The organism is Janthinobacterium sp. SUN211, from assembly GCF_030587315.1.
In the GTDB taxonomy this organism is placed as follows: domain Bacteria; phylum Pseudomonadota; class Gammaproteobacteria; order Burkholderiales; family Burkholderiaceae_D; genus Janthinobacterium; species Janthinobacterium kumbetense.
The window spans coordinates 1-56,006 of the sequence record NZ_JAPWIC010000003.1 but is presented as its reverse complement, the minus strand read 5'-3'; the positions used below and the strand labels follow the sequence as shown (position 1 = coordinate 56,006).

The 56,006-nt window shown below is 63.7% G+C and carries 53 protein-coding genes and 1 tRNA gene (1 of these 54 running past the window's edge); 19 read left to right on the top strand and 35 right to left on the bottom strand.

What is annotated here, in order from left to right; translation table 11 throughout:
• The 6 genes from O3301_RS11500 to O3301_RS11475 all read right to left on the bottom strand — a co-directional run.
• Positions 1-194, bottom strand: the 5' portion of a protein-coding gene (locus O3301_RS11500; protein WP_305056431.1) for a sulfite exporter TauE/SafE family protein. Its footprint begins 571 nt before the window's first position; only the first 194 of its 765 coding nucleotides appear in the window; the start codon lies at positions 192-194; its stop codon lies off the left edge, out of view.
• 9 nt (positions 195-203) lie between these two features.
• Positions 204-1,652, bottom strand: a complete 1,449-nt coding sequence (gene hemN, locus O3301_RS11495) for an oxygen-independent coproporphyrinogen III oxidase (protein ID WP_305056430.1) — start codon at positions 1,650-1,652, stop codon at positions 204-206.
• A 24-nt stretch (positions 1,653-1,676) separates the two neighbouring features.
• Positions 1,677-3,335 (bottom strand): PAS domain-containing methyl-accepting chemotaxis protein, encoded by a 1,659-nt coding sequence (locus O3301_RS11490; RefSeq protein WP_289899735.1) that lies wholly within the window; start codon positions 3,333-3,335, stop codon positions 1,677-1,679.
• Between the two features lie 195 nt (positions 3,336-3,530).
• Positions 3,531-5,642 (bottom strand): EAL domain-containing protein, encoded by a 2,112-nt coding sequence (locus O3301_RS11485; RefSeq protein ID WP_305056429.1) that lies wholly within the window; start codon positions 5,640-5,642, stop codon positions 3,531-3,533.
• Between the two features lie 42 nt (positions 5,643-5,684).
• A complete protein-coding gene (gene yiaA, locus O3301_RS11480) occupies positions 5,685-6,116 on the bottom strand; it encodes an inner membrane protein YiaA (RefSeq protein ID WP_305056428.1) in 432 nt (143 codons plus the stop codon).
• A gap of 84 nt (positions 6,117-6,200) precedes the next feature.
• A complete protein-coding gene (locus tag O3301_RS11475) occupies positions 6,201-7,148 on the bottom strand; it encodes a DUF808 domain-containing protein (RefSeq protein ID WP_251349665.1) in 948 nt (315 codons plus the stop codon).
• 191 nt (positions 7,149-7,339) lie between these two features.
• On the opposite strand from O3301_RS11475, the gene O3301_RS11470 reads away from it, so the two are divergent.
• From O3301_RS11470 to O3301_RS11460, 3 genes are all read left to right on the top strand, one after another.
• Positions 7,340-7,981, top strand: a complete 642-nt coding sequence (locus tag O3301_RS11470; RefSeq protein WP_289906059.1) for a LysE family transporter — start codon at positions 7,340-7,342, stop codon at positions 7,979-7,981.
• Between the two features lie 112 nt (positions 7,982-8,093).
• A complete protein-coding gene (locus O3301_RS11465; protein ID WP_305056427.1) occupies positions 8,094-9,887 on the top strand; it encodes a DUF6600 domain-containing protein in 1,794 nt (597 codons plus the stop codon).
• 350 nt (positions 9,888-10,237) lie between these two features.
• Complete coding sequence (locus O3301_RS11460; protein ID WP_305056426.1) at positions 10,238-10,534, top strand: DUF493 family protein; 297 nt, start codon at positions 10,238-10,240, stop codon at positions 10,532-10,534.
• Here the strand turns inward: O3301_RS11460 and O3301_RS11455 are convergent.
• Positions 10,527-11,726, bottom strand: coding sequence for a multidrug effflux MFS transporter (locus O3301_RS11455; RefSeq protein WP_305056425.1), 1,200 nt, complete (start codon positions 11,724-11,726; stop codon positions 10,527-10,529). The two genes, O3301_RS11460 and O3301_RS11455, sit on opposite strands and share 8 nt — an antisense overlap.
• Before the next feature lie 125 nt (positions 11,727-11,851).
• Between O3301_RS11455 and O3301_RS11450 the strand changes: the two genes are divergently transcribed.
• From O3301_RS11450 to O3301_RS11435, 4 genes are all read left to right on the top strand, one after another.
• Positions 11,852-13,324 (top strand): PLP-dependent aminotransferase family protein, encoded by a 1,473-nt coding sequence (locus O3301_RS11450; protein ID WP_305056424.1) that lies wholly within the window; start codon positions 11,852-11,854, stop codon positions 13,322-13,324.
• Between the two features lie 75 nt (positions 13,325-13,399).
• On the top strand, positions 13,400-14,104 hold the full coding sequence (lipB, locus tag O3301_RS11445; RefSeq protein ID WP_099666016.1) for a lipoyl(octanoyl) transferase LipB: 705 nt from the start codon (positions 13,400-13,402) through the stop codon (positions 14,102-14,104).
• A gap of 37 nt (positions 14,105-14,141) precedes the next feature.
• On the top strand, positions 14,142-15,152 hold the full coding sequence (lipA, locus tag O3301_RS11440; protein WP_077398299.1) for a lipoyl synthase: 1,011 nt from the start codon (positions 14,142-14,144) through the stop codon (positions 15,150-15,152).
• 142 nt (positions 15,153-15,294) lie between these two features.
• Positions 15,295-15,957, top strand: coding sequence for a uracil-DNA glycosylase (locus O3301_RS11435; RefSeq protein ID WP_305056423.1), 663 nt, complete (start codon positions 15,295-15,297; stop codon positions 15,955-15,957).
• 68 nt (positions 15,958-16,025) lie between these two features.
• Here O3301_RS11435 and O3301_RS11430 read toward each other — a convergent pair whose 3' ends face one another.
• The 4 genes from O3301_RS11430 to O3301_RS11415 form a co-directional block, all read right to left on the bottom strand.
• Entirely contained in the window at positions 16,026-18,197 is a 2,172-nt protein-coding gene (locus O3301_RS11430) for a TonB-dependent receptor (protein ID WP_305056422.1), read from the bottom strand.
• A 92-nt stretch (positions 18,198-18,289) separates the two neighbouring features.
• Positions 18,290-18,634, bottom strand: coding sequence for a hypothetical protein (locus tag O3301_RS11425; protein ID WP_305056421.1), 345 nt, complete (start codon positions 18,632-18,634; stop codon positions 18,290-18,292).
• Positions 18,635-18,701: 67 nt separating this feature from the next.
• Entirely contained in the window at positions 18,702-19,523 is an 822-nt protein-coding gene (locus O3301_RS11420) for a helix-turn-helix transcriptional regulator (RefSeq protein ID WP_305056420.1), read from the bottom strand.
• The gene (locus O3301_RS11415) at positions 19,513-20,058 is read right to left on the bottom strand and encodes a YbhB/YbcL family Raf kinase inhibitor-like protein (RefSeq protein WP_305056419.1); all 546 of its coding nucleotides are present in this window, start codon (positions 20,056-20,058) and stop codon (positions 19,513-19,515) included. The genes O3301_RS11420 and O3301_RS11415 overlap by 11 nt, the downstream gene beginning before the upstream one ends.
• A gap of 221 nt (positions 20,059-20,279) precedes the next feature.
• On the opposite strand from O3301_RS11415, the gene O3301_RS11410 reads away from it, so the two are divergent.
• Both O3301_RS11410 and O3301_RS11405 read left to right on the top strand, forming a co-directional pair.
• Positions 20,280-21,437: a PepSY domain-containing protein gene (locus O3301_RS11410; protein WP_305056418.1), complete on the top strand. Its 1,158-nt coding sequence runs from the start codon at positions 20,280-20,282 to the stop codon at positions 21,435-21,437.
• Between the two features lie 90 nt (positions 21,438-21,527).
• A complete protein-coding gene (locus O3301_RS11405; RefSeq protein WP_305056417.1) occupies positions 21,528-21,950 on the top strand; it encodes a PaaI family thioesterase in 423 nt (140 codons plus the stop codon).
• Positions 21,951-21,952: 2 nt separating this feature from the next.
• Here O3301_RS11405 and O3301_RS11400 read toward each other — a convergent pair whose 3' ends face one another.
• From O3301_RS11400 to O3301_RS11370, 7 genes are all read right to left on the bottom strand, one after another.
• Positions 21,953-22,648 (bottom strand): anti-sigma factor domain-containing protein, encoded by a 696-nt coding sequence (locus O3301_RS11400; RefSeq protein WP_305056416.1) that lies wholly within the window; start codon positions 22,646-22,648, stop codon positions 21,953-21,955.
• Positions 22,645-23,235 (bottom strand): sigma-70 family RNA polymerase sigma factor, encoded by a 591-nt coding sequence (locus O3301_RS11395; protein ID WP_077398290.1) that lies wholly within the window; start codon positions 23,233-23,235, stop codon positions 22,645-22,647. Before O3301_RS11395 ends, O3301_RS11400 begins: the two co-directional genes overlap by 4 nt.
• Before the next feature lie 218 nt (positions 23,236-23,453).
• Positions 23,454-23,975, bottom strand: coding sequence for a peroxiredoxin (locus tag O3301_RS11390; protein ID WP_251349675.1), 522 nt, complete (start codon positions 23,973-23,975; stop codon positions 23,454-23,456).
• A 93-nt stretch (positions 23,976-24,068) separates the two neighbouring features.
• Positions 24,069-24,755 (bottom strand): BON domain-containing protein, encoded by a 687-nt coding sequence (locus O3301_RS11385; RefSeq protein WP_215410182.1) that lies wholly within the window; start codon positions 24,753-24,755, stop codon positions 24,069-24,071.
• Positions 24,748-25,344 carry a phosphoheptose isomerase gene (locus O3301_RS11380; RefSeq protein WP_034752465.1) on the bottom strand — a complete coding sequence of 199 codons (597 nt, stop codon included), beginning with the start codon at positions 25,342-25,344 and terminating at the stop codon, positions 24,748-24,750. Before O3301_RS11380 ends, O3301_RS11385 begins: the two co-directional genes overlap by 8 nt.
• A gap of 57 nt (positions 25,345-25,401) precedes the next feature.
• Positions 25,402-25,761, bottom strand: a complete 360-nt coding sequence (locus O3301_RS11375; RefSeq protein ID WP_289899750.1) for a YraN family protein — start codon at positions 25,759-25,761, stop codon at positions 25,402-25,404.
• A 9-nt stretch (positions 25,762-25,770) separates the two neighbouring features.
• A complete protein-coding gene (locus tag O3301_RS11370) occupies positions 25,771-26,913 on the bottom strand; it encodes a penicillin-binding protein activator (protein ID WP_305056415.1) in 1,143 nt (380 codons plus the stop codon).
• Between the two features lie 207 nt (positions 26,914-27,120).
• Here O3301_RS11370 and rsmI point away from each other — a divergent pair, with 207 nt between their 5' ends.
• On the top strand, positions 27,121-28,029 hold the full coding sequence (gene rsmI / locus O3301_RS11365) for a 16S rRNA (cytidine(1402)-2'-O)-methyltransferase (protein WP_289906072.1): 909 nt from the start codon (positions 27,121-27,123) through the stop codon (positions 28,027-28,029).
• Positions 28,030-28,069: 40 nt separating this feature from the next.
• Here rsmI and O3301_RS11360 read toward each other — a convergent pair whose 3' ends face one another.
• Entirely contained in the window at positions 28,070-28,756 is a 687-nt protein-coding gene (locus O3301_RS11360) for a hypothetical protein (RefSeq protein ID WP_305056414.1), read from the bottom strand.
• Between the two features lie 112 nt (positions 28,757-28,868).
• On the opposite strand from O3301_RS11360, the gene O3301_RS11355 reads away from it, so the two are divergent.
• Positions 28,869-28,945, top strand: a tRNA-Pro gene (locus O3301_RS11355).
• Between the two features lie 105 nt (positions 28,946-29,050).
• On the opposite strand, the gene O3301_RS11350 is transcribed toward O3301_RS11355, so the two are convergent.
• From O3301_RS11350 to O3301_RS11295, 12 genes are all read right to left on the bottom strand, one after another.
• Positions 29,051-29,971 carry a hydroxymethylglutaryl-CoA lyase gene (locus O3301_RS11350; RefSeq protein WP_305056413.1) on the bottom strand — a complete coding sequence of 307 codons (921 nt, stop codon included), beginning with the start codon at positions 29,969-29,971 and terminating at the stop codon, positions 29,051-29,053.
• 1 nt (position 29,972) lies between these two features.
• The gene (locus tag O3301_RS11345) at positions 29,973-30,905 is read right to left on the bottom strand and encodes a glyoxylate/hydroxypyruvate reductase A (RefSeq protein ID WP_305056732.1); all 933 of its coding nucleotides are present in this window, start codon (positions 30,903-30,905) and stop codon (positions 29,973-29,975) included.
• A gap of 21 nt (positions 30,906-30,926) precedes the next feature.
• Complete coding sequence (locus O3301_RS11340) at positions 30,927-32,954, bottom strand: acetyl/propionyl/methylcrotonyl-CoA carboxylase subunit alpha (RefSeq protein WP_305056412.1); 2,028 nt, start codon at positions 32,952-32,954, stop codon at positions 30,927-30,929.
• 94 nt (positions 32,955-33,048) lie between these two features.
• Entirely contained in the window at positions 33,049-34,095 is a 1,047-nt protein-coding gene (gene bioB, locus O3301_RS11335; RefSeq protein ID WP_099666034.1) for a biotin synthase BioB, read from the bottom strand.
• A 32-nt stretch (positions 34,096-34,127) separates the two neighbouring features.
• Entirely contained in the window at positions 34,128-34,919 is a 792-nt protein-coding gene (gene bioD / locus O3301_RS11330; protein ID WP_289906080.1) for a dethiobiotin synthase, read from the bottom strand.
• Positions 34,909-36,105, bottom strand: coding sequence for an 8-amino-7-oxononanoate synthase (bioF, locus tag O3301_RS11325; protein WP_305056411.1), 1,197 nt, complete (start codon positions 36,103-36,105; stop codon positions 34,909-34,911). Before bioF ends, bioD begins: the two co-directional genes overlap by 11 nt.
• 1 nt (position 36,106) lies before the next feature.
• Positions 36,107-37,435 carry an adenosylmethionine--8-amino-7-oxononanoate transaminase gene (bioA, locus tag O3301_RS11320; protein ID WP_305056410.1) on the bottom strand — a complete coding sequence of 443 codons (1,329 nt, stop codon included), beginning with the start codon at positions 37,433-37,435 and terminating at the stop codon, positions 36,107-36,109.
• Positions 37,436-37,454: 19 nt separating this feature from the next.
• Positions 37,455-38,243, bottom strand: a complete 789-nt coding sequence (locus O3301_RS11315; RefSeq protein ID WP_251349686.1) for an enoyl-CoA hydratase/isomerase family protein — start codon at positions 38,241-38,243, stop codon at positions 37,455-37,457.
• Positions 38,244-38,264: 21 nt separating this feature from the next.
• On the bottom strand, positions 38,265-39,887 hold the full coding sequence (locus O3301_RS11310; protein WP_251349687.1) for a carboxyl transferase domain-containing protein: 1,623 nt from the start codon (positions 39,885-39,887) through the stop codon (positions 38,265-38,267).
• A gap of 40 nt (positions 39,888-39,927) precedes the next feature.
• Positions 39,928-40,380, bottom strand: a complete 453-nt coding sequence (locus O3301_RS11305) for a YchJ family protein (RefSeq protein ID WP_305056409.1) — start codon at positions 40,378-40,380, stop codon at positions 39,928-39,930.
• A 79-nt stretch (positions 40,381-40,459) separates the two neighbouring features.
• Positions 40,460-41,746 (bottom strand): D-amino acid dehydrogenase, encoded by a 1,287-nt coding sequence (locus O3301_RS11300; protein ID WP_305056408.1) that lies wholly within the window; start codon positions 41,744-41,746, stop codon positions 40,460-40,462.
• 91 nt (positions 41,747-41,837) lie between these two features.
• On the bottom strand, positions 41,838-43,163 hold the full coding sequence (locus O3301_RS11295; RefSeq protein WP_305056407.1) for a serine hydrolase: 1,326 nt from the start codon (positions 43,161-43,163) through the stop codon (positions 41,838-41,840).
• A 239-nt stretch (positions 43,164-43,402) separates the two neighbouring features.
• Here O3301_RS11295 and O3301_RS11290 point away from each other — a divergent pair, with 239 nt between their 5' ends.
• Positions 43,403-44,143, top strand: a complete 741-nt coding sequence (locus O3301_RS11290) for a GntR family transcriptional regulator (protein WP_077398269.1) — start codon at positions 43,403-43,405, stop codon at positions 44,141-44,143.
• 2 nt (positions 44,144-44,145) lie between these two features.
• Here the strand turns inward: O3301_RS11290 and O3301_RS11285 are convergent, their stop codons facing one another.
• Positions 44,146-45,294 (bottom strand): nuclear transport factor 2 family protein, encoded by a 1,149-nt coding sequence (locus tag O3301_RS11285; protein WP_305056406.1) that lies wholly within the window; start codon positions 45,292-45,294, stop codon positions 44,146-44,148.
• A gap of 127 nt (positions 45,295-45,421) precedes the next feature.
• Positions 45,422-46,480, bottom strand: a complete 1,059-nt coding sequence (locus O3301_RS11280) for a helix-turn-helix transcriptional regulator (RefSeq protein WP_289918852.1) — start codon at positions 46,478-46,480, stop codon at positions 45,422-45,424.
• Between the two features lie 228 nt (positions 46,481-46,708).
• Here O3301_RS11280 and O3301_RS11275 point away from each other — a divergent pair, with 228 nt between their 5' ends.
• The 7 genes from O3301_RS11275 to O3301_RS11245 all read left to right on the top strand — a co-directional run bounded on the left by O3301_RS11275 (position 46,709) and on the right by O3301_RS11245 (position 54,170).
• Positions 46,709-47,590, top strand: a complete 882-nt coding sequence (locus O3301_RS11275; RefSeq protein ID WP_305056405.1) for an N-acetylmuramic acid 6-phosphate etherase — start codon at positions 46,709-46,711, stop codon at positions 47,588-47,590.
• Positions 47,591-47,635: 45 nt separating this feature from the next.
• Positions 47,636-48,946, top strand: a complete 1,311-nt coding sequence (locus tag O3301_RS11270) for an MFS transporter (protein ID WP_305056404.1) — start codon at positions 47,636-47,638, stop codon at positions 48,944-48,946.
• A gap of 90 nt (positions 48,947-49,036) precedes the next feature.
• The gene (locus tag O3301_RS11265) at positions 49,037-50,698 is read left to right on the top strand and encodes a glycoside hydrolase family 10 protein (RefSeq protein ID WP_305056403.1); all 1,662 of its coding nucleotides are present in this window, start codon (positions 49,037-49,039) and stop codon (positions 50,696-50,698) included.
• 94 nt (positions 50,699-50,792) lie between these two features.
• Positions 50,793-51,773 carry a BadF/BadG/BcrA/BcrD ATPase family protein gene (locus O3301_RS11260; protein WP_305056402.1) on the top strand — a complete coding sequence of 327 codons (981 nt, stop codon included), beginning with the start codon at positions 50,793-50,795 and terminating at the stop codon, positions 51,771-51,773.
• Entirely contained in the window at positions 51,770-52,570 is an 801-nt protein-coding gene (locus O3301_RS11255) for an N-acetylmuramoyl-L-alanine amidase (protein ID WP_289912643.1), read from the top strand. The genes O3301_RS11260 and O3301_RS11255 overlap by 4 nt, the downstream gene beginning before the upstream one ends.
• An 83-nt stretch (positions 52,571-52,653) precedes the next feature.
• Positions 52,654-53,556, top strand: a complete 903-nt coding sequence (locus tag O3301_RS11250) for a LysR family transcriptional regulator (protein WP_251349699.1) — start codon at positions 52,654-52,656, stop codon at positions 53,554-53,556.
• On the top strand, positions 53,556-54,170 hold the full coding sequence (locus tag O3301_RS11245; RefSeq protein WP_305056401.1) for a M15 family metallopeptidase: 615 nt from the start codon (positions 53,556-53,558) through the stop codon (positions 54,168-54,170). The genes O3301_RS11250 and O3301_RS11245 overlap by 1 nt, the downstream gene beginning before the upstream one ends.
• On the opposite strand, the gene O3301_RS11240 is transcribed toward O3301_RS11245, so the two are convergent.
• Entirely contained in the window at positions 54,171-55,550 is a 1,380-nt protein-coding gene (locus O3301_RS11240) for a sodium-dependent transporter (protein WP_305056400.1), read from the bottom strand.
• A gap of 104 nt (positions 55,551-55,654) precedes the next feature.
• Positions 55,655-56,006 (bottom strand): hypothetical protein (locus O3301_RS11235; protein ID WP_305056399.1); only part of this gene is annotated, 352 nt, incomplete at its 5' end.

Here is a 56,006-nt window from a genome sequence, read left to right as displayed (position 1 = left end):
AGCACGCGCAGCACGTTCGATTGCACGCTGGTCTGCAATGCGGGGCGCGCCACGGCGATGGCGATCACGGGGCGGGCGGGCGCAGTGCCGCCGCTGATCGACAGGGCGCCGACGATGCCGCCGCACATGCCGATGCAGTGCACGCTGCCGGCCAGGCCGACCAGGAACATGGGCACGAGGCTCAGGGCATTCATCGGGCGGTATTACACCGTTTTCGAGTGGCGCAGCGGCTGCACCGCGTCCGGCGCCGTGTTGGCGCGCGCCAGGGTCAGGTAGCGGTCGAAGACCATGCAGATATTGCGGATCAGCAAGCGCCCTTTCGGCGTCACCGTCAGCCAGTCTTCCTCGATGACGAGCAAGCCATCTCTCGCCAGTTCGCGCAGCTTGTCCAGCTCGGCGGCGAAATAGCTGCGGAATTTGACGGGGTGCGCCTGCTCGATGGTGGCGATCGACAGTTCGAAATTGCACATCAGCATCTGGATGATGATACGGCGCAACAAATCGTCCGTATCGAGCTTGATGCCGCGCGCGATCGGCAGCACGCCTTCGTCGAGTTTTTCGTAATACGCGTCGAGCGTTTTTTCATTCTGGCTGTACACGGCGCCGACGGAACTGATGGCCGACACGCCGCAGGCGATCAGGTCCGCCTCCGCGCGCGTGGAATAGCCCTGGAAGTTGCGGTGCAAGCGGCCCTGGCGCTGCGCCACGGCCAGGTCGTCCGTTGGCTTGGCGAAATGGTCCATGCCGATGTACACATAGCCGGCGGCCGTCAGGCGCGCGATGCACAGGCCCAGCATGGCCAGCTTGGTGGCGCTGTCGGGCATGTCCGCGTCGAGGATGCGGCGCTGCGGCTTGAACAGGTGCGGCATGTGCGCGTAGTGGTACAGGGCGATGCGGTCGGGGCTGGCGTTGATCACCTTGCGCAGGGTTTCCGTCATGGTGTCCAGGTTTTGCTTCGGCAAGCCGTAGATCAGGTCGATGCTGATCGAGCGGAAACCCGCGTCGCGCGCCGCCTGCATGATGGCCACCGTTTCCGCTTCCGGCTGGATGCGGTTGACGGCTTTTTGCACGTCGGCGTCGAAATCCTGCACGCCCAGGCTGATGCGGTTGAAACCTTGCGCGCGCAGCGAAAACACGCGTTCGCGCGACACGGTGCGCGGGTCGATCTCGATCGAATATTCGCCGTCTTCATCGGAAGCGAATTCGAAATGCTGGCGCAAATGCGCCATCAGTTCATCCATCTGCTTTTCGCTCAGGTAGGTGGGCGTGCCGCCGCCGAAGTGTAATTGCTCGATCTGGTTCATGCCGGCAAACAGCTTGCCCTGCATGGCGATTTCCTGTTTCAGGTAGCTGAGATAGGTGGCCGCCTTGCTGCGGTCTTTCGTGATGATCTTGTTGCAGGCGCAGTAGTAGCACAGGGTGTCGCAGAACGGCACGTGCACATACAGCGACAGGGGACGGCGGCCGCCGCGCATGCGCAGGGCGGCCAGCGCTTCGAGGAAGTTGCCGTAGCCAAATTCCGCATTGAAACGGTCGGCGGTCGGGTAAGACGTGTAGCGCGGGCCGGACTGGCTCATCTTGCCGATGATGACCGGGTCGAATTCGACGACGGCGTCCAGGTCGGCGGAAGCACTGCTGAGTAGTGTAGGCATGATGTGTGTAAAGTCTTGAAAGGTTTAGGCGGCCAGGCGTTTCATGGCGGGCTTGCCGGCGTTCGCGGCGCCAGACTTGCCGCCAGGCATGGCGACGCGGCGCGGTGGCGGCATCTTGCCGAAATTGAACAGGCTCACGGCTTGCGACAGGCTGGCCGCTTCTTCCGCCAGGCGCGTGGCGGCCGCGGCGGCTTCTTCCACCAGGGCCGCGTTCTGCTGCGTCACCTGGTCCATATGGGCGATGGCCTGGTTGACCTGGTCGACGCCGATGCTCTGTTCGCGCGAGGCGATGGAAATTTCCTGCATGATGGCCGTCACCTGCTTGACGGAGCTGACCACCTGTTCCATGGTGGCGCCGGCGCGGTTCACCTGCAGCATGCCGGCGCCCACCTTGCCGACGGAAATTTCAATGAGTTGCTTGATATCCTTGGCTGCCACGGACGAGCGCTGCGCCAGGTTGCGCACTTCGCCCGCCACCACGGCGAAGCCCCTGCCCTGCTCGCCGGCGCGGGCCGCTTCCACGGCCGCGTTCAAGGCCAGGATGTTGGTCTGGAAGGCGATGCCTTCGATCAAGCCGATGATGTCGACGATTTTCTTCGACGAGGTGTTGATCTCGTCCATGGTGGTGATCACTTCGGAAACGATCTCGCCGCCCTGCACGGCCACTTTCGAGGCGGCCACGGCCAGCTCGTTCGCTTGCACCGAGTTGTCCGCGTTCTGTTTCACCGTCGACGAGAATTCCTCGATGCTCGAGGCCGTTTCTTCCAGGCTGGCCGCCTGCGATTCCGTGCGGCCCGACAAGTCCATATTGCCGACGGCGATTTGCTTGGTGGCCACGGCCATGGTTTCCACGTTGATGCGCACGTCGCGGATGGTGGCGATCAGGTTGCTGTTCATCTGTTGCAGTGCGCGCAGCAGTTGACCCACTTCATCCGTGCTCTCTGTTTCAAAACTGCCCGACAGGTCGCCCGCGGCAATGGCCCGCGCGCCGTTCAGGGCCTTGCCCAGCGGCTTGAGCACGGACATGCGCAAGGTGTACCAGAGGAAAACGTTGATCAGGAAACCGAACAGGGTGGCGCCGAAGATGGCGTAATTGGTGATCTGGCCGCCGCTGGCGAACAGGCTGATGACGCACACCAGCAGTTGCAGGCAGTTGACGATGGAGGTGGCGGCCCAGATGCGCAGGTTGAGCGACATGTGCGTCAGGCTGTGCAGCAGGTGCGCCAGGCCCGGGCGCACGATCTGCCCGTTCTTGATGACGATGTTGCCGCCTTCCTTGTTGCGGATGGCCGCGTAGGCTTCTTCGGCGGCCTTGACCTGGTCCTTGTCCGCCTTGACGCGCACGGACATGTAACCGATGGTCTTGCCCGCTTCGCGGATGGGCGTGACGTTGGCGCGCACCCAGTAGAAATCGCCGTTCTTGCAGCGGTTCTTGACCAGGCCCGTCCACGGCGTGCCGGCCTGGATCGAGGTCCACAGGTCGGCGAACGCTTCGGCCGGCATGTCCGGGTGGCGCACGATGTTCTGGGGCGAACCGAGCAGTTCGGCTTCGCTGAAGCCGCTGACCTGACTGAAGTAGGGGTTCACATATACGATATTGCCGTTCATATCCGTTTTCGACACGATGGCCTGATCGTCCAAGACGAGGACTTCACGGTTAGTCACTGGCAAATTTTGTCGCATGGTCGCGGCTTCCTGATCAGTTAAATAGGCAATTGGTGAGTAAGACTTGCACGATTGCAAGAATGGAGATCAGTGTAAGGAGTCGCCTGCGCAAATTTATTGATGTAGATCAAAATCCTCAAGATTGGTCGTGCTTGCACGCATTTAGCGATAGCAATGCGGCATTGTTTTAAAGATATTGGTTGCCGTCGGCGCTTAATCTGCGCCCGCCGTCAGCGGCCGCAGGCTGCCCACGGCGTAGCCTTGTGCATAGTCGATGCCCAGTTCGCGGATGACGGCCAGGGTGGCCGCGTCTTCCACGTATTCGGCCACCGTTTCCAGGCCCATCACGTGGCCCACTTCATTGATGGCCTTGACCATGGCGCGGTTGATGGCATTGGTGGCGATGTCGCGCACGAAGACGCCGTCGATCTTCAAATAGTCGACGGGCAGAGCTTTCAGGTAGCCGAACGAGGAAAAGCCGCTGCCGAAGTCATCAAGCGAGAAGCGGCAGCCCAGGGCCTTGAGCTGGCGCATGAACACTTGCGCCTTGGGCAGGTTGGCGATGACGGCTGTTTCCGTGATTTCAAAGCAGATTTGCTCGGGCGCAATCGCGAATGCCACGAATTGCTCGGTGATGTAGTCGTGCAAGCCGGCATCGGCCAGCGACATGCCCGACAGGTTGACGGAATACAGGGCCGGTGCGCGGCGCCGGCTTTCCGCCAGCGCGGCCAACGGCGGCAGGCTGTCGCGCACGCTCTGGATATGCGCGCAGACGGCGCGGATGACCCAGCGGTCGATGGACAGCATCATGTCGTAGCGTTCGGCGGCCGGGATGAAGGCGCCCGGCAAGATCAGGTCGCCCTTGCTGTTGCGGATGCGGATCAGCACTTCGTCGTGGTGTTCCGGGCTGTCGCGCAGGTGCACGATGGGCATGGCGTACAGGCGGAAATAGTCGTGGGCGAACGCTTCGTTCAGGCGCGAGATCCACAGCATTTCGCCATGCCGCTGCGCCAGCATGACATCGGACTCCTGATAGATATGGATGCGGTTGCGGCCCTGCTCCTTGGCCAGGTAGCAAGCCTGGTCGGCCGCGCTCAGCAGCTCGCTCATGGACTTGCTGTCCTGGCTGATTTCCACGATGCCGATGCTCACGCCCAGCTCGAAGCTGCGTTCGTCCCAGGCGAAACGGAAATCGCGCACGGACTGGCGCAGCTGTTCGCCGATCAGGCGCGCATGTTCGAGCGGACAGTGCGGCAGCAGCACGCCCAGTTCGTCGCCGCCCAGGCGCGCCAGGATATCGCTGTCGCGCATCCGCCCCTGCAGCATCTTGGTCAGCAGCTGCAGCAGCACGTCGCCGGCGCCGTGGCCGCAGGTGTCGTTGATGACCTTGAACTGGTCCAGGTCCAGGTACAGCAGCGCATGCGCGTGGCCATCCTGCTTGGCCGTGCGCAGGGCGCCGGCCACCAGGTGCTCGAATTCGCGCCGGTTGATCAGGCCCGTCAGGGTGTCGTGCGTGGCTTGCCACGACAGTTCCTGGCTCAGCTTGCGCTCGTGGCTGACGTCGCGGAACACGACGACGGCGCCGAGGATGTGGCCGTCGCGCGACCAGATGGGCGCGGCCGATTCCTCGACGGCGATGCGCCGCCCGTCGCGCGTGACCAGTTGCGAGCGGGGCGAAACGCCGATGGCCTGGCGCTGTTGCAGGCAGCGCATGGCCACGTGCTCGCGTGCTTCGCCCGTGCGTTCATCGGCCAGCGGCATGGTCAGGCCGATGTCCAGGCCCTGCGCCAGCTCGTTGCTCCAGCCCGTCAATTGCTCGGCCACCCGGTTCAGGTAACGCGTCTTGCCCTGCGGATCGGTGGTGATGACGCCGTCGCCGATGGAGCTGAGCGTCACTTCGGCCAGCTCCTTGCGCTCGGCGATCATCAGTTCGCGCGCCATGTGCTCGGTGATATCCCAGATGATGCCCAGGGTGCGGTCGGGCCGGCCGCCGGCATCCATGAAGATGTGCGCCTTGGCCGCCAGCCAGTGTTCGCTGCCGTCGGGCCAGACGACGCGGTATTGCAGGGCGTAGCCGCCGCGCCGGCGCACGCCGTCCTGCAGCACGTTGACCACCTTGTCGCGGTCGCTGGCGTGCACGCAATCGAGAAAGCTGCGGAATGGCTGCGTCAGCGCCCGTTCTTCCAGGCCCAGCAAGGTGGCGCCCTTGGCCGACCAGCTGACCGTGCCGTCGATGACCTGGCCAGCGACGATACGCGAATCCCAGATCGCCATGTGCGCCGCCTCCAGCGCCATCTGCAAACGTTTCTGCTGGTCGCCCATCATCCTCTCCCGACATGGATACAGGAATAGACGCGCCGCTGGTGTTTAAGTTCCCGGCAGCTCGGCGGGTGTGCTGGCCGAGGCGCGCGCCACGTCGCGCACGTTCTTTTGCACGGCCACGGCAGCAAATAGGCTGAGCAGGAACGCCATGGCATAGAACCCTTTTTCGCTGTTTTGCAGATTAGCGTTCCATAGGCCGACAGTCAATAACAGCAAGGCCAGCAGCACGGAGATCCAGCACAGGCCAAAGTAGATCCCCGTCACGGCGATGCCCTCGGCGCGGTCGCGCACGGATTTTTGCAGCGAGATGGCGGCGAACAGGCCATACATGAGGATGGTGAAGTAATAGCCCTTCTCGTTGAGCGCCATCGTGGCGTTCCACAAGCCGGACAGATAGGTGACGATGCCGATCAGCAATGCTGCCCAGGAGGCGCCGATAAAGGCGCTGCTGGGGCGTGGGGCGGGGGAAGCATGCATAGGGTCTCCATGGGCAGCGGGCGCCGCCGGCATGGCCGGGGCGGCAGGCACGGATGCGCCTGCCGCTCCATCAGACCAGAAAGCTTATTTGCTTGGCTTGATCATGCGCAACAAAGCCGACACGGCCGTGACGCCGGCCAGCACCAGGCCGCCGGCGATGAGGCCGGCCACCGCGTTGATCAGGCTGGGCGTGACGGCCGCCAGCACGGGGCCGATGCCGGCCACGCCGCCGACGGCTTCCTCGACGTGGTGCAGCATGCCGCTGGCCCACGGCCAGCCGTGCGTCAGGATGCCGCCGCCGACCATGAACATGGCCAGGGTGCCCACCACGGAGAGAAACTTCATCAGTTTCGGCGCCGCCGACACGAGCATGCGGCCAAAGCCGCGCACGCCGTCCATCAGCGCGCCCGCGCCCTTGCGCGCCGCCAGGTAAAAGCCCGCGTCGTCGAGCTTGACGATGCCGGCCACCAGGCCATACACGCCCACCGTCATGATGAGGGCGATGCCGACGACGACGGCCACCTGCTCGGCGAAGGTGGCCGCGGCCACCGTGCCCAGGGCGATGACGATGATTTCCGCCGACAAAATGAAATCGGTGCGGATGGCGCCCTTGATCTTGTCCTTTTCCAGCGCCACCAGGTCGACCTGCGGGTCGCGCAGCGCCTGCGCCAGTTCGGCCTTGTGGCTGTCGTCCGGGTGCAGATACTTGTGCGCGATCTTTTCGAAGCCCTCGAAGCACAGGTAGGCGCCGCCCACCATCAGCAGCGGCGTGATGGCCCATGGGGCAAACGCGCTGATGGCCAGCGCGGCGGGCACGAGGATGGCCTTGTTCTTCAGCGAACCGACGGCGACGGCCCAGACGACGGGCAGTTCGCGCTCGGCGCGCACGCCGGCCACTTGCTGCGCGTTCAGGGCCAGGTCGTCACCGAGCACGCCGGCCGTCTTCTTGGCGGCCACCTTGGTCATCAGGGAAACGTCGTCGAGGATGCTGGCGATGTCATCGAGCAGGGCCAGCAGGCTGGAGCCGGCCATCTCAGCGCGCTCCCACGGTGGTGGCAGGAAATTGTGGAGCGAGGAAAGTGTTGTTTTTCATGATGTTATTCTTGGTTGTACGGCAAGGAACGATGTGGCTAAGGCATGACCGCGATCTTACCTCAGGCGGGGCCGGCAAGGCCGCACGGGCCGGGTTAAAATTGCCTCTCATCACCATTTTTGGAAACCGCATGCCCTTTGCCACCTGGATCACCTTTGTCATCGCCGCCTCCATCATCGCCGTCTCGCCCGGTTCGGGCGCCGTGCTGTCGATGTCGCATGGCCTGTCCTACGGGGTAAAAAAGGCCAGCGCCACGATTCTCGGCTTGCAGCTGGGCCTGCTGGTGGTGCTGGGCATCGCGGGCGCCGGCGTCGGTTCCCTGCTGCTGGCCTCCGAAGTGGCCTTCAATATCGTCAAGACGGTGGGCGCCTTGTACCTGATCTACCTGGGCCTGTCGCAGTGGCGCGCCAAGGTGGCCGTGACGGGCGACCTGCATGCGGACGCCGTGGTGCCGTCCATGCGCCGGCGCGTGCTGACGGGTTTCCTGACGAATGTGACGAATCCGAAGGGCATCATCTTCATGGTGGCGGTGTTGCCGCAATTCATCAGCCCCACGTCTCCGCTGCTGCCGCAATTGCTGATCCTGGCCGTCACCATGTGCACGATCGACCAGATCGTCATGCACAGCTATGCCTTTTTAGCGTCCTCGATGCAGCGCTTCTTCCGCGACGCGCGCGCCGTGAAAAAGCAGAACCGCTTCTTTGGCGGCTTGCTGATGGCCGTCGGCGCCGCCCTGTTCTTCGTCAAGCGGGGCGGCCAGACGACATCCTGAGCCAGATCAAGATGCAAACATTTGTAAGCCCGCTTGCGATGCCCGCCCGATAGGACTGTAATCGGGGTGTTGTCTACCTTTCATCTCTGTCCGTCCTGCCTGGAGCGCTGCCATGCGTCCGACCCTGTCTTCCCCCTTCTTGAACACCGTGTGCGCCGTGCTGCTGTCGTCGGCGTGCTCCCTGGCCCTGGCGCAAGACCCGCCCGCCCGCGTGGGGCGCATTTCCACCGTCGAAGGGCAGGTGCTGGTGCGCGCCGGCGAGGGCGAGGCGCAAAATGCCCTGCTGAACTGGCCCGTCACGACGGATAACCGCTTGACTACCCTGCGCGGCGCGCTGGCGGAATTGCGCGTGGGTGCGGCCGCCGTGCGCCTCGATGGTGATTCCGAGCTGGAAGTGAGCGAGCTCGATGACGACAGTTTCAAATTGCACCTCGGATATGGCACGGTCAGCGTGCGCGTGCGCAATCCCGACGCGCTGCGCGGCTTCGAGCTGACCACGGCCCAGGCCCGCGTGATCCTGACCCAGCCGGGCTGGGTGCGCATCGAGGCGGGGCGCCAGCCCGGCACCAGCATCGTCAGCGTGCTCGAAGGCGCGGCCGACGTGGATGGCGCGACGGGCAGCGTCACCTTGCGTGCAGGCAAGCGCGCCGAATTGACGGACGAAGAATTGCGCACGGGCGCCTTGCAGAGAATCGCCTTCGACAACTGGCCCGAAGCCTTGCCCGCCGCCGCGCCGGCCTTGCGCTATGTCACGGACGATACGACCGGTTATGAAGAGCTGGACCGCTATGGCGCCTGGCAGGACAACACGGAATACGGCCCCCTGTGGCTGCCCAGCACGGTGCCGGCCGGCTGGGCGCCGTATAGCGACGGGCGCTGGACGTGGATCGCGCCGTGGGGCTGGACCTGGGTCGACAATGCGCCGTGGGGCTACGCGCCCTCGCATTACGGCCGCTGGGTGCTGCTGGGCCAGCGCTGGGGCTGGGCCCCGGGCCGCGAGCGCGGCCGCGTGCCTTGGGCGCCGGCCCTGGTGGGCTGGGTCGGCGGCAATCACGGGACTGGCCACGGCCAGCAGCCGGGCGTGGGCTGGTTTCCCCTGTCGCCGCACGAGCGCTACGTGCCTGGCTACCGCAGCAGTGCCGAGTATGAACGCCGCCTCAACCGCGTCGCCGACGGGCGCCGTTCCGTGATGGGCGAGCGCGAACGCCGTGAAGGCATGACGATGCTGCCGGGCGAGCGTTTTGGCGGCGCGCGCACGGTGGACGTGCCGCGCCGCAACCGCACCATCATGCCGGCGCCCGTGCTGCAAAGCATGCCCTTGAGCACGCCGCCTGCGCCGGCGGGCAACTGGCAGCGTCCCGCCGATGCGCCGCGCCAGCAAGATGGTTTCCAGCGCGACTGGGGCAACCGTCCTGGCCGTTTGCAGACGGACGATGGCCAGACGCACCTGGCGCCGCGTCCCATGCAGCCGAACCGGCCGCCCGTGCCGGCGCAGCCGCCGATACCGGCCCAGCCCGTGATGCCGGCGGCGCCTTCCTTGCCGCCCGTGCAAGACCCGGTGGCGCACCCCGGCTGGAGTGGCGAACAGCGATCCCGCGCCGAGCGGCCGCAGCCGCGCCCCGCCATCGAGCGTCCTGCCGAGGTGCAGCGCCCGGACGGCAACCGCTGGGAGCGTGGCGGCCGCCGCGAAGTGTTGCAGACGGCGCCGCCGCCTGCCATGCCTGCGCCACCGCCCGTGGCCCAGTCGCGGCCCGCGCCGCCGCCGATGCCGGCTCCTGTGGCGCGTCCGGCACAGGAGGCGCGCGGGGGCGAACGCGGCGGGCCGCCACGTGAGCGGAACAATGACCGGGGCAATGAGCGCGGCGGCCCCGGCCGTAATGGCCGGATGCAGGAAGCGGAGCGCTGAACTGGCCGCTGGCGCTGGCTGCCTGTCCGTCCGGTCATGGATTATCGACGTTCAAGCCGCCAAACCGACAGTTCGTCACATTTCAGCGGTCAAGCCGCGGTGTTTTGTCTACAGTGGAGTCATTGCAGCACAGCGCAATGCCTGCGCGGCTGACAGCACCGATTTTCCGGCTATTTTGTCCAAACGAAATAGTTTTCGCCAGCTTACAAAGCTGGCTTTTTTTTTCCGCGCCCCTGGCGCCATGGCGGCGGGCGCAGGCGCCGCCAAAGTTGGCTACAATACGCCTTTCTGCAGCCGCCGCGCGCCATGCGCCGCGCCGTCTGTTCTGACCGGCACTGATTGGATTTCCCATGCAAACCACCCCACCCACCGAAGTGACGATTCCTCCCAGCGAATCGCTGATCGAATACCCGAGCGATTTCCCCATCAAGATCATGGGCCCGACGCACGTCGATTTCGCGCTGACCATGCTGGAACTGGTGATCAGCCACGATCCGACCTTCCACGCAGGCCGCATGGAAGAGCGCCCATCGGGCAAGGGCAATTACACGGGCCTGACCGTCACCGTGCGCGCCATCAGCCGCGAGCAGCTCGACGCCCTGTACATGGCGCTGTCGGGCCACCCGATGGTCAAGATCGTCATGTAAGGCTGGCTGCCGCCACGCTGGCCCGGCTCTTCGTGAGCAGCCAGACGGCGGCAAAGGACGCGCTGGCCGCCGCCGTCACCCACAGCAGCGGTTGTGCGCTGCCGTCCGTGATGGCGGCGATGACGGCGCCGCAGGCGGCCGTGATGAGCATTTGCACGAAGAAGAACAGGCCCGAGGCGCTGCCCGCCTGGTCGCCATACGGCTGCAGCACGGCCAGCTGGCAGGCGGGGATGGCCATGCCCACCGACACCATCACCAGCAGCATGGGCGCCACCAGCGACGCCACGTGCCGCGGCGCCAAAGTCCCCGCCAGCAATAAGCTGGCTGCGCCCGCCACATTGATCAGCACCGCCACGCCCAGCAGGTAATCGGCGCCCAGGCGCGGTCCCAGCGCGCGAAACAGGCTCGATCCCCCGATATAGCCGCTGACCGTCAGCGCGAACACCAGCGCATACGCGTGCGGCGACAGGTGCATGCCCCTTTGCAACAGCACGGACGATTCCGCGATGAAGGGGAAATACGTGCAATATACACAAGCGATGGCCAGCGCATAGCGCAGGAAATACGCGTCGCCCAGCAGGCGGCGGTACAGCGCCAGGGTATTGCCCTGTGGCACGACGCTGGCCGGCCTGGTTTCCGGCACATACGCAGCGATCAGCCCCAGCGACAGCGCTCCCAGCAGGCACAGCACGCCAAACACGGCGCGCCAGCCGAACGCCGCGTCGAGCACGCTGCCAGCCAGCGGCGCCACGATCGGCGACAAACCCATCACCATCGATATTTTGCCCAGCATGCGCGCCTGCGTGGCGGGATCGAAGCGGTCGCGCACCATGACCCGGCCGATGATGGTGCCGCTGCAACCGCCGAACGCCTGCAGCACGCGCGCGGCGATCAGCACGTGCACGTCGGAAGTCACGGTGCAGACGATGCTGGCGAGCACAAAAATGCCCGTGCCGGCCAGCAGCACGGGGCGGCGTCCGTAGCGGTCGGCCAGCGGCCCGCACGCGAGCATCGAGGCGGCCGAGCCGGCCATGAACAGGCTCAGGGTCAGTTGCAGCTGCGCATCGCTGGCATGCAGGGCATCGGCCATGGCCGGCAGCGAAGGCAGATAGATGTCGATGCTGATGCGCGACAGGCAGACCAGCAGCAGCACGATGCCGCCCCAGGCCCATAAAGCGATTTGTTTCTGCATTGTTTTACACGATCCAGGCAAGCGTGCGCCCCGCTGGCGCACCGGAACGGTGAGAGTAGAATGTTTGTGGTGTAATGCGAAGTGCCAGTCATTAGAAAATTCATTGGACCACTTGGACGATTATTATGCCCCGAGGAAAATCACCGCACGCCCTGGACTTGCCTCGCCCCACCAGCTGGCTCGACAAGGCGGGCGTCAACAAGCAGGATGGCGCGTATGAAGCGCTGCGCTCGGCCATCCTGACGAAGATGTTGCCGGCGGGCAGCCGTTTGCCATCCAGCCGCACCCTGGCGGAACGGTGGGAGTTGTCGCGCGGCACCATCGAAACCGTGTTCGACCGCCTGCACGCGGAAGCGTACGTGACGCGCGTGCCCGGTTCCGGCACGCGCGTGTGCGCCGTCGTGCCGGAGCGCTTCCTGATGGCGGGCCTGGGCGACGCCGTTCCCGCCCCGCTGGCCGTGGCGCCCGCGCCTGCCTCGGATACGGGCGTGCGCGACGGCTTGCCCTTCGTGGCGCGGCGCGCCGACGCCAGCCTGTTTCCCATGGCTGCCTGGTCCAAGTGCGCCACGCGGGCGCTGGCCGCCGCCACGCCGGAGCAGTTGTGCAGCGCCGATCCCGCCGGCTTGCCCGAACTGCGCCAGCAGATCGCCGATTTCCTCGCCAAGTACCGCGGCGTGCGCTGCGACCCGCAAGACATCCTTGTCACGACCGGCATCCGCCACGCGATCGACTTGCTGGCGCGCAGCATCGTGCGCGAGGGCGACAAGGTATGCCTGGAGGAACCGGGCTATCCGGCCGCGCGCGCCCTGTTCGCCCTCGTGGGCGCCGTGCCGGTGGACATTGCCGTCGACGCCGAGGGCATCGATGGCGCCGCCCTGGCCGCGCACGCGGATGCCCGCCTCGCCTACGTGACGCCGGCGCACCAGTCGCCGCTGGGCGTGACCATGTCCGTCACGCGCCGCCTGGCCTTGCTGGAATGGGCGAACGACCATGGCGCGTGGGTGCTGGAAGACGATTACGACAGCGAATTCAATTACCAGAGCGCGCCGCTGGCAGCCTTGAAGGCGCTGGACCAGTACCAGCGCGTGATTTACTGTGGTAGTTTTAACAAGACCCTGTTTGCCGGCCTGCGCGTGGGCTTCATGGTGCTGCCGCCCGCCTTGCGGCCGCAGTTGCTGCGCACCCTGCAGTTGACGGGCAGGTCCGTGGGCGTGACGGAGCAGCTGGCGCTGTCCGCCTGGATGGAGGATGGCGCTTTCGTGCGCCATTTGCGCCAGGCGCGGCTGGCCTACAAGGAGCGGCGCGACCTGCTGTTGGCCTGCCTCGAGCAGATTGCCCCCGGGCGCTACGCTATTTCCGGCCAGCAAGCGGGTTTTCATTGCGTGCTGTGGTTGCCGCCGGGCAGCGACGAGCGGGCGTTTTGCGCGCGCGCCGCGCACGAGGGGCTGGCGCTGCAGCCGCTCGGTGATTTTTGTCACAGCGCACAATTGGCGCCAGCCGTGCTGCTCGGCTACACGGCCTTGAATGGGCCCCAGATACGCCATGCTGCACAAAAATTGGGCAGATTGCTGCTGTTGCCGGAGTCTGCCCCGGAATGAAACGGCGGCCTGGCTTATAATCACGGCTTCGCCGCAGCGTCCGCAGGGCGCCGGCAGCTGATTACAGAATCCGTCATGACCACCACCCGAACCGAAACGGCGCTGATCCGCGAGCTGGGCCGCGTCGATTACGAGCCGACCTTTGCCGCCATGCGCGCCTTTACCGACGCGCGCACGACGGACACGCGCGACGAACTGTGGGTCGTCGAGCATCCGCCCGTATTCACCCTGGGCCTGGCGGCCGACCGCGGCCACCTGCTGGCCGGCGCGGAGAATGTGCCCGTGGTGCAGACGGACCGTGGCGGCGAAGTGACGTTCCACGGCCCTGGCCAGGTGGTGATTTACCTGCTGATGGACTTGCGCCGCAACAAGCCGGGCGGCAAGCTGTATGCGCGCCAGTTCGTGCATAAAATCGAGCAAGCCATCATCAACGTGCTGGCGGCGTATAATCTCGCTGGCGAACGCATCGATGGCGCGCCTGGCATCTATATTGCCGGCGGACCAGACAAGGGTGCGAAGATCGCCGCGCTGGGCTTGAAAGTGCGCGGCAACGGCTGCACCTACCATGGCGTGTCGCTCAACGTGGCGATGGACCTGGCACCGTTTTCCTGGATTAACCCTTGCGGCTATTCCGGCCTGAAGACGGTGGACATGCGCAGCATGGGCGTGCTGGCGCCGCTGGCCGACGTGCAGCGGGCCCTGGCCCACGAATTGACCGTATTACTCGATGTAAGCGAAGTAAACAGCGCCGCAGGCGCGCCTCAGGCAGCGGATGCCTGAGCAAACAAACCAACATGCCCCTCAAGGGCTTGCAGCCATGACTTCTGAGACCATTTCCAGCACCGCCCCCGCCGCTCCCGCCGCCTACAACCCGAGCGAAAAGCAAAAAGGCGCCAGCAAGACTTCGCGCATCCCGATCAAGATCATTCCGATCGAGCAAGTCGAGCGCCTGAAAAAGCCGGACTGGATCCGCGTCAAGGCCGCTTCGGCATCGACCCGCTTCTATGAAATCAAGGACATCCTGCGCGAAAACAAACTCGTGACGGTGTGCGAGGAAGCCAGCTGCCCGAACATCGGCGAATGCTTCGGCAAGGGCACGGCCACCTTCATGATCATGGGCGACAAGTGCACGCGCCGCTGCCCGTTCTGCGACGTCGGCCATGGCCGCCCGGATCCGCTGGATAAGGAAGAGCCGGCCAACCTGTCGAAAACCATCGCCAAGCTGCGCCTGAACTACGTCGTCATCACCTCCGTCGACCGCGATGACTTGCGCGACGGCGGCGCCGGCCATTTCGTCGAGTGCATCCAGCAAACGCGCGCCCTGTCGCCGAACACCCGCATCGAAGTGCTGGTGCCCGACTTCCGCGGCCGCCTGGAAAAAGCCCTGAACCTGTTCAAGGATGGCTTGCCTGACGTCATGAACCACAACCTGGAAACGGCGCCGCGCCTGTACAAGGAAGCCCGTCCCGGTTCCGACTACATGCACTCGCTGAAGCTGCTGAAAGACTTCAAGGCCATGTACCCGGACGTGAAGACCAAGTCCGGCATCATGGTGGGCCTGGGCGAGACGGACGAGGAAATCCTGCAAGTCATGCGCGACATGCGCGAGCACGACATCGACATGCTGACCATCGGCCAATACCTGGCGCCATCGAACAGCCACTTGCCCGTGCGCCGCTACGTGCACCCGGACGTGTTCAAAATGTTCGAGGAAGAAGCGTACAAGATGGGCTTCACCCACGCCGCCGTGGGCGCCATGGTGCGCAGCTCGTACCATGCGGATGAACAGGCGCACAGCGCCGGCGTGGAATCGGCGCTGAATTTCTAAGCACCTTGCGCTGTATCAAAGCCGCCCGCTCGCGCTGGCGGCTTTTTTTTGCCTGATTGAATCGTATGCGTCTCATCCGGCCGGGCGTTCTATACTTTCGTGCTGAAAAAGCATGATTGACGAATAGGCTATAAGGTGAGCCATGGACGTACGCATCGACGCATCGTGGAAGGCGCGGTTGGAGGCTGATTTCGCCGAACCTTACTGGGAACGCCTGGCCGCCTTCGTGAAGGCGGAATATGCGGTGGGGCCGTGCTGTCCACCCGGCAAATATATCTTCCGGGCCTTCGACCTGACGCCGTTCGAGCAAGTGAAAGTCGTGATCCTGGGGCAAGACCCGTACCACACGCCGGGCGCGGCCATGGGACTGTGCTTTTCCATCCCCGACGGCACGCCGCCGCAGCCCAGCCTGCAGAATATCTTCAAGGAATTACAGAGCGACGCAGGCGTCGTGCGCACCCGGACGGATTTGTCCGACTGGGCGCAGCAAGGGGTATTTTTGCTCAACAGCGTGCTGACGGTGCGCGCGGGGGTGGCCGGTACGCATGCGGGCAAGGGGTGGGAAAAGCTGACGGACAGCGCCATCCGCCACCTGTCCGCCGAGCGCAGCAATCTCGTCTTCATCCTGTGGGGTGGCTACGCGCAGGCCAAGCGCTCCCTGATCGACCCCGGCAAGCACCTGGTGCTAACGGCTCCCCATCCATCTCCCTTGTCGGCGAATAAAGGTTTCTTTGGCAGCAAACCGTTCAGCCTGGCGAATGCGTATTTGCAGGCGCACGGCCAGACGGCCATCGCCTGGGGATGAGACATGACACGGTACGGCAACCGACAGCGGCAGGCGTTGCTCCCTGCCGCTGTCTTCGCGCGTAACTCTTAGAAACTTGTTGATAAACCCGCATAGATGCTGCGGCGGGCGCCGTACTGCGGCGCTCCCACGCCCACGCCGGAACCGTCGCGCAGCAGGTAGGACTTGTCGAACAGGTTGATCAGGGCCAAACGTCCTTCCACCTTGCCGACCGGCGTATTTTTCCACGTGTGCGTGAGCGCCGTGTTGACGGTGAAGTAACTCGGCAAATGGCCTGAATTCGGCGCGCCGCCATCCGGTGTCATGCGCAGGCCGCTGCCGTAGAGGAAGTCAGCGCTCACTTGCGAATCGCCGAAATGATAATGGCCGCCACCGGACAGCGTGTATTTCTGGTCATGATCGAGATAGACATAGTTCTTGCTGATGTAGTTCAACTCATCGGCGCCAAACAGGGCTTGGCCCGAATTGATGTTGCGGCCCTGCGCCTTTTGCGTGCTGGCGTTGAGGAACAGGCCCCAGTTTTTCTCGCTGTAGATGGCCGACAATTCCAGGCCCTTGGCGTAGCCATCCGCATAGTTGAACGGCGTCAAGATCAATGCCTGGCCGAACTGGCCTTCGTCCAGCAGGTTGCTGATCTTTTTATAGTACACATCGGCCGTCACGGTCAGTTTCGCATTCACCTGGTGGCTGATGCCCACGTCGTAGTAATGCGTGCGTTCGGCCTTGACGTTGTCCGACTGGCCGATTTCCGGCGCATTCGTCGTGTTCGCGTACAGGTCGATGCTGCCTTGCGCCGCCAGTTCCTGCGGCGGCGGCGTGAAGTAGCGCGAATAGCCCGCGTGCAGGGCCGTGCCCGGCGCCAGCTGGTACGCCAGGTTCACGCGCGGGCTCCATTGCTGCTCGTTCGTGTAGGCCGACACCTTGTCGAAGCGGGCGCCATAGTTCAGGGTCAAGGGTTTGCTGATATGCCATTCATCCTGCAGGTAGAAACTGGCCAGGGTGCCCGTCTTGCCGCTGTTGTCGACGATGGAAACCGGCGTGGTGGCGCTTTGCGCGCCGTCAAGCGCCGGGAAGACGGCCACCGTGTTGTCGCTTGTCGTCTTCTGGCGCGTGTAGGCCAGGCCGGCGCGGACGGTGTGGTCCTGGTGCAACTTGTAGCTGATATCGAACTGGGCACCCGAGGCGCTGTTCGCACGGCGCGAATCCGACGCCACGCCGTTGTAGATCAGGTCGCCGATGGAGTCCGGCGTGAAGTGCAGTTCCGAATACTGGTGGAAGGCGGACACCTGGTAATTGAGGTCGCCCAGGCTCTTTTGCAGCGACAGCACGAGGAAGCGGTTCACTTCGCGCTGGTTTTCATTCAGCTGCGACGACGGCAAGGTGGACGTGCCCGCCTGCGCATCGCTGTGACCGGCCAGCGAGAAGCCCGGCGCCTGGTCCGGATTGTTGGGGATCTGGAAGCGGCCGTTATACGTGCCGAACATGGCGCCCAGGCGCGTGTTGTCATCGAGGAAATACGACAGGCTGCCGAACGATTTGTTCTGGCGCGTCTTGTCGTGCAGGGCGCTGCGCGTGTCCTGCGGGTTTTCCACGCCCAGGGAATTGCCCAGGTAGCTGCCGGACAGGTAGTAATTGAACTTGCCCACGCTGCCGAAAAATTCCGCACTCGGTTCCACATGGTCGTGGCTGCCGACCATGATGCCGATGCGCCCGCCCGGCGTCATGCCGCCCTCCTTCGTTTCGATGTCGACGATGCCGGCCGTGCGCAGGCCGAACTGGGCTGGCAAGGCGCCCGTCATGAAATCCGTCTTGTCGATCAGGCGCGTGTCGATCGACTGGCCAAAGCCGCTGATGCTTTCCGGCAATTGCACGCCATTGATGCGGTATTGCACGTTGGCATGGTCGTCGCGCACGTGCAGGGCGCCGGAACCCTTCGAATCCTGCGATACGCCCGGCAGGCGCAGCAGCACTTCATTGAACGGCGTGTTGTCGCCCTGGCCCAGCATGTCGACCATGTGGCTGTCGATGCTGTAGATGGTGGTGCCGACTTTCGGCGACAGTTCGATGCGCGCGCTTTTCAAATGGGCGGACGTGACTTCCACTTTTTGCATCTCTTGCGGTGCAGCATCGGCACCGGAAGCGGCCGGGCTGGCATCCGCGGGCTCGGCGGCATGGGCGGAAAAGCTGAACAGGCTGGCAAGGGCGAGCGACAGCGCGCTCAGGCGTGGTGTGTGTTGCATGGTGAACCTCGAAAATAGTCTACGCCAGGCGGCCCGGCGCGCATGAGGGCGCGGCGGTGCTGCCTGAAAAAAGGATAAAAACAGCGTGGGAACTACAACGAGGCGGCAGGCGGGCCGCGCACGGGCGGCAGGATGAGGGCGGCGGCGGGCGCCAGGGTGGCGGGCGCGACGGCCAGCAAGCGGTACGGCAATAACTGGGCGGGCGGCTCGGTGACGGCCGGCGGCACGGCGATATCGGCCACCTTGTCGATGACGGTGGCGCACAGCGCGCACTCTTCCGCGTCGAGGCTGGTCTTGTGCAGGTGCGAGGCGGCCGTCGACAGCAGGAACACGAGGGCCAGCGCACTGAACAGCGCCACGCACAGCCGCCACGGCGTGCGCGCGAGGGCGGCGGCACCGTGATGAGCAAGCTTGCGGGTGGGCTGGCGGGAAGACATGGGCGCATAGTAGCAAGAAAATCGCCGCCTTGTCAGCGCTTGTTGCGTGATTTGCGCTGGATGAACTTTACAGGGTGGCGCGCAAGTCGCGCGGCGACAGACCGTAATGCTGGCGAAAACGGGCCGCGAAGCGCGAGGGCGAGGCGTAGCCGCAGGCGGCGGCGATGTCGCCAATGGGTAAGATGCCAGATTGCAATTCTTGCAAGGCCAGGCCCAGGCGCACGTCTTCCAGGATGGCGCGGAAGTGACGTTGTTTCAGGGCCAGCTGGCGGCGCAGCGTGGACGCGCCCAGGTGCAGCTGGCTGGCGACCTTGGCCACGCTCCAGTCGGCGGCCGGGTCCAGCAGCAGCATTTGCTGCACGCGCGCGGCCAGCGGGTCGCGGCGGTCCAGCAGCAAGGGGCCGCAGTGGCCGCCCAGGGCCAGGGCCAGCAGCAAGCCTTCGGCCTGGTGCGCCAGCAGCGCGGGCGGGCTACCGGCAGCCAGGCTGGCCATCAGCTGGTCCCAGGCCAGCGCCGCGTGGTCATCGAGCGGCACGCACAAGCTGGCCGTGGCCGCCTGGCGCAGCTGGCCATCGACGAGGCTGCCATGGCGCGCGCGGAAACGGGCGATCAGGGCTGGCGAAAAACTCAGCACTTCGGCCCGGTAGCCTTGCGTGCCGGGCAGGTTGGCCACACCCAGTTCCTGGCCCGCCGGCATCAGCACCACGTCGTGCGTCCCGGCGCGCGCCTGGCGAGCGCCCCATTCCAGCAGTTTTACTCCCTGCCGCACGCGGCACAGGGCGCTCTGGAAGACGGGTACGCGGCGCAGGGTTTGCGCGCGGCGCGCCTCGATGGTGCCGTGGGCGATGCGCAGTTCGCTCAGGGCCACCGCTTCCATCTTATCTTCCATACAGTCCCGTCAGCTGTGCCTTGCCCAGCGCGTTGGCGTTGAGCATGTAGCCGAGCATGGCGCCGCTGGCCTGTTGATCCAGGGGCAGCTTGTCCACGCCCAAGGCCCAGACCGTGATCTGATAGCGGTGCGCCTTGTCGCCGGGCGGTGGGCAGGCGCCGCCGTAGGCGCTGTCGCCGAAATCGTTGCGTCCTTGGATGGCGCCCGCTGGCAGGGTGCCGGCCGTGGCGCCGCCCGGCAAGGAAGTGGTGCCGGCGGGCAGATTGAATACGCTCCAGTGCCACCAGCCGCTGCCCGACGGCGCGTCCGGGTCGTACAGGGTGACGGCGTAGCTTTTGGTGCCGGCTGGCGCGCCGTGCCACGACAGCTGCGGCGCCAGGTTGCCGCCCGTGCAGCCGAAGCCCTGGAACACTTGCGCAGGAGCCAGGGTCTGGCCAGGGGCGATGTCGGTGCTCGATACCGTGAAATCGGCCGCGTGGGCGCCCAGGTGCAGAGCGAGGCCCAAGGTGGCGGCGAAGAGGCGGGCAGTGGTCATGGTTTTCCTTTCGATGAAGTATAGGGGAAAGTGTATGCCTTGCAACATTCCTCCGCGATGCCGATGCGCTCGCTGATGGTGCCGAAACGCTCGGTTTCCTCCAATTCGCGCGTTCTGATGAGCGTGTTGTATGGTTCTTCCCTTTCTTGCCGCACGTGATTTTCACTGCAGGGCTTTCATGCTATCGTTTCGCAGCCCAAAATTCCCAGAGTCCCCCCTTCATGTCCAAGCGCCCGATCCCATGGCTGTTAGCCAAGCTGCACCTGTATGCGGGCCTGTGGTTCGGCGCCCTGTTCGTCCTGCTGGGCGTGACGGGGTCCGCCATCGCCTGGATGCCGGAACTCGATGCATATCTGAATCCTAATTTGTTGCAGGCGAGCACGCCCGCGCCCGGCCAGGTGTTCCAGGTGACGCCACGCACGCTGCAAGCGGTGGTGGACCAGCTGACTGCCGACCCTGCCTACGGCCAGCCTTCGCAGATCAATCCGCCCGCCGATGCGCGCGACGTGTACGTGGCGTCGTACCGCCAGGCCGGCAAGCCGTCGCCCTTCAGCCAGGCCATCGTGCGCCAGGTGATGGTCGACCCCTACACCCTGCAAGTCAAAGGCGAGCGCGACTGGGGCCGTTTCGGCCTCACGCGCCCGCTGTTGATGTCGGGCATGTTTCATTTGCACCGCTATCTGCTGTCGGGCGACGCGGGCAAGACGGTCACGGGGATTTCCGGCGTGATGCTGCTGTTGATGGCGCTCACCGGCATCTATCTGTGGTGGCCGCGCCTGCAGTGGACGGCGATCAAGCGCGCGCTGACGGTGTCGCATGGCGGTTCCTGGCCCCGTTTTCATTACACGTTTCACAAGGCGGCGGGCTTCTTTGCCGCGCCCGTGCTGGCTGTGCTCGCTTTTTCCGGCATCTATTTCAATTTGCCGCAATTGATCGTGCCGCTGGTGGAGCTGGTGTCGACGGTGCCGGATACGGCAAAATTGAAGAATGTGGCGCAGGACGGTGCCGTGCTCGATGCGGGCCAGGCCATGGCCGCCGCGCAGCTGCTGTATCCGCAGGCGCGCGTGTCGCGCATCGTGCTGCCGGCGAAAAAGGACCAGCCGTATGACGTGCGCGTGCGCCAGCCCGGCGAAATCGCCCACGGCGACGGCGCCACGCGCATCACCCTGGACGCGCGCAGCGGCTTGCCCCTGCGCATACGCGATCCCTTGCGGGCGCCGGCCGGCGATGTTTTCCTCGGCTGGCAATTCCCCCTGCATTCGGGCCAGGCGTTCGGCGTGGCCGGGCGCGCCTTCATTACCGTCTTCGGTTTGATGCCGCTGCTGTTCTTGCTGACGGGCAGTTTGGTGTGGTGGAAACGGCGGCGTGGCCGGAAATAGGCGGTTGCCAAACCGATGCGGGGAAAGTTGCTATCATCATAGTATTTTCCGGCAGATCCGCTGTCCGGATTCACCCGCACAAGGACCAGCATGAGCAATCCCGGCATCACCGTAGCAATGTTGAATGAACGCGGCACCGGCCGCCTGCCCGGCCACCTGGGCATCGTCATCACGGCAGTGGGCGACGGCCAGCTGACGGCGGAATTGCCCGTGCTGCCGCACTTGCTGGCGCCGAATGGCTACCTGCATGCGGGCAGCGTGGTGACCCTGGCCGACACGGCTTCCGGCTATGGCTGCATCGTCAACCTGCCCGAAGGCGCGAGCAATTTCACGACCATCGAGTTGAAATCGAACCACCTGGGCACGGCCCGCGAAGGCACGCTCACCTGCACGGCGAAAGTCGAGCACAAGGGCCGCAACACGCAAGTGTGGGATGCCGTGGTGAAAAGCAAGGAAACGGGCAAGACGATTGCCCTGTTCCGCTGCACGCAGATGATTCTGTATCCTAAATAAGCTTAGATTTTCACCCAGTTACCCTTGTACAAGATTGGTCCCGTCGGTCCGTTCGGATCCGGCGAACCGCCTTTCGGCTCCAGGGTGACGGCCAGCAAGGCCACGTCGCTGCCGATGGCGCGCTGCGACAGGGCCAGTTTCACGTTGCCCTTGTCTGCCAGCAAGCCGAGCGAACGTGGGTTGCCGCTCTTCGGCACGGCCCACAGTTCCAGATCCTTATCACTCGGCACGGGCGCGTTGCCCACCATGCGCACCTCGAGCGCGCCGTGGCGGCTGTCGGCCGTCAGCAGCAGGGCCGTTTGCGCTTTCTCGTCCGTCAGGCTGGCCACATAGCTGATCTGCGGCGCATCCATCACGCGCGTGGCCACGACGATCACCAGCAGCGCGGCGATGGCGCTCGACGCCATGCCCAGGCCACGCCAGAACGCCAGCGAATCGCGCAGCCAGGACTTGCCGCCCTGCGGACGCAGGTGCAGGCGCTGCTCGATCTGTTGCCAGACGCGCTTGGGCGGCGCCACGGGCGTGGCGAATTCGGCCATCGGTTCCAGGCGCTGGCGCCATTCGGCCGTGATATTGCGCAAGTCGGCGTCGTTGTACAGCCAGCCTTCGAAACGCCGCCGCGCGCCCCCTTTCAGGGTACCCAGCACGTATTCGGACGCCAGTTTCTGGCGCAGCACGTCATTGCCGCGGATATTCATGATGCCTCCCGTTTCGCCAGGCACGTGCGCAGCCGTTCCAGGCTGCGCCGTATCCAGGTCTTCACGGTGCCGATCGGCAGCGACATCTGCTGCGCCACTTCGCTATGCGACAGGTCGTGATAGAACGCCAGGGCGACCACCTGCCGGTGCAGCCCTTCCAGGGCGGACATGCAAAACGCCAGCGCCTTGGCGTCACCGCTCAGTTGCAGTGACTCGATCGGCGTGGCCTGGGGGTCTCGGAGTGCATTCATGACTTCGCTATCAAACTGTTCGGCATCGATTTCCACGGTATCGTCGCTGCGCCGCAGCACATCGAACGCCTTGTTGCGCACGATGGTGGCCATCCAGGTCATCGGCGCCGCCAGATGGCTCTGGTAAGCGGCGGCGTTGTTCCAGATGGCGACGAACCCCTCTTGCAAGGCTTCTTCAGCGAGCTCTTGCTTATGCAATATACGCAGCGCGAAGCCAAACAGTTTCGATGAGGTGGAGTTATATAGCTGGCGGAACGCGGTGGCGTCCTTGTTACCGGCGGCGAGCAGCCAGGTTTTCAGTTGCTGCGGGTCGAGCGATTGGGCGGCTGGGGACACGGCTGGCCTTCACAAGGTGAGTGGGATCACGCAAGGGAAGGTTATAACAGATTGGCAACACCTGGCAACAGGGTTTTGTGCGGTGCTCCCCTCGTCTTCAACGCCTCACAGAAGCATAGCGAGCGGAAGTGAGTTGCGGCAGAGAAGCGGAACTGTGCTTGAGCACAGTGAGCATCGCAGGCTGCAAATCGCGACGCGCAGTAGCTTATGTGAGACGTTTAGCCGGCGATGGCGGATTCGAGCAGCTTGTGCAGTTCAGCGAATTCCGGCTTGCCCACGTAGCGCTTGAGGATCTTGCCCTGTTTGTCCAGGACGAAGGTGGTGGGCGTGAGGGCCACGTCGCCGTAGGCCTTGGCCGCCTCGCCCGTCACGTCGAGCGCTACCTTGAACGGCAGCTGGCGCGTTTCGGCGAAGTTCAGCACGTAGTTGGCCGGATCGTATTTCATGGCCACGGCCACGAATTCCAGTCCCTGACCCTTGTACTTGTTGTAGGTGTCGACCATTTCCGGCATTTCCGCCACGCAAGTCGTACACGAGGTGGCCCAGAAATTGACCATCACCACCTTGCCGCGCAGGCTGTTTGACGTGATTTTCTCGCCATGGATGCCGTGGAAGGTCACGTCCGGCGCGCTTTGCTTGTCATTCAGCGACAGATAGCCGGCTGCTGCCACGCCCGCCACGACGACGGCGATCAGGGCTGGCTTGATCCAGGACTTGCTTGCGGATGGCGAAGTTGACATGGTTTTCACTTGAAAAGCGGGGCGATGCGGCCACGATGCGACTATTATAGCCGCCGCATCGTTGGCGCGCCCTAGGTCGGATGGCGGAGGCGCTTACTGCTGGACCGTATCGCTGACGGTGTTCGTCGTGCGCTGCTGCGGCGGGTCCGGCTGCAATTGCTTCAGTTCCGCTTCCGAGATGTAGTCGAACAGCTTGACCACTTTCTGCACGCCGCCCACGCCGCGCGCCACGTCGGCCGCGACCGTGCCTTCGCGCTGGGTGACTCTGCCCATCAGGAAGACGGTGGCGTTCTCGGTGACGACCTTGAACGAGGCCGCCGAGATGGTTTTCATGTCGACCAGGCTGGCCTTGACCTTGGTGGTGATCAGCGCATCGTTCGAGCGCGAGGTATAGCTGGCCGGGCCGGCGATGATCAATTCATTCGCCACCGATTCCACGCCCTCAATATTGCGCACTTCGCGCTCGACGGCATTTTTCATCGCCTCGTCGCGCACTTCGCCCGTCAGCAGGACGCGGCGGTTGAAGCTGGTGACGTTCACGTGGCCCACGTCGCCGACGATGGAGGGGATGCGCGACTCGCCTTTCAGGGCGATCGACTTGTCTTCGGTCTGCGCGCCCAGGGTGCGGCGGTCCGCTGCTGCCACGCCGCCCATCACCGCGCCGCCGACCATCAATTCGATGCAGCCGGTGAGCGAGGTAAGCATGGCGCCGCACAGCAGTGCGGTGGCCAGCGGGCGTTGTACGCGTTTCCAGCCTGGGCCAGTACCGAATTTAGTCATTCACGTCTCCTCCGAATAGGGCGACATCGATGCCGTCGCAGATGCAATGTATGGTGGTCAGATGGACTTCCTGGATGCGCGCCGTGCGCTCGGCTGGCACGCAGATATGCACGTCGGCGTCCGTCAGCATCTTGCCGATGGCGCCGCCGTCCTTGCCCGTCAGCGCCACGACGCGCATTTCGCGTTCGAGCGCCGCTTCCACGGCCGCCATCACGTTGGCCGAATTGCCCGACGTGGAGATGGCCAGCAGGATGTCGCCGGCCTGGCCGAACGCCTGCACCTGCTTCGAGAATATCTCGCGGTAGCTGTAATCGTTCGCCACGGCCGTCAGGATGGACGTATCCGTCGTCAGCGCCAGGGCCGGCAGCGGAAAGCGCTCGCGTTCGAAGCGCCCGACCAGCTCGGCTGCGAAATGCTGGCAGTCGGCGGCGGAACCGCCGTTGCCGCAGGCGAGGATCTTGTTGCCGTTGGACAGAGCATAGAACATCAGGTCGATCGCCTGCGCAATCGGTTGCGCCAGTACGGTGGCGGCCTGGATCTTGAGTTCGGCACTTTCGTGGAAGTGCGAGAGGATGCGTTGATTATTCATAGTCTGCCGATTATAGTGCAGGCGCGCGGCATGGCGGACAAGCACTGTTAAAAATGCTTACATATCGAGGATGTTCTTCAGCCAGCTGATGCGCCCGCCATCGATGGCCAGCGCGTCGAAGCGGCATGGCGGCAGCGTCTTTTGCCCCAGCAGCCAGGTTTGCGCGGCCAGCACCATGCGCCGCTGCTTGGCCGGCGTGATGCTGGCCAGGGCGCCGCCGTAGGCTGTACTGCTGCGCAGCCGCACTTCGACGAAAACGATGGCGGCGCCGTCGCGCATGATCAGGTCGAGTTCCCCGCCCTTGCACAAATAGTTGCGTTGCAACAGCACCAAGCCTTGCAGCAACAGATACGCGAGCGCATCGTCTTCTCCTTGCCGTCCCCGTTCCCGTTTGTTCCAGAAAGCGAAGGGCGGCATGGCGTGTCCTTATTGCGCTGCCGGGGCCGGCGGCCAGGTACCCAGTACGCCCTGCTGGTAGGTGGCGGCCTGTTCCGTGCGTTCGAACACGCTTTGATCACCGTCGAAGCGCACGGCCAGGCGGCCCGTCACGCCATCGAGGGTAAATGGCGCGTTCGGCCGCAGCGCCACTTCGCGCGCCACGCGGAAGGCATCGATGCCCAGCGCGTACAGGCGTTCCATGTCGGCCGTCAGCCGGCGTTCGGCTGGCTGCTCAGGCTGTGGATACACCATCACTTGCGGATGGTCGCGCTGCACTTGCCATGGCAAGTCCAGCAGGCGCGCGCCGTCGAGTTCCGGGCCGCTGGCGCCGCGTCCGGCGCCGGGATTCAAGGACGAGGTGCCATACAGCGGCAGATCGCTGCCGATGGCCACGCGCAGCTTGCGCGCCTGGTCGGCGTCGAGCGCGGCAAACAGCAGGCCCGGCGGCGTGGCGGCCAGGCGCGCGCGCAGCTGCACCAGCTCGGCATCGCTCAGGTAGCCATTCGTGGCCGTCAAGTCCATGGTTTCGATCTTGCCGCCCTGGCGCAGCCATTCCTGCTTGAAGGCGGCGCTGATGCGGCGCTGCGAGGGCGAACCGGCCGACAGGACCAGCGCGCTGGCGCCCGGCTGTTCGCTGGCGGCCCAGGCGGCGACCTGGCGCGCTTCCGCCTCGATCGACAAGCCCATCACCAGCAGCTTGGCCGGCAGGCGCGCGTCGCCGCGGTTGTCCGGGTGGTTCAGGGCGATCGTTGGTTTACGCACCAGGTCGCTGTTCGCCACGGCCGTGACGGCCGAACGCGACAAAGGCCCCACGACGATGTCCTGTTCTTCCTGCGCTTGCGCAAACTTGTTCAGGACGTCGCTGCTGCCATCGCCCGTATCGATCACCGTCACTTCAAAGCCGCTGCGGTCGCGTTCGTACGCAGCCATGAAGCCGGCGCGCAGCAATTCGGCGGCCGGGCCCAGGGAAGCCGAGCGCAGCGGCAGCAGCAGGCCGATGTGGTGGACATTGCCGTCGGACGGCGCCGGCGCCGTGGCGGCCGGCATGTCGAGTGGCGTGCCGGTGGCCGGTTTGTTCTTGATGGGTGTCAACGGCGCGCCGTTGCCGTCGTACGCGGTAATATCGGGCACGGCCACGGCGAAAGTGACGGGTTCGGGCGCGGGCGGCTTCGGCGGCAGGGGCAGCGGCTTCGGTGGCGGCAGCGCCCTTGTGTTAGATTCAATAGGCGCGCACAATTGCCCGGGCGCGTCGCAAGGCGTGCTGCAAGCGCTCAGCATGCCGGTCGCGGCACAAACAAGCAGTAACTTCACACTATTAGCAAGCATTTAACCTCCAAAATGACCGTACAAGAAATCAGTTCCATCGCCAGCCTGCCCATCATGACAGAGGCGGCGCACCAGGTCTATCCTATCGCAACATTGTATATAGTGGCCACGCCGATCGGCAATGTGACCGATATCAGCCTGCGCGCGCTGCATTTGCTGAGCCTTGCCGATGCCGTCGCCTGTGAAGATACGCGCAATACGGCGCACCTGCTGACGCGCTTTGGCTTGAACAAGCCGTTGATTGCGGCGCATCAACATAACGAACGCGAAGTGGCGCAAACTTTGATTGCCCGCCTGCACGCCGGCGAGCGCATCGCCCTCGTCTCCGACGCCGGTACGCCCGCCGTGTCCGACCCGGGCGCGCGCATCGTCGACGCCGTGCGCGCGGCCGGCCTGCGCGTGCTGCCCCTGCCCGGCCCATCGGCGGCGATCACGGCCATTTCCGCCAGCGGCTTGCTGAATGACCAGTTTTACTTTGTCGGCTTCCTGCCGGCCAAGGCCAAGCAGCGCGAAAACATGCTGCACAGCCTGCGCGGCGTGACGGCCACGATGGTGTTCTATGAAGCGCCGCACCGCATCCTCGATTGCGCCACGGCCCTGGCGGCAGCGTTCGAGCCGACGCGCCAGGTGGTGTTTGCGCGCGAACTGACGAAACTGTTCGAGGAAATCCACCGCTGCCCCCTGTCCGAGGCGGAGGCGTGGATACGCGCCGATGCGCACCGCGAAAAGGGAGAATTCGTCGTCCTGCTGGAAGGCGCCACCGAAGCGCAGGACGCGGAAGACGTGGAAGCGGAACGCATCCTGAATATCTTACTGGCCGAATGCAGCGTCAAGCAGGCGGCGAATTTGACGGCGCAGATTACGGGCCGCAAGAAAAACGCCCTGTATGAGCGGGCGCTGCAGTTGAAGGGGCAGGAATAATCTGATGGCGGCATACCCATGATGGGGTGTTGCTAAATAATCACCACTTGCAGCCGCTATCCTTCTTGTCGAGCAGCATCAGCACGGGCGCCAGCAAGCCCGCACCGGAATAGGCGGTGCGGCAATCGCCGCGCTTGCCTTGTGCGATGTCGCGCGCCAGTTGGGTTTCCGTTTGCAGTGGCTTGTCGGGGATTTGCCCCACGGCCGTGCCCACCTTGGACGGATCGCGTTCGCCTGCCATCTTGCGCGCCGTCCGCCTGGCCGCGTCCATGTCGAATTTCGGTGTTTCCGGGGTTTCTTGCCTGAAGGTATCGGCACTGGCCGCCGGCGTGGCCGGCACGACCGTGATGGCTTGCGGGCTGGCCGCTGGCGCCGTGGTCGCCGCCGGCGTTTCCCGGACCGTGGCGACCTTCGGCTTGCTGATGGGCTTGGGTTCGCGTTTCGGCTTGAGCACTTCGACGGGCGGCGGAGGCGGCTTGGCGGCCAGCGGACGTATCCACACGGCGATCGATTCCACGCGCGGGGCCGTGTCCATCCGCGCGGCCGGCTGCACATGGCGCCACAGAGTGATCAAGGCGCCATGCAGCAGCAGGGACACGGCGATGCCCAGCACGATGCCGCGGCGGTTCGGCAGGGGCCGGCCACCGTCGCTTCTTTCTATCCTGAACTCCATTGCCGTCGTCACCTTCATGTCTGATCGGGAAAACTTGCCAAGCCAGTGTCGCATACTTCAATCGTTTTGAAAAATACATGGGTTCCAGTGCCGCGCGTAAATAATTTACACAGAGTTTCACCTGACCCTTGACCGAAGTCGATACGGCCTGTATTATCTTGGTCTTCGGAGTGTGGCGCAGCCCGGTAGCGCACCTGGTTTGGGACCAGGGGGTCCAAGGTTCGAATCCTTGTACTCCGACCAAATTTGTAGAAAAAAACCCAAGAGTTTAGGCTCTTGGGTTTTTTTTCGTCTGTAGCGCCTGTGGCGCGAGGCCGGCAGCAAAAAGGGGCCGCAGCCCCTTTTCAATTACCCCAGGCGTTTCGCCGCGATGGCGTTGCCGGCGCGGCTAGAACCCTTGCGCCCCAGCTGCTGCGAAATAAATTGTCCCGCATCGACCACCAGGTCCAGGTCGATGCCGGTGGCAATGCCCAGCCCCTGCATCAGGTACAGCACGTCCTCGGTGGCCACGTTGCCGGTGGCGCCCTTGGCGTACGGGCAGCCGCCCAGGCCGGAGACGGACGAGTGATAGATCGCGATGCCCGTTTCCAGGCTGGCGTAGATGTTCGCCAGCGCCTGGCCATAGGTGTCGTGGAAGTGGCCGGACAGGCCTCCCACGTGGAAAGCCTGGATCGCGCGCTCCATTACCGCCTGCGTCTTGCGCGGCGTGGCCACGCCGATGGTGTCGGCGATGTCGATTTCGTCGCAGCCCAGGTCGCGCATGCGTTTCACCACGTCGGCCACGGCGTCGAGCGGCACGTCGCCCTGGTAGGGGCAGCCGAAGGCGCAGCTGATGCTGCCGCGCAAGCGCAGGCCGTGTTCCTTGGCCGCTTTCGCCACGCCTTCGAAGCGGGCGATCGATTCGGCGATGGAGCAGTTGATGTTCTTTTGCGAGAACGCTTCGGAGGCGGAGCCGAAGATCACCACTTCATCGGCCTTCGCCGCCAGCGCGGCATCGAAACCCTGCATGTTCGGCGTCAGCGCCGAATAAATGGTGCCGGGGCGGCGCGCGATTTTCTGCATGACTTCCGCGCTGGTGGCCATCTGCGGCACCCATTTTGGCGACACGAACGACGCCGCCTCGATATTGGCGAAGCCGGCCAACGTCAGGCGGTCGACCAGTTCGATCTTGACGGCGGCGCTGATGGTTTCCTTCTCGTTTTGCAGGCCGTCGCGCGGACCCACTTCGACGATCTTGACCTGCTTGGGCAGACTGGTAGTAGGGTTCATCTCAATATCCTTGCAAACGGTTGACGATGCCGGCGACAGAGTCGCCGGCGTGCAGGCGGCGCATCTTGGCGGCGATTTGCGCCACGCTTTCGCGGCGCAGGGTGGCGGCCGAAATATGCGGCGTGATGGTGATGCGTGGTTCTTGCCAGAACGGGTGCTGCTGCGGCAGCGGTTCGTTGCGGAACACGTCCAAGGTCGCGCCGGCGATGTGCCCGGAGCGGATCAGGGTCAGCAAATCCGGTTCGGCGAGATGCGCGCCGCGCGCCACGTTGATGATGTAGGCGCCCGGCAGCAGCATCGACAGGCGTGCGCGGTCGAGCAGGTTGTGCGTGTCCGGCGTGAGCGGCAGCATGCAGACCAGCACGCGCGTGCCGCGTAAAAAGGCTTCGAGTCCCTCTTCGCCCGCGTAGCACTGCACGCCATCGACGTGTTTCTGGCTGCGGCTCCAGCCGCGCAGGGGAAATTCGAACTGCGCCAGCGCTTGCAGCACGCGGGTGCCCAGCACGCCCATGCCCAGCACGCCGACGGGAAAATTCCCCTTGTCGAAGGCGGGCAGCGGCTGCCAGATGCCGGCGCGGCCCTGCGCCTCGTAGTCGTCGAAACGGCGGAAGTGGCGCAGCACGGCGTGGCTCACATATTCGGCCATCTGCACGCCCATGCCTGCGTCATCGAGGCGCACCAGCGGCACGTGGGCCGGCAGCGCCTCGCCGAATTTCAGCAGCGCGTCGACGCCCGCGCCCGTGTTGAAGATGGCTTTGACTTCGCTCAATACGGGCAGCATGGCGGCGGGCGGCTGCCACACGACGGCATAGTCGCAGGGCGCGAACGACTCGCCCTCGCGCCAGAAGACAATCTCGGCTTCGGGCAGCAAGTCACGGAAGTCGCTGATCCACGCCGCTTCCTTGCCGTCCGCGCGCTGTAACAGGATGCGCATCGAGGTTTCCAAGAGCGCTCCTCAGGCGGCGGCCTTGAAGGCCAGCAGCGGCGCGCCATCGGCCACCTGGTCGCCGACCGCGTACAGCACCTCTTCCACCAGGCCGTCGTGCGGCGCGGCGATCGTGTGCTCCATCTTCATCGCTTCCATGATGACCAGCGGCTCGCCCTTCTTGACGTCCTGGCCTTGATTGACCAGCACGGCGACGACCTTGCCCGGCATCGGCGCCGTCAGGCGGCCGCCTTCCGCTTCCGTTTCGCCCGCATGCGCCATCGGGTCGCTGTAGTGCAGGGTGTGGTGCAAGCCGCTGGTAAACACGTGGAATTGCTCGCCGTCGCGCAGCACGGTGCCATGCACGGCACGCTCGCCCAGCTTGATGTGCAGCTCGTTGCCTTTGCGCGCCGTCAAGGTCAGGGGCTGGCCGTTGAACAGCCAGCCATCCGTCTGGTAGGCGATGCGCGCGGCATAGGCCTTGCTGTCGCCGGCCAGCGCGAATTCGTCGGCAAATGCCAGGCTGCGTCCCAGGGTGCTGTTCAAGCGCCAGCCAAGGGCATTGCCCCATGGGTCGGCGCGGTTGGCCGATTGCGCTTCGGCGGCCGCTTTTTCTTCCAGCAGCAGGGCCACGGACGCCAGCGCCAGGGCCGTGTCGGGCGCCGCCTGCAGGGCGGGGAACAGCGACTCCTGATTGCGCTCGATCAAACCCGTGTCCAGGTCCGCGCTGGAAAATGCCTGGCCTTCGACCAGGCGTTTCAGGAAGGCGATATTGCTGGCCAGGCCCACGATCTGGTATTCCGACAGCGCTTGCGCCATGCGTGCCAGCGCTTCGCGGCGGTCCGCGCCCCAGACGATCAGCTTGGCGATCATCGGGTCGTAGAATGGCGAAATGGCGTCGCCTTCGCGCACGCCCGAATCGATGCGCACGGACGCCGGAACGACCGTGCCACCCAGTTCGAACGTGACGGCCGATGGCGACTGCATGTGGCGCAGGGTGCCGATCGACGGCAGGAAGCCCTTCTCCGGATTTTCCGCGTAGATGCGCGCCTCGATGGCGTGGCCGTGGATCGCCAGTTCGCTCTGTTTCTTCGGCAGCGGCTCACCAAAGGCGACGCGCAACTGCCATTCCACCAGGTCGGTGCCGGTGATCATTTCCGTCACCGGATGCTCGACCTGCAGGCGCGTGTTCATCTCCATGAAGTAGAACGAGCCATCCTGGTTGGCGATGAATTCCACCGTGCCCGCGCCCACGTAGCCGACGGCCTTGGCGGCGGCGACGGCCGCTTCGCCCATGGCTGCGCGGCGCTCGGCCGGCATGCCCGGCGCTGGCGCTTCTTCCAGCACCTTTTGATGGCGGCGCTGCACCGAGCAATCGCGCTCGAACAGGTAGATGCAGTTGCCGAGCGTGTCGGCGAACACCTGGATTTCGATATGCCGCGGGCGCGACAGGTATTTTTCGGCCAGCACCTTGTCGTCGCCGAAAGAACTGATCGCTTCGCGCTTGCACGAGGCCAGCGCGGCCTTGAAGTCGGCGCTGTTGTCGATGACGCGCATGCCCTTGCCGCCCCCGCCGGCCGAAGCCTTCAGCAGGACGGGGTAGCCGATCTTGTCGGCTTGCGTGTGCAAAAAGTCCGCATCCTGTTCCTCGCCATGGTAGCCGGGCACCAGTGGCACGTTGGCTTTTTCCATCAGCGACTTGGCGGCCGATTTGGAACCCATGGCGCGCATGGCGGACGCCGGCGGGCCGATGAAGACGAGGCCCGCTGCGTGGCAGGCGTCGGCGAAATCCGCATTTTCGGACAGGAAGCCGTAGCCGGGATGGATCGCCTGCGCACCAGTGGCCAGCGCCACGGCGATGATCTTGTCGCCGCACAGATAGCTTTCCTTGGCCGGCGCGGGGCCGATCAGGACGGCTTCGTCGCACACGGAGACGTGCTTGGCGTTGGCGTCCGCTTCCGAATACACGGCGACGGTCTGGATGCCCATGCGGCGCGCGGTAGCGGCGACACGGCAAGCGATTTCGCCGCGGTTGGCGATCAGGATTTTAGTGAACATGGTCTCTCTCTTTGCAGCTCGTGGCTGGAAGTTTTTTATCTGAGGTGTCGCGATGAAGGAATGCGCCCTGGTGGGGCGCATTCCGATGGCTGCATCAGCAGCCGCACTTCTCTTTCTGTACCGAGTCCAGCATGGCGCCGCGCGTTTGCAGGCCCAGCTTGTTCAACAGGACGCGGTCGTCTTCCGCTTCCGGGTTGTCGGTGGTGAGCAGCTTGTCGCCGTAGAAGATGGAATTGGCACCTGCCAGGAAGCACATGGCTTGCACGGCTTCGCCCATCTGGCGGCGGCCCGCCGACAAGCGCACGCGCGCCTTCGGCATGGTGATGCGGGCCACGGCGATGGTGCGCACGAATTCGAACGGATCGAGCGCTTCCATGCCGTACAGTGGCGTGCCTTCCACCTGCACCAGGTGGTTGACGGGCACCGATTCCGGATACGGATTCAGATTGGCCAGCTGGGCGATCAGGCCCGCGCGCTGCAAGCGCGTCTCACCCATGCCGACGATGCCGCCGCAGCATACTTTCAAGCCCGCTTCGCGCACGCGGCCCAGGGTGTCCAGGCGGTCCTGGTATTCGCGCGTCGAGATGACGTTGTCGTAGAACTCGGGCGCCGTATCGAGGTTATGGTTGTAGAAGTCGAGGCCCGCGTTCTTCAGGCGGTCCGCTTGTCCTTCTTCCAGCATACCCAAAGTAGCGCATGTTTCCAGGCCCAGCGCCTTGACCTTGGTCACCATCTCTTCGACTTTTTCCATGTCGCGCTCTTTCGGGCTGCGCCAGGCGGCGCCCATACAGAAGCGCGTGGCGCCGTTGGCTTTTGCCTGGCGGGCCGCGTCGAGTACCGTGTCGATGTCGAGGATTTTTTTCGCTTCCACGCCCGTGTCGTAGCGGGCCGCCTGCGGGCAGTAGCCGCAGTCTTCCTCGCAGCCGCCCGTCTTGATCGACAACAGGGTCGCCAGTTCCACGTCGCCGTCGGGGAAGTTGACGCGGTGGGTTTGCTGGGCCTTGAACATCAGGTCATTGAATGGCAGGTCGAACAGGGCCAGCACGTCGGCGACGGGCCAGGTGGCCGCTTCCGGCACGGTGATGCGCGCCGCAGGGCGGTGCAGTTCGACGGTTTTTGCTGCTTCTTGGACTAAAGACATGGTGATTCCTTCGCTTCTATTTTTTAGCTACATTAAGTGTTGGGATGCTGCGCCGGCCAGTTGGGCAAGCCGGTGAAATCGAGATACGCCGCCGCCGCTTGCGCGCTCGGCTGCGCCAGGCGCGGCACCCTGCCCAGCAGCGGCGCCGGGATGCGCTCGATCAGCGCATCGATATTTTCGTCGAGGAAGCGCATTTCCACTTCCAGCGTGTTGGCGACCCAGCCGATGACCGTCAAGCCGCGCGCTTCGACGGCTTCCACCGTCAGCAAGGCCTGGCTGATGCAGCCCAGGCGCATGCCGACCACGAGGATCACGGGCAGGTCGAGCTGCTGCGCCAGGTCGGCCGAATCGAAACCGGGCGACAGCGGCACGCGGAATCCACCCACGCCTTCGACCACCACGGCGTCCGAGGCGGCGGCGATTTCCAGGTAGGCGGCCAGGATGGGCACCGATTCGATGCTGACGCCTTCGAGCGCGGCGGCGATATGCGGCGCGGCTGGTTCCTTCAGCATGTAGGGCGTCGTCAGGCTGCGCAGCATGGTGACGTTGCCGGCGGCGATCAGGCTGTCGGCGTCTTCATTATGCAGTTCGCCGTCGCGCATCTCGGCGCCGGCGGCGACAGGCTTCATGCCGCAGGCGCGCACGCCGCGCGCGACCAGCGCGTGCAGCAGGGCCGACGACGTCAATGTCTTGCCGATTTCCGTGTCGGTGCCGGTGACGAAACAGGCAAAGCGCGAGGGCAGGCCGGCAATGGCCGGAGCCGGCTGCACGGCCGGCGCCAGGTCCGCCAGCACTTCCGCCACGATAGGATCATCAAGGCTCATGGCGAGTCCTTTCCAGGGTGTTGACTGCGTTGATCAATTGCGCCACTTCCTGCGCCGTATGGCCGGCCGACAGGGTTACGCGCAGGCGCGCCGACCCCGCCGGCACGGTGGGCGGGCGGATGGCGCCGACCCACAGGCCCTGTTCATACAGGGTGGCGGCGATGTCCAGCATGTCCGCGTTCTCGCCGATGATGACGGGCTGGATGGCGGTCACCGAGGGCAAGGCTTGCCAGCGTTGCAGCTGCAGGCCGTCGTTCCATTGCGCCACCAGCGCCGCCAGGTGGGCGCGGCGTTGCCGGCCTTCCTCGCCAGCGATGATGTCCAGGCTGGCCAGTAGCGCATGCGCCAGCGCGGGCGCGGCCGCCGTAGTGAAGATGTACGGGCGCGCCTTCTGGATCAGGGTCTCGATCACGGCTTCGTGCGCGCACACAAAGGCGCCGCCCACGCCGGCCGACTTGCCCAGGGTGCCCACGTACACGAGGTAGGGCGAATGCAGGTCGAAGTGTTCGAGCGCGCCGCGGCCGTTGGCTCCCAGCGCGCCGAAGCCGTGCGCGTCGTCGACCACCAGCCAGGCGCCGTATTGTTCGCACAGGGCCAGCAGCGCGGGCAGCGTCGCCAGGTCGCCATCCATGCTGAAGACGCTGTCGGTGACGACGATCTTGGTTTTCGCCGTGCTGGCCGCCAGCAGGGCCGCCAGGGCATCGAGGTCGGCGTGCGGATACACGCGCGTTTTCACGCGCGCCAGGCGCGTGCCGTCGATCAGCGAGGCGTGGTTCAGCGCTTCCGAGAAAATCTCCGCGTCCGCGTCGCCCGCCGACAGGGCCGTCAGCACGGCCAGATTGGCCATGTAGCCGGTGCAGAAATACAGGGCGCGGGCGTTTTCCAGGTTGGCGCCCACGAACGTCGCCAGACGCTCTTCCAGCTGCGCGTGCGCGCGGCCATGGCCGCTGATCAGATGCGACGCGCCGCTGCCCGCGCCATACAGGTCGGCGCCCTCTTTCAGCGCCGCGACGATGCGCGGATGCGACGCCAGGCCCAGGTAGTCATTGCTGCAAAAGGCCAGCATGTCGCGGCCATCGACCGTCAGGCGCGGCGCGCACGGCGTGTCGACGGTGCGGCGGCGGCGGATCAGGCTGCGCTCTTCCAGCCCTTGCAGCTGCTGTTGTAATCGGGCGATCAGTTCCATCTCAGGCCCCGATCACATGATTGAAGACGGCCAGGGTCTGCTGGCCCAGGCCCGCGATCTCCGCGTCGTCGAGTATGTACGGCGGCATCAGGTAGACGGTGGAACCGATGGGGCGCATCAGCAGTTCATGTTCTAGCGCCGTGCTGAAGAAGCGGCGCGAGAAATCGGGCGCCGCGTCGACGGCGTCAAACGCCCAGATCATGCCCTGCTGGCGGAAGTTTTTTACCTTGTTATGCTGCGCCAGCGGCGCCAACGCTTGCGTGATCTTCTCGGCGCGCACGCGGTTGGTGGCCAGCACATCGTCTTCCTCGAAGATGGACAGCGTCGCCAGCGCGGCGCGGCAGGCCAGCGGGTTGCCCGTGTACGAGTGCGAATGCAAAAAGCCGCGGCGCACGTCGGTGCTGTAGAAGGCCTGGTAGATGTCTTCGCGCGTCATCACCAGCGATAAAGGCAGATAGCCGCCGCTGATGCCTTTCGACAGGCAGACGAAGTCGGGCCAGATGCCGGCCTGTTCGCAGGCAAAGAAGGTGCCCGTGCGGCCGCAGCCGACGGCGATTTCATCGAGGATCAGATGGACTTGATAGCGGTCGCACAGGGCGCGCACCAGCGACAGGTACAGCGGGTCGTGCATGGCCATGCCCGTGGCGCATTGCACCAGCGGCTCGATGATGATGGCGGCGATCTTGTCGGCCTTTTGCTGGAACAAATGCTCCACGTCGGCCGCCGCGCGGCGCGCCACGTCTTGGGCGGACTCGCCTTCGGCCGCCTGGCGGAAGTCGGGCGACATCACCGTCTGCGTTGCCCGCAGCAAGGGGCCGTAGGCATCCTTGAACAGGGCCACGTCCGTGACGGCCAGCGCGCCGATGGTTTCGCCGTGGTAGCTGCCTTTCAGGCAGACGAATTCCTGTTTTTCACCCTTGCCGCTGTTGCGCCAGGCGTGAAAACTCATTTTCAGGGCGATTTCCACGGCCGACGCCCCGTCGGACGCGTAAAAGCTGTGGCCAAGCACGCCGCCCGTCAAGGCGGAGAGCTTTTCCGACAGCTCGATCACCGGTTCATGCGTAAAGCCGGCCAGCATCGCGTGTTCCAGGCGGTCCAGCTGGTCCTTCAGTTCCGCATTGATGCGCGGATTCGCGTGGCCGAACAGGTTCACCCACCAGGAGCTGATGGCGTCCAGGTAGCGTCGTCCTTCGTGATCATACAGCCAGGCGCCGCGGCCGTGGCTGACGGGGATCAATGGGACCGTCTCGTGGTGCTGCATTTGCGTGCACGGATGCCACACGCTGCGCAGACTGCGTTCGACCCAGCCCGATTGTTTTTCTGCTTTCAAAACTGCTCCAATGATATTGCTAGCCCATGAGCCAACTCGGCTTGCGCTTGTCGAGGAACGATTGCACGCCTTCGCGTCCCTGCTCCGAGGCGCGGATCTGCGCGATGCGCTCGGCGGTGTCCGCCAGCAGCGCCTCGTCCACGGGTTGGCCGACGATCTCGCGCACCAGCGTTTTCGCTTGCGCCACGGCGTGCGGGCTGTTGCCCGTCAGCGCCTTGAGCACCTCGGCCGTTTTCGCGTCCAGCGCGTCTGCCTCGACTACCTCGTGGGCAAAGCCGATGCGCAGCGCTTCCTGAGCGGAGAATCGCTCGGCGGTCAGGAAATAGCGGCGTGCCGCGTTTTCGCCCATGGCCTTGATGACATACGGTGAAATAGTGGCGGGAATCAGTCCCAGCCGCACTTCGCTCAGGCAGAAATGCACGTCTTCCGCAACCAGAATGATATCGCATGCGGCGACAAGGCCCATGCCGCCCGCATAGCAGTCGCCCTGGACCTTCGCCACCACGGGTTTCGGACACAGGTAAATCGTGCGCAGCATCTGCGCCAGTTGCAGCGCGTCGGCCTGGTTTTCGGCATGCGTGTAGCCGGCCATCTTCTTCATCCAGTTCAAGTCCGCGCCGGCGCAAAAGGCGGCGCCATTGGCGGCCAGCACGATGGCGCGCACCATGTCGCTGCGTCCCAGACCCTCGAAGGCGCGCGCCAGTTCGGCGATCGTCGTCTCGTTGAAGGCGTTGCGCACGTCGGGGCGGTTCAGGGTCACGGTGGCGACATTGCCTTCGATGACCAGCTTTAAGGTTTCAAATTCCATTATCTTCTCCCTGAATGCCGCTTACATGCGGAATACGCCGAACTTCGTGTCCGGGATTTCCGCGTTCAAGGCGGCCGACAGGCCCAGGCCCAGCACCATGCGGGTATCGGCCGGGTCGATCACGCCATCGTCCCACAGGCGCGCGGTGGCGTAGTACGGGTGGCCCTGGTGTTCGTATTGCTCCTTGATCGGCTGCTTGAAGGCGGCTTCCTCGTCCGCGCTCCACTGCCCGCCCTTGCCTTCGATGCCGTCGCGCTTGACGGTGGCCAGCACGGATGCGGCCTGGTCGCCGCCCATGACGGAAATGCGCGCATTCGGCCACATCCACATGAAGCGGGGCGAAAACGCGCGGCCGCACATGCCGTAATTGCCGGCGCCGAAGCTGCCGCCGATGATCACCGTGAACTTTGGCACGGCAGCCGTCGCGACGGCCGTCACCATCTTGGCGCCATTGCGGGCGATGCCCTCGTTTTCGTATTTGCGGCCCACCATGAAGCCCGTGATGTTTTGCAGGAAGACGAGCGGGATCTTGCGCTGGCAGCACAATTCGATGAAATGCGTGCCTTTCAGGGCCGATTCGGAGAACAAGATGCCGTTATTGGCGATGATGCCGACTTTTACGCCATAGATGTGCGCGAAGCCGCAGATCAGGGTGGTGCCGTAGCGGGCCTTGAATTCGTCGAAATCGCTGCCGTCGACGATGCGCGCGATCACTTCGCGCACGTCGAACGGTTTGCGCGTGTCGACGGGGATCACGCCATACAGTTCCTGCGTCGGGTATTTCGGTTCGACGGAGTCGCGCAGCGCCATCTGCTGCGGTTTTTTACGGTTCAGGTTTGAGACGATGGTGCGCGCCAGCGACAGCGCGTGCAGGTCGTTCTGCGCCAGGTGGTCGACCACGCCGGACAAACGCGTGTGCACGTCGCCGCCGCCCAGGTCTTCGGCCGTCACCACTTCACCTGTCGCCGCTTTCACCAGCGGCGGGCCGCCGAGGAAAATCGTGCCCTGTTCCTTGACGATGATCGATTCGTCGCTCATGGCCGGCACGTAGGCGCCGCCCGCCGTGCAAGAGCCCATGACGACGGCGATTTGCGGGATGCCCTTGGCCGACAGGTTCGCCTGGTTGTAGAAGATGCGGCCGAAATGGTCGCGGTCGGGGAAGACGTCGTCCTGGTTCGGCAGGTTGGCGCCGCCCGAGTCGACCAAATAAATGCAGGGAAGGTTGTTCTGGTCGGCGATTTCCTGGGCGCGCAAATGCTTTTTCACCGTCATCGGGTAATACGTGCCGCCTTTGACGGTGGCGTCGTTGCAGACGATGACGCATTCCTGGCCCGAGACCCTGCCGATGCCCGTGATGATGCCGGCGGCCGGCGCCGCATCGACGCCCTTGGCGTCCTGGTACATGGCGTAGGCCGCCATCTGGGAAAACTCGAGGAAGGGCGTGCCGGGATCGAGCAGCATCTGTACGCGGTCGCGCGGCAGCAGCTTGCCGCGCGCCAGGTGCTTGGCGGCCGCCGCCTCGCCGCCGCCGGCCGCGATTTTCTCCACCTTGTCGCGCAAATCGTCGACGATGGCTTGCATGGCCGCGGCATTGGCCTTGAAATCTTCACTGCGCGGATTGAGTTTGCTTTCGATGTGCGGCATTGCGGTTCCTTTTTATTATCGCCCGGTCTCTCGGGTCGCGCTATTCGGGAAAACTGCCGTCGAGATAAAACCAGCGCAGCGCGCCATCACCGCCCTCGCCTGCCTCGCGCACGAAGCGGCTCACTTCATGCAGGCGGTGCGCGCGGCCGTTGACCTTGTAGCGGGCCACGAATTCCACGCTGTCGCGCTGTATCTCTTCGGCTTGATCTGCTGATTCTGCTTTACGTTGACGTAAACGTAAAGCAGATTTTACCTCAAGTCCCAGCCAGTGGACTTTTTCTTCTTCGGCGAATAAGGCGTCGGTGGGACAGGTGCTGGCGTGCCAGGTGGCGCGCAGATAGGGCTCGTCGCGCAAGGTGAAGGCCGTGTAGCGCGAGCGCATCAGGGCTTCGGCCGTGGGCGGCACGGCGTCGCCCGCGATATACGGGCCGCAGCAACTGGCGTAGGAGGCGCCGCCACAGGGGCAGGCGGCAGATGTCGAGGGTGTGGGCATGCGCTGGCAGACAGGGAACGGAAAAGTTCCGCAATTATCCGCCATAAAGGCAGCGGCGCGTGCGCGCCGCCTTGGGCAGCTATTTTTTCGGGCTGAGGAAGTCCAGCGCGAACGGCGGCGCCTTGCCCGCCATGAGGTCGGCCAGGATGCGCGCCGTGCCGGCGGCAAAGGTAAAGCCCAGCGGACCATGGCCCACGTTGAGCCACAGATTGCCGACTTTGCTGGCGCCCACCAGCGGCGCGCTGTTCGGCGTGGCGGGGCGCAGGCCGGCCCAGGCCGTGGCCTGGTCGTAATCGGCGCCGCGCGGCATGGCTTCGCGCGCCAGCCGCGTCAGGCCGGCGATGCGGTTCCAGTCGATGCTGTTGTCGGCGCCCACCATGTCGACCATGGCGGCCACGCGCAGGTCGCCGCCTATGCGCGCATACAGCACCTTGCGCTCGAAATCCGTGATGCTGATCTCGGGCGCCTGGTCCTGTGCGCGGATGGGCGCCGTCAGGCTGTAGCCTTTCAACGGGTACAGGGGCAGGTAGATGCCTGCCGTGGCGGCCAGGTCGCGGCTCTGGATGCCGGCCGCCAGCACATAGTGATCTGCCTGCAACAGCCCCAGGCTGGTGTCGACGCCCGTGACCTTGCCCTTGTGCGTGACGAGGCGGCGCGCCTCGCCTTTCAGCAGCAGGGAAAAATTCGGGTGCTGCAGCAAACGCGCTTCCAGGGCCAGGCAAAAGGCGTGGCAATCGGCCACGGCTTCTCCTTCGGTAAAAATGCCGCCCGCCAGGGCACCCTGCAGGGCCGCCAGCGCCGGTTCGCGCTGCACGGCTTCCAGCGGCGACAGCACGACGCGCGCCTCTTCCGACTCGGGCCGGGCCACGGCCCGTTGAAAGATGGCGGGCGTGCGGTAGACGATGAGTTTACCTGCATCGCGCCAGGCATACGCTTCCGGCGGCACCGTCAATTCCAGCTGCGCCATGCCGGCGCGGCTCCATTCGCCCAATTGCAGCAGCTTGGCCGTCGTGCGGGCATTGCTGGCGCTGTTGCAATTGCGCAAGAAACTGGCCATCCAGCGCCATTGGCGCCAGTCCGCCTCGGGACGGAAGCGCAGCGGACCGTCTTTTTGCAGCAGCCACTGCAGGGCTTTGAAGGGCACGCCCGCGTCCGCCAGGGGCGCCACATAGCGATAGCTGAGCTGGCCGCCATTGCGGTAGCTGGCGGCGATCGCCACTTGTTCATTGCGTTCCAGTACAGTGACCCTGTAGCCGGCCTCGGCCAGCCACCAGGCCGATGTCAGACCGACGATGCCGCCGCCGATGATGATGACTTGTTGCTGCATGTTGCCTCGCTGCGTTGCGCTCCCATGGTGCGGGAGCATTCGGGAAGAGCTTAGAGGCTGGCCGTCAACGCAGCCAATGAAACATCATGGTGCAGCCATAACTTTCAGGAATGCACTATTTCAGTGCAAATTATTCATGCTTGTCAATCGCACCACGGTATAGGGTGGTGAGTATCAATTCTTCGCTGCGGCCCATGGCGGAATACGTGCCCGGATAGCGTTCGGGATCGCTGCCCGTGCCGCCCACCAGCATCACCATGCCGTTCCTGTTCTTGAAGTCGAGCACGAAGGCGGACACCAGGCCATACGCGTCGCCCAAATGGCCGACGGCCGTGAAACCGGCGCCCTCGACCAGGCCGTTGCCCTGCCCCGCCACCGCGTCGAATTGCTGGTTGCCCAGCCCCCAGGCGCGGTACAGGCCCCGCTCGCTGTCGCCATTGCCGGCGTCTGGCGCCAATTGCCATTGCCGGCCAAACATCAGTGCGATGCTGGCCGGCTGCAATAGCTGCTGATCCTGGTAGCGGCCCCCGTCGAGCAGCATCTGCATGACCTTGCCCAGTCCCGCGGCGGAAATGCGCAAGCCGCCCGTGGGACTGAAGACGGTGGCGTTGCTGCCGATCACATAGCTGGCCATGCCGGCCGGTGGGCGCTGGTAAAAATCGTCGGCCTGGGCGATCCAGGGGCCGTGCGGCTGCCACACTTCCGTTTCCAGCGTGCGCTTGCGGTACAGGGTGGCCGTATTGGCCACCTCTTCCGGGGAAAAGGCGGCCGGGTTGTAGCCGCCGCGCACGTCGAGGGGATCGAGCAGCAGACGGCGCATCAGCAAGTCGAAGCGCTCGCCTGTGACTTTTTCCATCACCGTGCCGATCACGCCCCAGTTCAGGTTGGCATACGTAAAGTAGCGGCCCGGCGCTGCGGCGCGATCCCACATGCTGTCGCCGCCGGCCGTAAACACGTCGCGCAGGCTGCGTTCCGGCCCCCAGGCGTAGCCGCCCGCGTCGCGCAGCGAGGAAGTGTGGCTGAGCAAGCTGCGCAGGGTCAACGGTTGCTGGGGGAAATGCGGGTTGCGCAGGGAAAAGCCCAGATAAATGCCCACGTCCTGATCCAGGCTCAGCTTGCCCTGCTCGACCAGCCGCATCAGGCCCAGCGTGGTCATCATCTTCGAGACGGAAGCGATGCGGAACAGGGTGGCCGGCGTCACGGGCAAGCTGTCCGCCGGCGTGGCGGCTATGTGCCGGTAGCCAAATTGTTGCTGATAAGACACCTTGCCATGGCGGATGGCCAGCACGGACAGGCTGGCCAGCGGGTGGGCCGCATCGTCGACGATGGCGGCCAGCGTGGCATCGAGCGCGCGCGGCCCTGCGTTTTGAGAGACCAAGTCGCTGCCGCTGCCGGGCGGGGCGGCCAGCGCGCTCCAGGTCGTGCCCAGCAGCAGCAAGCCCAGTAAACCCGTCATTTTATTGTGCATGTTTCCCTGTTGTCCGATGTGGTGGAGGCGTCACCAGCATAGGGCGCGATGGTTTACATGGCTAATGAAAATTGCTTATTTATCTATAATGCAAAGCTATACGTACGGTAAAACATTGTTTTTTTAAGTGTATAACCGTTATTTATGGTCATTTTCCATTTATTCATGGGTGGACGGGCTACGCGCAGGCGCCATCGCTATTACACTAGGAGGACAAGGAGAACTGTATGAGCCAGACCAGCGTAGAACTCAAGGTCGATTTAAATGACAATTCGCCTTTATATATGCAGATCGCCCGCAAGCTGAGCGATGACGTACGCAACGGCCGCTACCAGGTAGACCAGGCCCTGCCATCCGAACGTACCCTGTCCGAACTGCTTGACGTATCGCGCGTGACTGCCCGCAAGGCCATCGACCAGCTCGTCGAGCAAGGTCTCGTCGTGCGCCGCCGCGGCTCGGGCAACTATATTGCCCCGCGCATCGAACAGCCGCTGTCGAACCTGTCGAGCTTTTCCGAGCAGCTGCAGCAGCGCGGCTACCGCCCCGGTTCGCGCTGGCTCAAGCGCGAAGTCGTCATCGCCAGCAGCGATGAGCAGCTGAGCCTGGGCCTGGCGCAGAACACGAAAGTGGCGCGCCTGGAGCGCTTGCGCCTGGCCGACGATGTCGTGATGGCGTATGAAGTGAGCGTGCTGCCGTTCAGCGTGGTGCCGGACCCGGATACCATGGGCGACTCGCTGTATGAATACTTGAGCAGCATCAAGAAGGCCCCCGTGCGCGCCTTGCAGCACATCCGCGCCATGAATGCGACGGACGTGCTGGCCAAGCAGCTGGGCATCCCCGATGGCCAGGCCGTGCTGTTCATCACGCGCATCGCCTACCTGGAGTCGGGCGAAGCGGTGGAACTCACGCATTCGTATTGCCGCAGCGATCATTACGATTTTGTGGCGGAAATGCGCCGCGCTCCGTAAATCTACTGCTCGAGCAGGCGGATCATGGATTCCGCCACGCCGACGGACGATTCCCAGCTCATGCCCGTCACCAGCCGGCCGTCGACTTCGACGTGGCTCTTGCCGTTGGCGCCGTGCCTGAATATGCCGCCATGGCCCTTGATGCTGGCTTCTGCCGAAAAGGGGTAGGCCTTGTATACCGGCGATTCCTTGTTGAGAAACGCATCGGGGAACGAGGTGAGCACCTTGCCCTGGATCAGGAAAGTACCGTCACGCAGCTTCAGATTCTTGATGCCCTCGGTGCCATGGCAGATGGCCGCGATCACCCCGCCCTGTTGTTCGTAGATACGCAAGGCGATGTCCTGCAGCGGCTTGTTGTCCGGGATGCCGACGATGGCCGCGCCGCCGCCGACGAAAGCCATGCCTGCATACTCGTCTGCCCTGACCTCGGCGACGGGCTTGGTATGGGCCAGTGCCCACATGAAATCACTGTCGTACAGATGCTTCTTGAGCAGTTCGTCCGACGTGACGATCATTTCCAGGGGAATGGCGCCCCCCTCGGGACTGACGAAGTCGACGGCGTACCCTGCTTTGCGAAAGACATCATAGGTATACGCGATCTCCGGAAAATTATTGCCGGCGTTAACCTTTGTGCCTGGATACTGATGTACATTCGACACGACCAGCAGCACCTTGCGTGCCTGGCGCGGGGCTGCTGGCTCGCGATCTGCCGACTTGCTGATGATCTTCCAGTTGCCGGCGATCTTTTTCAACAGAAAGACATCCACATAGCGCACCCCTTGCTGGGGAATGTGGATCTCGGCCTTGGCGGTGGCCACCTTGCCGCTCACATCCACCTTGATCAGCCGCCCGTGGCGCCCATTGAATTGCCCTATTTTCTCTTGGGAAAAGAGTTTGGCGTATTCCGGACCGCTCAACTCCCATTCCGCATCGTTTTTGCCGTCCAGGTAAAGGCGGGCATTGGCATAAAAGGCCTGGTTGATCTCGCTCTGCACGTTAAAGCTGGTGCCATGCATATACAAGCGCACGGTTTCCCGGATGGCATTTTCGTCCTGGTCTGCGGTTGCGGCGGTGCCGACGGCGGTGATGCTTAACAAGTAACAGGCGAGTATCGTTCGCAATAAAAACTGAATCATGGATGTACCCTGCATGTAGAACTGCGTTTATCGGAGCAACGACCATTTCAGATCGCTGGTGGTCGATAATTTATCGAAATGCAGGGGAATTGATGTCGCCAAACATGATTTCAGACTCCGGAATGGCGATTCCGGAGAGGTTTTACGCGGAAATGGCCCTGGCCGCCTGGCTGGATTGGGCCCGGAAGCTGGCGGGAGTCTGGCCAGCCACTTTCTTGAAGGTCGAATAGAAGGTGGAACTGGAATTGAACCCGCAGCGCTCGGCGACGCTATCCATGTTCCATTGCGGCTCGTCGCTCAATACCTGTTTCGCTTCGGCGATACGGTATTCGTTGACGTAGGTAGTGAAGCTCTTGCCCAGCTTGTCATTCAATACCTGCGACACCTGCGCCTGCGTGCATCCCGCCCGCTTGGCGAGCTGGGCCAGGGTCAGGTTCGGATTCAGATAGGATTTCTGCCCGCTCATCTGTTGTTCCAGCGCGGCGAGCACGGCAAGCGTATCTTCGTGCGTCAGGCGGCTATTCCGGTACTTTTGCTGCGGGTCGGCAGGCGCCAGGATTTCCTTTCTCAGCAGAAAGACCATCACCGCCACATGCAGCGAGAAGGTGAACGACAAGGCGCCGACAATATAGGACGTGAACGGCGTGCTCGCGTACGCCGCCAACATGAGACAACTGCCTGCAAAGACGCTCAGCAGGAGTACGCTGCTGGTCGCCATCCGCTGTCCCTCGTTCCACCATGCGCGGCGGCTTTGCCACAGCAGCCTGGCGGTTGCCAGCAGGTAGCATAGCCAGAACACATGAATGGCATGGCTCGACTGGTTCCACACAGCACGATACGCGGAATACGGAAAGGCAACGCCAATGCCGATCAGCAGGAAGGACAAGCCCAGATGCCAGCGCCATTCTTGTCCGGCAGGCCGTTGCGCCAGCCCGGCGATGAAGGCGCGTACATAGAGATAGGTCAAGGGACCGATCAGCAGGCAGGCCGACAGGCCCAGCTGGCGGAATTCGATGGCGATCGCAGGATTGAAGTAGAGGAAAGCGGACTTGGCGGTGCGCACCCCGACGGCAAGCAGCAATGCCCCCAGCATGCAGTCGGCGAGGCAGCGTGGCCGGCGGCTGAAAAAATAGACGGCCAGGAAAATGCCGTTGATGGCGCCGAGTGCGCTAAACAGGAACAGCAATTGGCGAGCGATCATGGGGCGTGTCGTGGATGTTGGCGTCGAACTGAAGTATAGACATAAACGGGTCTGAAACTTGCCTCTGGGCCACTGAATGAACAAATTCAGCAACTGGTTTGCCGCCGTAGCGAGGTACGCCTAGTTGCACTGGCCATAAACTCCCGTTATGCCCGCCTGCCATCCTTTCATGGTTGATCCCGCTCGTTGGTATTAAACTGGTTTCACGGTCAACCATGTTCTGAAATCATGTTGAAAACTGAAACCCCGAGCCGGCGGCATCCGGACCTGGACCTGTATCCGGTGGAGCAACTGGTGGCGGCGCTGGTCGACGACCAGTTCTGGGCCGTCGAAGCCGTGCGGCTGGCCTCGCCGCAGATCGGGGCGGCCATCACGGCTGCCCTGCCCCGCATCGCTGCCGGCGGGCGCCTGCTGTACGTGGGCGCGGGCACGTCGGGACGCCTGGGCGTGCTCGACAGCGTTGAACTCAATCCCACGTTTTCCTGGCCGCCCGAACGGGCCGTCGCCATCCTGGCCGGCGGCGCGGGCGCCATGTTTACGGCCGTCGAAGGGGCGGAAGATGATTTACAGCAAGGCGAGGCGGACTTGCTGGCCCTGCAGCCGCAGAGCAATGACGTGGTGATCCTGCTGGCCGCGTCCGGCGCCACGCCGTATGTGCTGGGCGCGCTGCTGGCCGCGCGCAAGGCCGGCGCCTTGACGATCGGCATCGCCAACAATGTGGACGCCCCCGTGGCGCATGAGGCGCAATGCGGCATCGTGCTCGACACAGGTACGGAAGTCATTTCCGGCAGCACGCGCCTGAAGGCGGGCACGGCGCAAAAAATCACCTTGAACACGATTTCCAGCGCCCTGATGGTCGGTTTGCACAAAACTTACGGAAACTTGATGGTAGACTTGAAGCCGACCAACGCCAAGCTGATCTGGCGGGCCGTGCGTCTGACCATGCACGCCACCGGCGCCAGCGAAGTGCAGGCCAGGACCGTGCTGGAGCAATGCCACTATCACGTCAAGGTGGCGATTGTTGCCTTGATCAAAAAAATCAACACAAACCAGGCACAGGCATTGTTGGCCGGCGCGGACGGCAGTGTGCGGGCGGCACTGGCGGCGTGATCCGATGGCGCGGCATTCTTCTGTCTGGGAGACAAAGAAGGATGTATGGAGCTTGTGAAACAAACCGCCCCGGCGCGCGCGAATAAGCCGTCAAATAAGCCGTGGCTGTGGATCCCTTCCCTGTATTTTGGCCAGGGCATCCCCTATGTTGTTGTCATGACACTGTCCGTGATCATGTACAAGAACTACGGTTTTTCCAATACGGATATCGCGCTGTATACGAGCTGGTTGTACTTGCCCTGGGTTATCAAGCCCCTGTGGTCGCCCTTCATCGATATGTACCGCACCAAGCGCTTCTGGATCGTCGGCTTGCAGCTGGTGATCGGCGCCGCGCTGGCGCTGGTGGCCCTGACGACGTCCTTGCCCCATTTTTTCCAGATCAGCCTGGCCATCTTCTGGCTGATGGCTTTCAGTTCCGCCACGCATGATATTGCCGCCGACGGCTTTTATATGCTGGGGCTGGAAGAGCACCAGCAGGCGGCTTTTGTGGGCGTGCGCAGCACGTTTTACCGCCTGGCGATGATCGCCGGCCAGGGCGGCCTCGTGTATCTGGCCGGCTATCTGACGCATGCGACGGGCAATGTGCAGCTGGCCTGGTCCGTCGTGTTCGCCATCCTGGCGGGCCTGTTCATCGCCCTCTTCCTGTATCACTATCTTATTCTGCCCAAGCCCAAGGATGACCGGCCCAGCATCCAGGGCGCCGGTATTTCTCCTTTGCAAGAGTTTGTCGCCACCTTTGCTTCCTTCTTCAAGAAGAAGGATATTCTCGTCATCCTGGGCTTTCTGCTGCTGTTCCGCCTGGGCGAAGCGCAACTGTTGAAGCTGGCCGCGCCCTTCCTGCTCGACCCCGTCGCCAAGGGCGGCCTGGGCCTCAGCACGGAACAGGTGGGCCTCGTCTACGGCACCATCGGCGTCATCGCCCTGACCCTGGGCGGCTTGCTGGGCGGATTCATCATTTCCCGCTTCGGCTTGAAACGCTGCCTGTGGATCATGGTGCTGTCCGTCCACTTGCCCGACCTGGTCTTCGTTTACCTGGCCACCGCCTTGCCCAGCAGCATCTATGTGATCGCCGGCGGTATTGCTTTGGAGCAATTTGGCTATGGCTTCGGTTTCGCGTCCTACATGCTGTACATGATCATGGTCTCCGATGGCGCGCATAAAACGGCCCATTACGCCATTTGCACGGGCTTCATGGCCCTGGGCATGATGTTGCCGGGCATGGCCAGCGGCTGGATACAGCAAATGCTCGGTTACCAGCATTTCTTCATCTGGGTGTGCATCGCCACCATTCCCGCTTTCATCATGGCCGCGCTGGTCAAGATCGATCCCGAATTCGGCAAGAAGGCCGAGGCCTGATTCTTTTGAACGGTGCGCCCGCAAGGATGGCGGGCGCACAGTAAAATGCCCCACCGATAGACCTGCGCTCCACCACTGCAAGGAATTGTTTTGTTGTCTACTTTTAAAAAACGCCTGGGCGCCAGCGCCGGCGTATTGGCCGCGCTGGCCACCGCCACATTGCTCAGCAGCTGTACCAGCACCAAGATGCCTTCCGCAGTGACGCCGGGTGAAGCGGGTTTGCCGGCCGTGCCGCCCGTGCAGCACATCACGGGCGAAGTGCCGCCGCCGGCGCCGCGCGAGTTCCGCGCCGCCTGGGTGTCAACCGTGGCGAATATCGACTGGCCCAGCCGCAGCAATTTGCCGGTCGCCAAGCAGCAAGCGGAAGCGCTGGCCATCCTCGACCGCGCCAAGTCCTTGAATTTGAATGCGATTGTGCTGCAAGTGCGGCCCAGCGCCGACACGATATACCCGTCGCAACTGGAGCCCTGGTCGGAATACCTGACCGGCAAGCAAGGCCAGCCGCCGTTGCCTTTGTATGACCCGCTGGCTTTCTGGGTTGCCCAGGCGCATGCGCGGGGACTGGAATTGCACGCCTGGTTCAATCCCTACCGGGCCCGCCACGCGACGGCCAAGTCGCCGCTGGCGCGCGACAGTTTCGCGTCCACCAACCCGGCGTCCGTCAAACAATACGGCCGCTACCTGTGGATGGACCCGGGCGACGCCGCCGCTTCCAAGCACACGACGGACGTGGTGCTCGACGTGGTGCGCCGCTACGATATCGATGGCGTGCACATCGACGATTACTTTTACCCGTATCCGATCGACGCGCCAGGCGCCGGCGCCGGTGCGGAAACAGCCGCGTTGGACGCGGGTAATGGCGGCGCCAAGCGCGAACTGCCGTTTCCCGATGAGCCTTCCTGGCAGCAATATCTGCTGGCTGGCGGTCAGCTGGATCGTCCGTCCTGGCGCCGCCAGAACGTCAACCAGTTGATCGAAGCGTTATATACAGGCATTCACCGCGAAAAGAGCTGGGTGCGCTTCGGCATCAGCCCGTTCGGCATCGGCCGTCCCGACCGCCGCCCTGCCGGCATCGTCGGCTTCAGCCAGTACGACAAATTGTATGCGGATGCGGAACTGTGGCTGGCCAAGGGCTGGCTCGATTACCTGTCGCCGCAGCTGTACTGGCCCGTGGCGCAGGCGCCGCAAGCGTTTGGCGTGCTGCTCGACTACTGGCTGGCGCAAAACCCGTATGGCCGCCACGTGTGGCCAGGCCTGTACACGAGCCGCATCGACAATTCCGCCAAGTCCTTCACGCCGCAAGAGATCATCAAGCAGATCGAAGTGACGCGCACGCGCCCCGGCGCGAATGGACAAGTGCATTTCAGCATGGTGCCGCTGATGCAAAACCGCAAGGGTGTCAGCGACCAGCTCAAGGCGAGCGTGTATCAAAGCCCTGCCCTGATTCCCGCCACGCCATGGCTGGGCAAGGAAGCGCCCGGTACGCCCGTGCTGGCCTTGCGCCGCGATTCCACCAGCCTGAACGTCAAATTGGCGGCGGGCGGCGGCAAACCCGTGGCGCAGTACGCCGTCTGGGCCCGCTACGGCGAAGACTGGCGCTTTACCGTGGTCACGGGCGTGCAGGGCGAACTGACCCTGGTCGACGATGCCACCGGCAAGGTCAATGCGGTGGTGGTCAGCGCCGTCGACCGCCTCGGCAATGAAAGCCCCCGCGTCACCGTGCGCGAACCGTTTGCGGCCCCCGCCAAGTAGTTGCTGAGCGTTTATCCGTAGTCCATAACCTGCAGGCATGAAACATGCGCAAGCTTTCATGCCTGCAAGCTCCGCTTGGCTTTACACTCATGCCATGATTTTCTCCCCTGCAACCCATATTGATACTGCCGTGCTCGGGCTGGGCATCGACGCGGGCGGCACGCAGACGCGCTGGGCCCTGGCCAACGGGGACGGCGCCATCGTGGCCGACGGCGTCGTGGAAGGCTTGTCTGCCTTGCAAATGAGCAGCGATGCGGGCCGCGCAGCCGTGCACGCCACGTTTACCCGGCTGTGCCAGGCCGTGCTGGCTGTCGGCCAGCCCCGCGCCGTGGTGGCGGGCTTGACGGGTTTTGGCGGCGACGATGCGGCGCTGGCGCCCATGCTGGCGCAATTGCTGGCGCTGGATGCCGGCGACGTGCGCTTGGGCAACGATATCGATATCGCCTATCGCGACAGTTTTGAACCCGGCGAAGGTTATCTGGTCTACGCTGGCACGGGCTCGATTGCCGCCTGGATCGATGCGGATGGCGGCTTTCACCGCGCAGGCGGGCGCGGCGTGCTGCTTGACGATGGCGGCGGCGGCTACTGGATCGCGCGCGAAGCCTTGCGCCACATCTGGCGCCGCGAAGACGAGGCGCCGGGCAGCTGGCAAGGCTCGCCTATGGCCGAGGCCGTGTTTGCGCAACTGGGCGGCAGCGACTGGTCGCTGTCGCGCGCCTTCATGTATGGCCAGGACCGGGGCGCCATCGGCCGGCTGGCGCTGGCCGTGGCCGCCAGTGCGGATGCCGATCCGCTGGCGCTGGACATCTTGCAGCGCGCGGGACAGGAATTGGCGCGCCTGGCGCTGGCCCTGACGGCGCGCCATGGTACGCGTCCCGTCGTGCTGGCGGGCCGCGCGGCGCAGTTGCACCCGGCCATCGCGGCTGCCATGCGCGCCGCTTTGCCTGTATCGTTGACGCTGGAACAGAAAGTTGCCCGTCCACATGAAGCGGCGGCCAGGATCGCCGTCAAGACGGCTGTCAAGACACAGGCCAGCACTGAACATTTTATTAACCCGAACACGGATCTTTCATGAAAAAAATCGCTCTCGCCCTGCTGGTGGCCTTGCTCTCCGCCTGTACCACGCCCGCGCCGCACCTCGACCACAGTTTGACGGCGCGCAGCCAGAGCCCGCGCGTGAAATTCATCGTCATCCATTACACGGTCAGCGACCTGCCCCGCTCGATCAAGATCCTGACGGAACAAGTGGTCAGCAGCCATTACTTGCTGACGGACACGGACAAGCCGAAGTTTTACGTGCTGGTCGATGAATCGCGCCAGGCCAATCACGCGGGTGTGAGTAACTGGAAGACTTATACACAGTTGAATGTCAGCTCGATCGGCATCGAGATCGTTAACCCAGGCTACAAGGACACGCCGGAAGGCCGCCTCTGGTATCCGTTTCCCCAGGCACAGATCGATGAGCTCATTCCCCTGTTGAAAGATATCCAGGCCCGCTACAACATCGCGCCGGAAAATATCCTCGGTCATAACGAGATCGCCCCCCAGCGCAAGCAGGATCCGGGTCCATTGTTCCCTTGGCGCCAGCTGGCCGATGCGGGCCTGATCGTCTGGCCGGACGCCAACCGTGTCGCCGCTCAGCGCCTGATTTTTGAGCAGCAAGTGCCGGACGCCGTCTGGTTCCAGAAAAAGCTGGCCCAGCACGGCTATGCGACGCCGACTACGGGCGTGTTCGACGAAGCGACGCGCAATGTGCTGATCGCTTTCCAGATGAAATACCGCAACAAGCTGTTCGATGGCACGCCCGATGGTGAAACGGCGGCCCTGCTGGAAGTGCTGACGACGCCGGCCCCGGCTGTTGCAACAAAGTAGCATGGCCGTTCCAGCCCATGACTTTTTCTTATATGCTGAACATTGACGGCCCTGGCGGCCACGGCAAGGTAAAGGAATAGCTCATGCGGTTGCGTCATATCGAAGTGTTTCACGCCATCATGCAAGTTGGCACCATCAGCGGCGCCGCCCAGGTGCTGCATATCTCGCAGCCGGCCGTGACCAAGGTCTTGCAGCATTGCGAATTGCAACTGGGCATGCCGCTATTCGAGCGCGTGCGGGGCAAGCTGTACCCGAAACCGGAAGCGCACCGCTTGTTTGTCGAGACGGAAAAGCTCAACCGCGATTTATTGGGCATCCGCCGCTTGGCGGCCAGCCTGAAGGGCCACGCGGTGGAAACCATCCGCCTCGTGTCCACGCCGACGATCGCCATCAGTGTCTTGCCATTCGCCATGACGGAGTGGCGGCGCGACTTTCCCCACACGCGTTGCCAGCTGGCTACCCACCACACTGGCGAGATCGTCAACACCTTGCGTCTCGGCGAAGCGGACCTGGCCGTGTCCCTGCAAGACCCGAGGCATCCTGGTATCGTGGCCGAACCGCTCGCGCATGGCGTCATGACGGTGATCGCCCCCGCCGGCACCTGGCATGCGGCCGATTGCGGCACGCCCTTGACGGCGCATGGCCTGAATGGCGAGCTGATCGGCCATGCCGACAACGATCCGCTGGGCGAACTGGTGGTGGCCGCCTGCGAAGCGCAAGATATCCACCCCGTGTTTTCCACCGTGGTGCAGACTTATCAAATTGCCCGTTCCCTGGTGGAAGCGGGCGCCGGCATGGCCGTGGTCGACCCGTTTACGGCCGCCTCCGGTTCGCCCGAGCGCCTGCAGCGCCGTCCCTGGGCGCCGGCTATCCCCATCCAACTGTATTTATTGACGGCGAGCCATTCGCCGCTGTCGCATGGCGCGCGGCGCCTGGCCGACAGCATCGGCGTGGCGGCGCGCAACTGCCTGGAAAGAGGAGTCTGATGTCTGTTGCAAGTTTGCAATTAGAAGCGGTTGGCAACGATCCGCAATTTCGCCACCTGAGCAGCATCGCCGGCATCGCCGTCGACTTGCGCTATGCCACGCCCGACAATTTCGTCGGCCGCGACTTATACAGCCCCATCGATTGCGCCTGGCTGCACCGCGATGCGGCCGCCGCGCTGGAACGGGCCGTGGCCTGGCTGGCCGCGCGGCGCCCCGATTACCATTTATTGGTGCTCGACGCCTTGCGCCCGCAACGGGTGCAGCAGCAACTGTGGGATGCGCTGCAGGGAACGGAGTTGCTCGGCTATATCGCCGAACCGTCGCGCGGCTCCATCCACTCGTTCGGCATGGCGCTTGACATCACCATCGTTGGGCCAGACGGGCAGGAACTGGATATGGGGACAGGGTTTGACGATCTGAGTGAGCGCTCGCACCCGGCACTGGAGTTGGTTTTGCTGGAAAAGGGGGAAATTACGCAGGAGCAGGTGGCACATCGCCGATTGTTGCGCGACGCCATGTTCCAGGCGGGCTTCTTCGGCATCAACAGCGAATGGTGGCATTTCGATTGCGGCGACCGGGTGCTGGTGCGCCAGACCTACACCCGGGTACTCTGATTAAAAGACCTTTAATCCCTTCAGCATCACGATCAGGATCAATACAGGCGAGACAAAGCGCAGCAGGAACAGCAGCACATGCGCCAAGGTTTGATTCTGCAACTGGCCGTGATTGCTGATCGCCTCGATGAAATGCTGCTTGCCCCAGGCCCAGCCTGTAAACAAGGCAATGGCGATGCCGCCCACGGGCAGGAAGATATTCGACGAGACAAAGTCGAACAGATCAAACATATTCAAATCGAATAACTTGAAGTCCGCCAGGGTGCTGTTACTGAGGGCGCACACGGAACCGAGCACGGCCAGCAGCAGCATGGTCACGACGGTGGACTTGGTGCGCGTCCAGCCGAAACGTTCATGGAAAATCACCACGGGCACTTCCATCAGCGACAACATCGCGCCCGTGGCGGCCACGGCGGCCAGGATGAAGAACACCACCATCAGGACTTGTCCCATGGGAATTTGCGAAAACACGGCAGGAATCGTGATGAACACCAGCGACGGTCCCGCGCTGGGGGCGAAGCCAAACGTGAACACGGCGGGGAAGATGGCGATGCCGGCCAGCATCGATACGCCGAGGTCGGCCGCCATCACGCGCAAGGTGGTGACGGGGATATTCTGGTCATCGCGGAAATAGCTGCCGTACGTCATCATCGTGCCCATGCCGACGGACAATTTAAAGAAGGCCAGGCCCATGGCCGTCAGCACGACGGACGCCGTCAGTTTGGAAAAATCAGGACGGAACAGGAAAGCCAGGCCTTCGCCCGCTTTATCCAGCGACAGGCTGACCGCGCAGAGCAGGAGCAGCAGCAGGAACAGCAGCGGCATCAGTTTCTTGGCAATCGCCTCGATGCCCTTGGTCACGCCCAGCATCAAGATGCCGCCGATAAACAGCAGGACGCCCCATTGCCACAACAGCGATTGCAATGGATTGCTGATCAGGGAGGCGAAGGCCGCTTCTGTCACCAGTTTGTCGCTGCTGAGGATGGAACCGTCGATGGCCTTGGCGATATAGGCAAACACCCAGCCCACCACTTCCGAGTAAAACGCCACGATCAGGAAGGCGGCTACCATGCCGATGACGCCGACCAGCCACCAGGGCTTGCCCTTCGGCGCCAGCTGTTCCATGGTGGAGATCGGGTTGACCTTGGCGCGGCGTCCCAGGGTGATTTCCGCGATCATCACGGGCAACCCTACTAATAAGGTGGCGAGCAAATAGATGAGCAGGAAGCCGGCGCCGCCATTGGCGCCCGTCAAGTAGGGGAATTTCCAGATGTTGCCGAGACCGACTGCGGAACCGAGGGTGGCGGCGAGCACGCCGAAGCCAGTGGTAAAGCCAGCTCGTTTCAGGGTCAGGCCTGATCCTTGAGCTTGTTGTTTCATGGTGAATCTTCTATGGATGGACGCGAATGTGCGCTGAGGGGGCGAAATTGTAGCAGTTGGCCGCAAATACCCCGGAAAAGCCTTGCTACTCCCGGGGCGCTTTGCTATAGTTCGCCTCCCCAATGAGACGCACTAGTTTGCGGCACAAAAGGGACAGCCTTCAGGGGCTGGGTAGTAGAAAAGAAGGTGTTGACGATTGTGCAGAAATGCTTCATACTCTTCCTTCTTCGCAGCTGACAAACACAACGCTTTGTCGATAGCGCGAAAGCAGTAACCGAATACAGTTCTTTAACAATTAACAGTCGATAAGTGTGGGCATTTGATGTCAGTGCGGCAGCGATCTTCGGATTGCTGTAATACTTAAAATATATCAAATGTTCACAAGAAATAATGAAATAGGCGCTACGAAAGTAGTGGCCTGTCAGTTTTTTGAGTGAGCGACCCATCAGCAATGAT

What these genes read in the sequence shown, in the direction of transcription:
- O3301_RS11300 (WP_305056408.1), bottom strand. Translation starts at nt 41,746, where the DNA reads ATGCTCCCGCACCATGGGAGCGCAACGCAGCGAGGCAACATGCAGCAA.
- O3301_RS11410 (WP_305056418.1), top strand. Translation starts at nt 20,280, where the DNA reads ATGTCCAAGCGCCCGATCCCATGGCTGTTAGCCAAGCTGCACCTGTAT.
- O3301_RS11260 (WP_305056402.1), top strand. Translation starts at nt 50,793, where the DNA reads ATGATTTTCTCCCCTGCAACCCATATTGATACTGCCGTGCTCGGGCTG.
- O3301_RS11350 (WP_305056413.1), bottom strand. Translation starts at nt 29,971, where the DNA reads ATGAACCCTACTACCAGTCTGCCCAAGCAGGTCAAGATCGTCGAAGTG.
- O3301_RS11275 (WP_305056405.1), top strand. Translation starts at nt 46,709, where the DNA reads ATGTTGAAAACTGAAACCCCGAGCCGGCGGCATCCGGACCTGGACCTG.
- O3301_RS11310 (WP_251349687.1), bottom strand. Translation starts at nt 39,887, where the DNA reads ATGCCGCACATCGAAAGCAAACTCAATCCGCGCAGTGAAGATTTCAAG.
- O3301_RS11295 (WP_305056407.1), bottom strand. Translation starts at nt 43,163, where the DNA reads ATGACGGGTTTACTGGGCTTGCTGCTGCTGGGCACGACCTGGAGCGCG.
- yiaA (WP_305056428.1), bottom strand. Translation starts at nt 6,116, where the DNA reads ATGCATGCTTCCCCCGCCCCACGCCCCAGCAGCGCCTTTATCGGCGCC.
- O3301_RS11460 (WP_305056426.1), top strand. Translation starts at nt 10,238, where the DNA reads ATGCAAACCACCCCACCCACCGAAGTGACGATTCCTCCCAGCGAATCG.
- O3301_RS11455 (WP_305056425.1), bottom strand. Translation starts at nt 11,726, where the DNA reads ATGCAGAAACAAATCGCTTTATGGGCCTGGGGCGGCATCGTGCTGCTG.
- O3301_RS11270 (WP_305056404.1), top strand. Translation starts at nt 47,636, where the DNA reads ATGGAGCTTGTGAAACAAACCGCCCCGGCGCGCGCGAATAAGCCGTCA.
- O3301_RS11315 (WP_251349686.1), bottom strand. Translation starts at nt 38,243, where the DNA reads ATGGAATTTGAAACCTTAAAGCTGGTCATCGAAGGCAATGTCGCCACC.
- O3301_RS11430 (WP_305056422.1), bottom strand. Translation starts at nt 18,197, where the DNA reads ATGCAACACACACCACGCCTGAGCGCGCTGTCGCTCGCCCTTGCCAGC.
- O3301_RS11435 (WP_305056423.1), top strand. Translation starts at nt 15,295, where the DNA reads ATGGACGTACGCATCGACGCATCGTGGAAGGCGCGGTTGGAGGCTGAT.
- O3301_RS11245 (WP_305056401.1), top strand. Translation starts at nt 53,556, where the DNA reads ATGTCTGTTGCAAGTTTGCAATTAGAAGCGGTTGGCAACGATCCGCAA.
- O3301_RS11420 (WP_305056420.1), bottom strand. Translation starts at nt 19,523, where the DNA reads ATGGAAGATAAGATGGAAGCGGTGGCCCTGAGCGAACTGCGCATCGCC.
- O3301_RS11290 (WP_077398269.1), top strand. Translation starts at nt 43,403, where the DNA reads ATGAGCCAGACCAGCGTAGAACTCAAGGTCGATTTAAATGACAATTCG.
- O3301_RS11405 (WP_305056417.1), top strand. Translation starts at nt 21,528, where the DNA reads ATGAGCAATCCCGGCATCACCGTAGCAATGTTGAATGAACGCGGCACC.
- O3301_RS11305 (WP_305056409.1), bottom strand. Translation starts at nt 40,380, where the DNA reads ATGCCCACACCCTCGACATCTGCCGCCTGCCCCTGTGGCGGCGCCTCC.
- lipB (WP_099666016.1), top strand. Translation starts at nt 13,400, where the DNA reads ATGACCACCACCCGAACCGAAACGGCGCTGATCCGCGAGCTGGGCCGC.
- O3301_RS11285 (WP_305056406.1), bottom strand. Translation starts at nt 45,294, where the DNA reads ATGCAGGGTACATCCATGATTCAGTTTTTATTGCGAACGATACTCGCC.
- O3301_RS11415 (WP_305056419.1), bottom strand. Translation starts at nt 20,058, where the DNA reads ATGACCACTGCCCGCCTCTTCGCCGCCACCTTGGGCCTCGCTCTGCAC.
- O3301_RS11490 (WP_289899735.1), bottom strand. Translation starts at nt 3,335, where the DNA reads ATGCGACAAAATTTGCCAGTGACTAACCGTGAAGTCCTCGTCTTGGAC.
- bioB (WP_099666034.1), bottom strand. Translation starts at nt 34,095, where the DNA reads ATGTCTTTAGTCCAAGAAGCAGCAAAAACCGTCGAACTGCACCGCCCT.
- rsmI (WP_289906072.1), top strand. Translation starts at nt 27,121, where the DNA reads ATGACCGTACAAGAAATCAGTTCCATCGCCAGCCTGCCCATCATGACA.
- O3301_RS11360 (WP_305056414.1), bottom strand. Translation starts at nt 28,756, where the DNA reads ATGCGACACTGGCTTGGCAAGTTTTCCCGATCAGACATGAAGGTGACG.
- O3301_RS11470 (WP_289906059.1), top strand. Translation starts at nt 7,340, where the DNA reads ATGCCCTTTGCCACCTGGATCACCTTTGTCATCGCCGCCTCCATCATC.
- O3301_RS11485 (WP_305056429.1), bottom strand. Translation starts at nt 5,642, where the DNA reads ATGATGGGCGACCAGCAGAAACGTTTGCAGATGGCGCTGGAGGCGGCG.
- O3301_RS11425 (WP_305056421.1), bottom strand. Translation starts at nt 18,634, where the DNA reads ATGTCTTCCCGCCAGCCCACCCGCAAGCTTGCTCATCACGGTGCCGCC.
- lipA (WP_077398299.1), top strand. Translation starts at nt 14,142, where the DNA reads ATGACTTCTGAGACCATTTCCAGCACCGCCCCCGCCGCTCCCGCCGCC.
- O3301_RS11255 (WP_289912643.1), top strand. Translation starts at nt 51,770, where the DNA reads ATGAAAAAAATCGCTCTCGCCCTGCTGGTGGCCTTGCTCTCCGCCTGT.
- hemN (WP_305056430.1), bottom strand. Translation starts at nt 1,652, where the DNA reads ATGCCTACACTACTCAGCAGTGCTTCCGCCGACCTGGACGCCGTCGTC.
- O3301_RS11280 (WP_289918852.1), bottom strand. Translation starts at nt 46,480, where the DNA reads ATGATCGCTCGCCAATTGCTGTTCCTGTTTAGCGCACTCGGCGCCATC.
- O3301_RS11375 (WP_289899750.1), bottom strand. Translation starts at nt 25,761, where the DNA reads ATGCCGCCCTTCGCTTTCTGGAACAAACGGGAACGGGGACGGCAAGGA.
- O3301_RS11385 (WP_215410182.1), bottom strand. Translation starts at nt 24,755, where the DNA reads ATGACTAAATTCGGTACTGGCCCAGGCTGGAAACGCGTACAACGCCCG.
- O3301_RS11465 (WP_305056427.1), top strand. Translation starts at nt 8,094, where the DNA reads ATGCGTCCGACCCTGTCTTCCCCCTTCTTGAACACCGTGTGCGCCGTG.
- O3301_RS11345 (WP_305056732.1), bottom strand. Translation starts at nt 30,905, where the DNA reads ATGCGCATCCTGTTACAGCGCGCGGACGGCAAGGAAGCGGCGTGGATC.
- O3301_RS11380 (WP_034752465.1), bottom strand. Translation starts at nt 25,344, where the DNA reads ATGAATAATCAACGCATCCTCTCGCACTTCCACGAAAGTGCCGAACTC.
- bioF (WP_305056411.1), bottom strand. Translation starts at nt 36,105, where the DNA reads ATGGAACTGATCGCCCGATTACAACAGCAGCTGCAAGGGCTGGAAGAG.
- O3301_RS11250 (WP_251349699.1), top strand. Translation starts at nt 52,654, where the DNA reads ATGCGGTTGCGTCATATCGAAGTGTTTCACGCCATCATGCAAGTTGGC.
- O3301_RS11475 (WP_251349665.1), bottom strand. Translation starts at nt 7,148, where the DNA reads ATGGCCGGCTCCAGCCTGCTGGCCCTGCTCGATGACATCGCCAGCATC.
- O3301_RS11450 (WP_305056424.1), top strand. Translation starts at nt 11,852, where the DNA reads ATGCCCCGAGGAAAATCACCGCACGCCCTGGACTTGCCTCGCCCCACC.
- O3301_RS11390 (WP_251349675.1), bottom strand. Translation starts at nt 23,975, where the DNA reads ATGTCAACTTCGCCATCCGCAAGCAAGTCCTGGATCAAGCCAGCCCTG.
- O3301_RS11400 (WP_305056416.1), bottom strand. Translation starts at nt 22,648, where the DNA reads ATGAATATCCGCGGCAATGACGTGCTGCGCCAGAAACTGGCGTCCGAA.
- O3301_RS11240 (WP_305056400.1), bottom strand. Translation starts at nt 55,550, where the DNA reads ATGAAACAACAAGCTCAAGGATCAGGCCTGACCCTGAAACGAGCTGGC.
- O3301_RS11340 (WP_305056412.1), bottom strand. Translation starts at nt 32,954, where the DNA reads ATGTTCACTAAAATCCTGATCGCCAACCGCGGCGAAATCGCTTGCCGT.
- bioD (WP_289906080.1), bottom strand. Translation starts at nt 34,919, where the DNA reads ATGAGCCTTGATGATCCTATCGTGGCGGAAGTGCTGGCGGACCTGGCG.